50 protein-coding genes, 1 tRNA gene and 1 pseudogene (1 of these 52 running past the window's edge) are annotated in these 56,561 nt (G+C 72.6%); 31 read left to right on the top strand and 21 right to left on the bottom strand.

Translation table 11 applies throughout. The features are described 5' to 3' along the window. The first annotated feature begins 1,969 nt into the window (after positions 1 to 1,969). A complete protein-coding gene (locus ACFY0O_RS32575) occupies positions 1,970 to 2,185 on the top strand; it encodes a hypothetical protein (RefSeq protein ID WP_388953442.1) in 216 nt (71 codons plus the stop codon). 38 nt (positions 2,186 to 2,223) lie between these two features. Here the strand turns inward: ACFY0O_RS32575 and ACFY0O_RS32580 are convergent, their stop codons facing one another. The 3 genes from ACFY0O_RS32580 to ACFY0O_RS32590 all read right to left on the bottom strand — a co-directional run bounded on the left by ACFY0O_RS32580 (position 2,224) and on the right by ACFY0O_RS32590 (position 6,578). After that, complete coding sequence (locus ACFY0O_RS32580; RefSeq protein ID WP_388953445.1) at positions 2,224 to 3,168, bottom strand: restriction endonuclease; 945 nt, start codon at positions 3,166 to 3,168, stop codon at positions 2,224 to 2,226. A 1,073-nt stretch (positions 3,169 to 4,241) separates the two neighbouring features. Next, positions 4,242 to 5,258 carry an NAD(P)H-dependent flavin oxidoreductase gene (locus ACFY0O_RS32585; RefSeq protein WP_388953448.1) on the bottom strand — a complete coding sequence of 339 codons (1,017 nt, stop codon included), beginning with the start codon at positions 5,256 to 5,258 and terminating at the stop codon, positions 4,242 to 4,244. Positions 5,259 to 5,279: 21 nt separating this feature from the next. Next, complete coding sequence (locus tag ACFY0O_RS32590; protein WP_388953450.1) at positions 5,280 to 6,578, bottom strand: FAD-dependent oxidoreductase; 1,299 nt, start codon at positions 6,576 to 6,578, stop codon at positions 5,280 to 5,282. A gap of 113 nt (positions 6,579 to 6,691) precedes the next feature. Here ACFY0O_RS32590 and ACFY0O_RS32595 point away from each other — a divergent pair, with 113 nt between their 5' ends. Then, on the top strand, positions 6,692 to 9,367 hold the full coding sequence (locus tag ACFY0O_RS32595; RefSeq protein WP_388953452.1) for an ATP-binding protein: 2,676 nt from the start codon (positions 6,692 to 6,694) through the stop codon (positions 9,365 to 9,367). Between the two features lie 201 nt (positions 9,368 to 9,568). Here the strand turns inward: ACFY0O_RS32595 and ACFY0O_RS32600 are convergent, their stop codons facing one another. Then, a complete protein-coding gene (locus ACFY0O_RS32600; protein WP_388953455.1) occupies positions 9,569 to 10,186 on the bottom strand; it encodes a LysE family translocator in 618 nt (205 codons plus the stop codon). Between the two features lie 502 nt (positions 10,187 to 10,688). Between ACFY0O_RS32600 and ACFY0O_RS32605 the strand changes: the two genes are divergently transcribed. From ACFY0O_RS32605 to ACFY0O_RS32620, 4 genes are all read left to right on the top strand, one after another. Next, entirely contained in the window at positions 10,689 to 11,720 is a 1,032-nt protein-coding gene (locus ACFY0O_RS32605; RefSeq protein WP_388953458.1) for a hypothetical protein, read from the top strand. Between the two features lie 458 nt (positions 11,721 to 12,178). Next, on the top strand, positions 12,179 to 13,477 hold the full coding sequence (locus ACFY0O_RS32610; protein ID WP_388953460.1) for a helix-turn-helix domain-containing protein: 1,299 nt from the start codon (positions 12,179 to 12,181) through the stop codon (positions 13,475 to 13,477). A 47-nt stretch (positions 13,478 to 13,524) separates the two neighbouring features. After that, positions 13,525 to 14,403, top strand: coding sequence for a fumarylacetoacetate hydrolase family protein (locus ACFY0O_RS32615; protein WP_388953462.1), 879 nt, complete (start codon positions 13,525 to 13,527; stop codon positions 14,401 to 14,403). Positions 14,404 to 14,531: 128 nt separating this feature from the next. Next, the gene (locus ACFY0O_RS32620) at positions 14,532 to 15,836 is read left to right on the top strand and encodes a phosphatase PAP2 family protein (RefSeq protein ID WP_388953465.1); all 1,305 of its coding nucleotides are present in this window, start codon (positions 14,532 to 14,534) and stop codon (positions 15,834 to 15,836) included. Here ACFY0O_RS32620 and ACFY0O_RS32625 read toward each other — a convergent pair. The 3 genes from ACFY0O_RS32625 to ACFY0O_RS32635 all read right to left on the bottom strand — a co-directional run bounded on the left by ACFY0O_RS32625 (position 15,818) and on the right by ACFY0O_RS32635 (position 22,141). Then, positions 15,818 to 16,774, bottom strand: coding sequence for a SigB/SigF/SigG family RNA polymerase sigma factor (locus tag ACFY0O_RS32625; RefSeq protein WP_388953468.1), 957 nt, complete (start codon positions 16,772 to 16,774; stop codon positions 15,818 to 15,820). The two genes, ACFY0O_RS32620 and ACFY0O_RS32625, sit on opposite strands and share 19 nt — an antisense overlap. Positions 16,775 to 16,858: 84 nt before the next feature. Then, complete coding sequence (locus tag ACFY0O_RS32630) at positions 16,859 to 19,153, bottom strand: SpoIIE family protein phosphatase (RefSeq protein WP_388953471.1); 2,295 nt, start codon at positions 19,151 to 19,153, stop codon at positions 16,859 to 16,861. A gap of 9 nt (positions 19,154 to 19,162) precedes the next feature. Continuing rightward, positions 19,163 to 22,141 carry a HAMP domain-containing protein gene (locus ACFY0O_RS32635; RefSeq protein ID WP_388953753.1) on the bottom strand — a complete coding sequence of 993 codons (2,979 nt, stop codon included), beginning with the start codon at positions 22,139 to 22,141 and terminating at the stop codon, positions 19,163 to 19,165. 213 nt (positions 22,142 to 22,354) lie between these two features. Here ACFY0O_RS32635 and ACFY0O_RS32640 point away from each other — a divergent pair, with 213 nt between their 5' ends. Genes ACFY0O_RS32640 through ACFY0O_RS32670 form a run of 7 tightly spaced genes read left to right on the top strand, consistent with a single transcriptional unit; the run spans position 22,355 to position 26,819 of the window. Next, positions 22,355 to 22,861, top strand: coding sequence for a hypothetical protein (locus ACFY0O_RS32640; RefSeq protein ID WP_388953761.1), 507 nt, complete (start codon positions 22,355 to 22,357; stop codon positions 22,859 to 22,861). Then, positions 22,858 to 23,181: an MrpF/PhaF family protein gene (locus ACFY0O_RS32645; protein ID WP_388953474.1), complete on the top strand. Its 324-nt coding sequence runs from the start codon at positions 22,858 to 22,860 to the stop codon at positions 23,179 to 23,181. Before ACFY0O_RS32640 ends, ACFY0O_RS32645 begins: the two co-directional genes overlap by 4 nt. Next, a complete protein-coding gene (locus ACFY0O_RS32650) occupies positions 23,168 to 23,476 on the top strand; it encodes a monovalent cation/H(+) antiporter subunit G (RefSeq protein ID WP_388953477.1) in 309 nt (102 codons plus the stop codon). Before ACFY0O_RS32645 ends, ACFY0O_RS32650 begins: the two co-directional genes overlap by 14 nt. Then, positions 23,473 to 23,808: a hydrogenase subunit MbhD domain-containing protein gene (locus ACFY0O_RS32655; RefSeq protein WP_388953480.1), complete on the top strand. Its 336-nt coding sequence runs from the start codon at positions 23,473 to 23,475 to the stop codon at positions 23,806 to 23,808. Before ACFY0O_RS32650 ends, ACFY0O_RS32655 begins: the two co-directional genes overlap by 4 nt. Then, the gene (locus tag ACFY0O_RS32660; RefSeq protein WP_388953483.1) at positions 23,805 to 24,533 is read left to right on the top strand and encodes an MnhB domain-containing protein; all 729 of its coding nucleotides are present in this window, start codon (positions 23,805 to 23,807) and stop codon (positions 24,531 to 24,533) included. The genes ACFY0O_RS32655 and ACFY0O_RS32660 overlap by 4 nt, the downstream gene beginning before the upstream one ends. Then, the gene (locus ACFY0O_RS32665) at positions 24,530 to 24,937 is read left to right on the top strand and encodes an NADH-quinone oxidoreductase subunit K (RefSeq protein ID WP_388953486.1); all 408 of its coding nucleotides are present in this window, start codon (positions 24,530 to 24,532) and stop codon (positions 24,935 to 24,937) included. Before ACFY0O_RS32660 ends, ACFY0O_RS32665 begins: the two co-directional genes overlap by 4 nt. Before the next feature lie 16 nt (positions 24,938 to 24,953). Continuing rightward, a complete protein-coding gene (locus tag ACFY0O_RS32670; protein WP_388953489.1) occupies positions 24,954 to 26,819 on the top strand; it encodes a complex I subunit 5 family protein in 1,866 nt (621 codons plus the stop codon). 18 nt (positions 26,820 to 26,837) lie between these two features. Here the strand turns inward: ACFY0O_RS32670 and ACFY0O_RS32675 are convergent, their stop codons facing one another. Together ACFY0O_RS32675 and ACFY0O_RS32680 are read right to left on the bottom strand one after the other, a co-directional pair. After that, positions 26,838 to 27,938 (bottom strand): glutamate--cysteine ligase, encoded by a 1,101-nt coding sequence (locus tag ACFY0O_RS32675; RefSeq protein ID WP_388953492.1) that lies wholly within the window; start codon positions 27,936 to 27,938, stop codon positions 26,838 to 26,840. Between the two features lie 58 nt (positions 27,939 to 27,996). Next, positions 27,997 to 28,212 (bottom strand): hypothetical protein, encoded by a 216-nt coding sequence (locus ACFY0O_RS32680; protein ID WP_388953495.1) that lies wholly within the window; start codon positions 28,210 to 28,212, stop codon positions 27,997 to 27,999. 253 nt (positions 28,213 to 28,465) lie between these two features. Between ACFY0O_RS32680 and ACFY0O_RS32685 the strand changes: the two genes are divergently transcribed. Next, on the top strand, positions 28,466 to 30,535 hold the full coding sequence (locus ACFY0O_RS32685; RefSeq protein ID WP_388953498.1) for a SpoIIE family protein phosphatase: 2,070 nt from the start codon (positions 28,466 to 28,468) through the stop codon (positions 30,533 to 30,535). A gap of 10 nt (positions 30,536 to 30,545) precedes the next feature. On the opposite strand, the gene ACFY0O_RS32690 is transcribed toward ACFY0O_RS32685, so the two are convergent. The 4 genes from ACFY0O_RS32690 to ACFY0O_RS32705 all read right to left on the bottom strand — a co-directional run bounded on the left by ACFY0O_RS32690 (position 30,546) and on the right by ACFY0O_RS32705 (position 33,891). Then, the gene (locus ACFY0O_RS32690) at positions 30,546 to 31,178 is read right to left on the bottom strand and encodes a DUF305 domain-containing protein (RefSeq protein ID WP_388953501.1); all 633 of its coding nucleotides are present in this window, start codon (positions 31,176 to 31,178) and stop codon (positions 30,546 to 30,548) included. Between the two features lie 68 nt (positions 31,179 to 31,246). Next, positions 31,247 to 31,918 carry a DUF6153 family protein gene (locus ACFY0O_RS32695; RefSeq protein ID WP_388953504.1) on the bottom strand — a complete coding sequence of 224 codons (672 nt, stop codon included), beginning with the start codon at positions 31,916 to 31,918 and terminating at the stop codon, positions 31,247 to 31,249. A 64-nt stretch (positions 31,919 to 31,982) separates the two neighbouring features. Continuing rightward, positions 31,983 to 33,020 carry an NUDIX domain-containing protein gene (locus tag ACFY0O_RS32700; RefSeq protein WP_388953507.1) on the bottom strand — a complete coding sequence of 346 codons (1,038 nt, stop codon included), beginning with the start codon at positions 33,018 to 33,020 and terminating at the stop codon, positions 31,983 to 31,985. Between the two features lie 247 nt (positions 33,021 to 33,267). Then, positions 33,268 to 33,891, bottom strand: a complete 624-nt coding sequence (locus tag ACFY0O_RS32705) for a LysE/ArgO family amino acid transporter (protein WP_388953510.1) — start codon at positions 33,889 to 33,891, stop codon at positions 33,268 to 33,270. Between the two features lie 69 nt (positions 33,892 to 33,960). On the opposite strand from ACFY0O_RS32705, the gene ACFY0O_RS32710 reads away from it, so the two are divergent. The 8 genes from ACFY0O_RS32710 to ACFY0O_RS32745 all read left to right on the top strand — a co-directional run bounded on the left by ACFY0O_RS32710 (position 33,961) and on the right by ACFY0O_RS32745 (position 43,003). Next, on the top strand, positions 33,961 to 34,911 hold the full coding sequence (locus tag ACFY0O_RS32710) for a LysR family transcriptional regulator ArgP (RefSeq protein WP_388953755.1): 951 nt from the start codon (positions 33,961 to 33,963) through the stop codon (positions 34,909 to 34,911). A gap of 102 nt (positions 34,912 to 35,013) precedes the next feature. Further along, positions 35,014 to 35,634 carry a dihydrofolate reductase family protein gene (locus tag ACFY0O_RS32715; protein ID WP_388953513.1) on the top strand — a complete coding sequence of 207 codons (621 nt, stop codon included), beginning with the start codon at positions 35,014 to 35,016 and terminating at the stop codon, positions 35,632 to 35,634. 101 nt (positions 35,635 to 35,735) lie between these two features. Beyond that, positions 35,736 to 37,517, top strand: a complete 1,782-nt coding sequence (locus ACFY0O_RS32720; protein WP_388953515.1) for a protein kinase — start codon at positions 35,736 to 35,738, stop codon at positions 37,515 to 37,517. A gap of 43 nt (positions 37,518 to 37,560) precedes the next feature. Further along, positions 37,561 to 37,950, top strand: a complete 390-nt coding sequence (locus ACFY0O_RS32725) for a molybdopterin-binding protein (RefSeq protein ID WP_388953518.1) — start codon at positions 37,561 to 37,563, stop codon at positions 37,948 to 37,950. 73 nt (positions 37,951 to 38,023) lie between these two features. Continuing rightward, complete coding sequence (gene corA, locus ACFY0O_RS32730; RefSeq protein WP_388953520.1) at positions 38,024 to 39,106, top strand: magnesium/cobalt transporter CorA; 1,083 nt, start codon at positions 38,024 to 38,026, stop codon at positions 39,104 to 39,106. Positions 39,107 to 39,255: 149 nt separating this feature from the next. Continuing rightward, positions 39,256 to 40,074 (top strand): chitosanase, encoded by an 819-nt coding sequence (locus ACFY0O_RS32735; RefSeq protein ID WP_388953758.1) that lies wholly within the window; start codon positions 39,256 to 39,258, stop codon positions 40,072 to 40,074. 156 nt (positions 40,075 to 40,230) lie between these two features. Then, positions 40,231 to 40,584, top strand: coding sequence for a DUF805 domain-containing protein (locus ACFY0O_RS32740; protein ID WP_388953523.1), 354 nt, complete (start codon positions 40,231 to 40,233; stop codon positions 40,582 to 40,584). A gap of 199 nt (positions 40,585 to 40,783) precedes the next feature. Continuing rightward, positions 40,784 to 43,003 (top strand): NADP-dependent isocitrate dehydrogenase, encoded by a 2,220-nt coding sequence (locus ACFY0O_RS32745; protein ID WP_388953526.1) that lies wholly within the window; start codon positions 40,784 to 40,786, stop codon positions 43,001 to 43,003. Positions 43,004 to 43,102: 99 nt separating this feature from the next. Here the strand turns inward: ACFY0O_RS32745 and ACFY0O_RS32750 are convergent, their stop codons facing one another. After that, positions 43,103 to 43,573 (bottom strand): hypothetical protein, encoded by a 471-nt coding sequence (locus ACFY0O_RS32750; protein ID WP_388953529.1) that lies wholly within the window; start codon positions 43,571 to 43,573, stop codon positions 43,103 to 43,105. 210 nt (positions 43,574 to 43,783) lie between these two features. Here ACFY0O_RS32750 and ACFY0O_RS32755 point away from each other — a divergent pair, with 210 nt between their 5' ends. Further along, entirely contained in the window at positions 43,784 to 45,502 is a 1,719-nt protein-coding gene (locus ACFY0O_RS32755; RefSeq protein WP_388953532.1) for a glycoside hydrolase family 71 protein, read from the top strand. A gap of 150 nt (positions 45,503 to 45,652) precedes the next feature. Further along, positions 45,653 to 46,795 (top strand): aminotransferase class V-fold PLP-dependent enzyme, encoded by a 1,143-nt coding sequence (locus tag ACFY0O_RS32760; protein ID WP_388953535.1) that lies wholly within the window; start codon positions 45,653 to 45,655, stop codon positions 46,793 to 46,795. Positions 46,796 to 46,807: 12 nt separating this feature from the next. On the opposite strand, the gene cobF is transcribed toward ACFY0O_RS32760, so the two are convergent. Continuing rightward, positions 46,808 to 47,560 carry a precorrin-6A synthase (deacetylating) gene (cobF, locus tag ACFY0O_RS32765; protein ID WP_388953538.1) on the bottom strand — a complete coding sequence of 251 codons (753 nt, stop codon included), beginning with the start codon at positions 47,558 to 47,560 and terminating at the stop codon, positions 46,808 to 46,810. A gap of 18 nt (positions 47,561 to 47,578) precedes the next feature. On the opposite strand from cobF, the gene ACFY0O_RS32770 reads away from it, so the two are divergent. The 4 genes from ACFY0O_RS32770 to ACFY0O_RS32785 are packed head-to-tail and all read left to right on the top strand — an operon-like array spanning position 47,579 to position 50,859. Next, positions 47,579 to 48,334 carry a (Fe-S)-binding protein gene (locus ACFY0O_RS32770; RefSeq protein ID WP_388953540.1) on the top strand — a complete coding sequence of 252 codons (756 nt, stop codon included), beginning with the start codon at positions 47,579 to 47,581 and terminating at the stop codon, positions 48,332 to 48,334. Further along, positions 48,331 to 49,836, top strand: a complete 1,506-nt coding sequence (locus tag ACFY0O_RS32775) for a lactate utilization protein B (protein ID WP_388953543.1) — start codon at positions 48,331 to 48,333, stop codon at positions 49,834 to 49,836. The genes ACFY0O_RS32770 and ACFY0O_RS32775 overlap by 4 nt, the downstream gene beginning before the upstream one ends. Further along, entirely contained in the window at positions 49,833 to 50,465 is a 633-nt protein-coding gene (locus ACFY0O_RS32780; protein ID WP_388953546.1) for a lactate utilization protein C, read from the top strand. Before ACFY0O_RS32775 ends, ACFY0O_RS32780 begins: the two co-directional genes overlap by 4 nt. 4 nt (positions 50,466 to 50,469) lie before the next feature. Further along, positions 50,470 to 50,859 carry a VOC family protein gene (locus ACFY0O_RS32785; protein WP_388953548.1) on the top strand — a complete coding sequence of 130 codons (390 nt, stop codon included), beginning with the start codon at positions 50,470 to 50,472 and terminating at the stop codon, positions 50,857 to 50,859. Here the strand turns inward: ACFY0O_RS32785 and ACFY0O_RS32790 are convergent. Then, a complete protein-coding gene (locus ACFY0O_RS32790) occupies positions 50,856 to 51,335 on the bottom strand; it encodes a DUF309 domain-containing protein (RefSeq protein WP_388953551.1) in 480 nt (159 codons plus the stop codon). The genes ACFY0O_RS32785 and ACFY0O_RS32790 overlap by 4 nt on opposite strands. Before the next feature lie 110 nt (positions 51,336 to 51,445). On the opposite strand from ACFY0O_RS32790, the gene ACFY0O_RS32795 reads away from it, so the two are divergent. Further along, a tRNA-Pro gene (locus ACFY0O_RS32795) sits at positions 51,446 to 51,519 on the top strand. A 99-nt stretch (positions 51,520 to 51,618) separates the two neighbouring features. Here ACFY0O_RS32795 and ACFY0O_RS32800 read toward each other — a convergent pair. From ACFY0O_RS32800 to ACFY0O_RS32820, 5 genes and pseudogenes are all read right to left on the bottom strand, one after another. After that, on the bottom strand, positions 51,619 to 52,047 hold the full coding sequence (locus tag ACFY0O_RS32800; protein WP_388953554.1) for a tyrosine-type recombinase/integrase: 429 nt from the start codon (positions 52,045 to 52,047) through the stop codon (positions 51,619 to 51,621). Position 52,048: 1 nt separating this feature from the next. Beyond that, positions 52,049 to 52,847: pseudogene (locus tag ACFY0O_RS32805) on the bottom strand (IS5 family transposase). Positions 52,848 to 53,007: 160 nt separating this feature from the next. Next, on the bottom strand, positions 53,008 to 53,976 hold the full coding sequence (locus ACFY0O_RS32810; protein WP_388953557.1) for a sporulation-delaying protein SdpB family protein: 969 nt from the start codon (positions 53,974 to 53,976) through the stop codon (positions 53,008 to 53,010). Beyond that, a complete protein-coding gene (locus ACFY0O_RS32815) occupies positions 53,973 to 54,470 on the bottom strand; it encodes an SdpA family antimicrobial peptide system protein (protein WP_388953559.1) in 498 nt (165 codons plus the stop codon). Before ACFY0O_RS32815 ends, ACFY0O_RS32810 begins: the two co-directional genes overlap by 4 nt. Positions 54,471 to 54,695: 225 nt before the next feature. Then, positions 54,696 to 55,421, bottom strand: a complete 726-nt coding sequence (locus ACFY0O_RS32820) for a hypothetical protein (protein ID WP_388953562.1) — start codon at positions 55,419 to 55,421, stop codon at positions 54,696 to 54,698. A 231-nt stretch (positions 55,422 to 55,652) separates the two neighbouring features. On the opposite strand from ACFY0O_RS32820, the gene ACFY0O_RS32825 reads away from it, so the two are divergent. Further along, positions 55,653 to 56,126, top strand: a complete 474-nt coding sequence (locus tag ACFY0O_RS32825; protein WP_388953564.1) for a DUF1648 domain-containing protein — start codon at positions 55,653 to 55,655, stop codon at positions 56,124 to 56,126. Continuing rightward, positions 56,126 to 56,561, top strand: partial view of a hypothetical protein gene (locus tag ACFY0O_RS32830; RefSeq protein WP_388953567.1) — the 5' portion only. 47 nt of this gene lie beyond the right edge of the window; only the first 436 of its 483 coding nucleotides appear in the window; the start codon lies at positions 56,126 to 56,128; its stop codon lies beyond the right edge, outside the window. The genes ACFY0O_RS32825 and ACFY0O_RS32830 overlap by 1 nt, the downstream gene beginning before the upstream one ends.

Below are 56,561 nucleotides of genomic sequence, written 5' to 3' on the forward strand. Positions count from 1 at the left end.
CTCTTCCGGATAGGGCTTGGGCACAGCGACATCCTTCCCACCTGCCCCACAGGGCAAGCCAGTTCAGATGTCACCCGATCGTGCGGCAGACCCTCCCTAACGCCTTGGCGACCGCTTCCTGGTCAAATGTCTGTCGTCCTCGTTCTGTCATATGAGGACGGATTATAGGTGGCAGGAGTGAAAAAAGATGTAAGGAAGATTACGAAGATGCCGCTGAATGCGTGGCTGAAGGAGAAGGGGTGGGTTTTTGTTCTGTCAGGTGGAGGCTGTTTGTGAGATAGAGGACCACCGCAAGAATCCAGAGAGCGGCAAGCGCAACAGCGAGAAGAAGACGAAGAGGGCGTGCGAGAGCCCCGCTTAGCGATGATGATTCTCGAGATAGGAGCAATGCGGAGGCAAAGGTTGATGGTGTGAGGAGCAGAGCAACGTGGGGTGCAGTGTAGTACCCGACGGACAACTGTCCTCCGGCGAGGATCGCGGCGAAAGTGAGTGCGGCAACACCGAGAACCACCCAATGGATCATACGAAGGGGGAGTGTTGGCTGTAGGGTGCACTCGATATGCGCTAGAGCGGGACGATTTTCCTCCGAAGAGTACACAAGTAGCAGGTCTCCCTTTTCGCGAATGAGGTCAGGTTTTACCTCGCTGGTGCCGCCGTATGCTGCGCGAACCTTGCATTCTCCTCCAAATTCCACATTCGGATCAGTGATTCGTAGGCTCAAGTGATTGGCGCGAGCGTCGCGGAAAACGGCCGTAGGTCCAAGATCCTTTCGTTTCATGGTCAATGCTTGCCGCAGATCGAAAACAGACCTGCTCCTCTGAGTGAGGTCCATGGCCCGCCTCTCAGTGACGCTCGCAACGAAGGGCTCGTCTGCTGGCACGAGGCAATCCACTAGGGCGACCCAGTGGTGTCCAAGAAACTCATACTCCTCTAGTAGTGCTCGTGCACTTTTCCCGATTGGGCCGTCAGAATAGGGGTTTGACGCAGCCCAGGACTGGGCGATACGAATGAACTCAATCAGGTGGAACAGAAGGCCCGGAACCTCGTCGAGCCCCTGAAAGACACCGTTCGCTTTAAGAAGTGGAAGTACCAGCAGAGGATTTGCGGCAGGGCTATCGGTCTCGCGAAGGGCTTGCTCGTTTCGAAATGCAGGAAAGACCGGCGCCAAGATGGACTTCCAGTTGGAGAGCGTTTTCCTGAGGCCATATGCTTGCTGGTGCCCTGCGGTACCGGGAGGCAGGATGCCATTCCTGAGATACGCCCAAAGGGCGTCCCCGCGGTATCTTGTACGCATGTTGTGCCAGGCGCCGGCCTCGAACATGCAGATAGCGGATAGAACTGCGCGAAGGCGAGGCTCGAGGAGGCACATCTGCAAATCGCCTGCCGAGCCATTTGCGGCCATAATATGGCTAGCGAGGCGTCTCCCTCGCTCTTCAAGATGCTTAGCTAGAAGCAGGCCATTTTCTTGGACCGAGACCCGGTATACTTCCCTACCGGCCACTTCTGCCTCAAACCCAAACAAGAGAATGCGAGGGAAGGCCCCGACGGGCAGCCGAATCCATGCCGACTCGTAGATGCTCGGCAGGAGCTCTTCTCCTAGGGTGGCCCGAAGCGGTTTGACGTGCAAAATTCGGTTGCGTTGTACCCATAGAGAGCTAGCAAAGTCGATGCGTTCTACGCTGCGGGTCCTCCACGTCTCGGGGTTGTCTAGCAGTCTGAAGGTAACTTCCTCGGACCGCTGGAGATTGATGCGTTGGAAGATGGCCACTTCGTCGGCTTACCGAGCGAATGTCCAAGCTGCAAGTCGCCGGGCCTTCCTGATGCCCCATCTGGGCGCAATAGTGGACTTGACCTGTTCTGCTATAATCTGTTTATGGGGGGAAATGAACGAGGTCGCTCTCGACTTGTAAGCGCCTGGCGGCGTTTCCGGTCGAAAAATGATAGGGCTAAAAGTCCGGAGGTTCCTGACGTGGCCGAGATTACCCCAGTGGCAAACTCTGAACCCGCAGAATCTGCTGCGAATGTTGTGCTGCCGCCCAATCTCTCGGATGAGGAATTCTTGCGGCGGCGGAAACAGCTCGATGAAACCCCCATGCAGATTACAAGCGTCGATATGAAATGGCCTCAGTTTGGCGATGTGAAGCCAGGGCGTCCCATTGTCATTTATGACAATGGCGACCTCTGAGGTCCATTAGAACCAGGCTATCCCGTGGAGAGCTCCTGTCACTCCGCGCCGGCGAGCACCTCGGCCACGGGCAGGTAGCAGTGGCCCGTCTGACTGGCATGGCGCTTCTTCCGGTCGAGGAGGTCGTCCAGCCGGATGCGCTGATCGAGGACGGCCATGAAATCGAGGCCGTCCATCGTGATGAATGGCGTGCTGTAGCTGTAGACCGCCAGGGCGTCCGAGCTGTACCCGCTCATGCTGACGTAGAGCCCGAGCGTGTTCTTGCCCTTGCGCTCGATGTTGGCCTTGAACACGTCGAGCTCGCGCCGGCCAATGGCCTCCTTCCACCACTTCGCCTCAAGCACGTAGTGGTCGGTGTTGAAGGCGAAGGCGCCGTCGATCTGCTCATGAGCCAGGCTGTATGCCGCCCGCGGCTCCAGGTCGTACAGGGCAAACAGATCGTTGAGGAAGCCCTCGAACGCGGCCCCTCGCTTGTGCGGGTCCCCAGCTCCGTGCATCTGGAGGAAGCGCTGCTTCAAGTCCTCGTGGGACTGGGCGAACGCTCGACCGTCCTGGGCTTCCTTGGCGCTCTGGGCGATGGCGCGAGCGTGCTCTTCGTGCTCTTTGATGACCTCTTGCTGCTTGGCCGTCCAACGACGCAGTTCCGCGACTGCCGCTTTGGCTTTGGCCACCATGGCGTCACCGTCGGTCTGGCTCGTCAGGTTCGGGAAGGTCTCCATGGCAGCGATGTCGAGCATGAGAGCGACGGTCGCGTCGAGGTAGCGTGGCTCGTTGGCCCGCAGAAGATCAACCAGTTGGCCGGAGACCTCGCGCTTGGATGCCTCGAAGTCGAGCCGCGCCAGCAACTCGCTGTGGCCCTTGAGCATTCCTCGGAGGTACCCGGCAAAGGTCTTCTTGTTCCAGAAGATCAGCGTCAGACCTTCGACGAGCGCCAGGTACGCACTCGGGTTGATCGTCTTCCTTCGGCCGCCGTCCTCGTGCATCCGGCCCCCTCCTGCGCGTACCGCGACTCCCCGTCACCGACCTGTAACCGTAGCGCGCAGGACGCTCATGATCTCCCCCTACGACGAAACTAGAACCGACGGTGGGAAGGGGGCCCCAGGTCCTTCTTCGCCGGAGGCTTTGGTCGGTGGCCTGCATCGTGCCGGGAGCGGGGAGGCCGTACGCTCGCCAGCGGATCGGGCAGCACATGGAGCTGCCCGCAAGTGCCCGATGAGGACTCCCCGCGGAGGGCCCCGGCGCGGTGGAGGTGGGTAAAGCCTCAGGCCGGTCCATCGGCAGCGCCGCTGTTGTTGGCGAGCAAAGATCGATGGTCCGAAGCCGTGATCGACACTAAGCTCGCTGTCAGCCCGTGCCGGAATGGAGTGCGCGGGTGAGGCCCTGGTGCCCCCGCTCTGCGGGGACGCAGTACGACCGGAGCCGTCCTCGCCTCGGGTGGCCCACTCGGTCATCCGGGGCCTTCCCTCGACGGGTCGTGTAGATCCACTAGGCGGGCGCTGCGCGCCAGACGATCAACGAGCCGGCCGCGGCCACGCCGCGCTTCCTGGAAGCCCTGGTGCCCCGTGGTGGGGTCTTGGCGGCCCAGGTGGACGTGTCACCGATGTGTCACGGGTCATGCGGCGGCGGATGTGGTGGAGGTCCCTGACCTGGACGGTTGCGAGACTCCGCGGACGCATGTGGACGGTACGGACTGGGTCTGGGGGTCAAGGGGTCGCAGGTTCAAATCCTGTCGTCCCGACCAGCGTTTACGCAGGTCGGAGGCCGTTCTCTCACACACGAGAGGACGGCCTTTCGCGCGTCCGGGGCCATGGTGGTCGCAATGTGGTCGCACGTCCAGCCTGCGGCCGAGAGGCCGTGGCGCTGAAGGGCGACGCTGCCGGGGACCGGAGTCGGCGGATGGCCTCGCGGAGCTGTTCGAGTGCCACGGGCGTGCCCGGGCGGCCAGTGGAAGGCCGGGCCCGCTTCGTAGATCTCCTCCCCGTCCTTCGTCACAACTCTGCCTGGCCGGTGGCGTCGAGCGCGGTCAGGGCCTCCACATCCCTGGGACCGAGGGTCGTCACGGCCCGGGACCGATCGCGCGGGCTGCCGCCGCCAGCGCCGCTTCGGCTTCTTTCACCGTCCGGCGGACGATCTCGTCGGCGGGCAGGACCTGGTGGACGAGGGCGGTCGACTGGCCGGTGAAGGGCAGGTACTCTTCGCCGCCGCCGGCCAGGATCGCCGCCATCACGCGGGGCACGGTCTCCGCCGGGTCCACCCGGTACGGGTCTTCACGCAGGGCGTCCACGAGGGGAGTGCGCAGGCAGCGCGGCACGCCGGCACTACCGGGGCGGTTGAAGGGCGGCAGGATCTGCTCGCTGCCCACGACCTTCACCGTGTCCGCGGCGGCCGAGGCGACGATCCGGTTCTTCCACGCCTGCGACACGCTCATCTCTTCCGACGCGAGGAAGCGCGTCCCCATCAGCACCCCCTGCGCGCCCAGCGCCAGGGCGGCGGCCAGGCCGCGGCCGTCGGCGATCCCGCCGGCCGCGAGGACGGGTACCTGGCCCGCCATGTCCACGACGTCGGGGACCATCACCATCGTGCCGACGTCCGCGCCCTGCCCGCCGGCCTCGCCGCCCTGCGCGACGATCACATCGGCCCCGGCCTGGAGAGCCTCGTCTGCCTGACCGCAGCTGGAGACCTGCTGGATCCACAGGATGCCGGCGTCGTGGGCCCGGGCGATCAGGTCGGGCGGCACGGCCAGGTGGAAGGAGATCGCGGCCGGCCGCTCCTCGATCGTGGCCTGGAAGGCGTCCTCGTCGAGGGGGCGGCTGGTGTGGTTGATCGCGAACGGCCGGTCGGTCAGCTGCCGCAGCCGGGCCCACTGCTCCCGCAGTTCCGGGAGGGGCCGCACCGCCGTGCCGAGGCTGCCGAGCCCACCGGCCCGGCACACTGCGGCTGCGAGAGCGACCTCGTCCCAGGGGCCGAAGGGCGCGCAGACGATCGGGGCATCGATACCGAGAAGGCGGCATACGGGAGTGGTCAGCATCAGGACCTCCAGCAGGCCCGCGACAGTCCTTCGGCGAGCAGCCATGGCACATGCTTCTCCTTCCCATCATTCCGTACGCCGCCGTCCCCGGCCTCGTGAAGGAACCCGGTCCTGATCGGCTGGACGAGTCCGCATGCCCCGCGGTTTCGGCGCTCGGGATGCGACCGCGGCGCGGATCATGACCGTGGGGTTCAGCAGTACCGACGGGGGCGCTGCCCGCATCGCGAAGAGCGCGAGTCGACGGGAGACGTACGGGTCGGACACGGCTGCCGCGCGGACCGCCCGCTGGAGCGGGCTGGGTGGCCCGGCGAGTGCCTCCCGCCGGCCCAGAGCGTCGTACGCGTCGATGAACCGGTGTGCCCGGCGGTAGCCGCGCAGCGCGCGGTGCAGGTCCCGGCCCTGGGCCAGGGCCTCGGCGGTCGCGTCGGCCAGCCACGCGGCACTGCGGAACGCCCAGCCGCAGCCCACGGCCGGAACCGGGTCCGAGGCGGTGGCGGCATCACCGATCAGGACCAGCCCGGGCCGCGGTGTGGGGTCCCGGCGTATGCACGGGTAGTCGGTGGTGCCGATGAGGTTCGACACCCGCCGGGCGCCGACGAGGGAGGGCCCGTCCGGCAGGCGCCCGACGAACCGGTCGAACGCGCTTTGCCGCTCCGCGGTGAACTCGGGCAGCCTGTCCTTCGCCGGGAAGACACCCACCTGGGTGAGCCCGTCGTCGACCCGGATACAGACGGCGACGTCCCGGCCCACCGGCCAGACCTGGCCGTCCCCGGGGCCGTTCATCGTCGCGCCCTCGTAGTAGGTCCAGAACAGGAAGCGCTCGTTCGGGGCCTGGTCCTCGGGAACCTCCGCGAGCCGGGCGACGGTGGAGTGGTGGCCGTCCGCGCCGACGACCAGGCGGGCGCGGAGCTCGGTGCGCTCGGCCTGGCCGTTCGCGGTGACCACACCCCGTACGCCGCCGGCGTGGTCCTGGAGGAGGTCTACGACGCGGTGTCCCAGCATGAGGTCCACGCCCGGGGTCGCAGCGGCGATCTCCCGCAGCAGCGGGTCCAGCTTGCCGCGGCGCAGGCTGATCGCCGGCGGAATCGCACTGTCCGGCCGGGGGACGATCCAGCCGTGCTCCGTCCACACGCCGAGCCCGCTGGTGACGGCCGCACCGTGCGTGACCATGGGCTGCCAGAAGTCCAGTCGCTGCAGGACGCCGTGCGTGCCGCCGAGCACGAAGTGGCCGCACAGGGTCTTGTGCGCCTGGGGGCTGCGATGCCGTTCGACGAGTGCCACTCGCAGCCCGGCCCGGCCGTACGCCGTGGCCGCGGTGCAGCCCGCGATGCTCGCGCCGACAATGATCACGTCGTAGTCGTCCATGACTGCCTCCGCCGCTGCGTTCCGTTCCTTCGGTCATGACGCAGCATGCGCAGCCGGGCCGGTCGCGGACATCGGTAGTCGATACCCAACCTTGTGGCGGCAGCCTGCCTACCATGGACAAGGTGACGGTCGGCCCCTGCACGCTCGAGGAACGGGACGGCGAGATCGTGTCGCTGACCCGCTGGTGGGGGGAGGCGTGTGCCGGCACGGGACGGCTCGTTCTCGTCGGCGGTGACGCGGGGGCGGGCAAGACCGTGCTGGTCGAGGAGTTCGGCCGGAGGCTGGGCGATGTGCGCCTGCTCCGTGGCAGCTGCGAACCCCTCACCACGCCGCTTGCGCTCGGTCCGCTGCGCGACATGGCCCACAGCCTGTCGCCGACGCTGCGCCGGAAACTCACCGGCCCGGCCGATCCGGCGGAGGCACGCCGCCTGATGCTCGACGAGTTGCGGGGCGGCGCCGACCCCACCCTCGTGGTGCTCGACGACGCGCACTGGGCCGACGAGGCCACGCTGGACCTGCTGCGTTTCCTGGGTCGCCGCATCGAGGCCTGCCCGGCCATGCTCGTCGTGGCCTACCGGCAGGACGAAGTGGGGACCCGCCACCCCCTGCGCGTCCTGGCGGGGGACCTTGCGGCCCTTCCCGTCGTACGCCGGCTGACCGTGCCGATGCTGTCGGAGGAGGCCGTGGCACGGCTTGCGGCGGGAACGGACATCGACCCGGCCGAGCTGTACCGGCGCACGGGCGGCAACGCGTTCTTCGTAACCCAGGTCCTGGGGGATGGCCGGGCCACCGTTCCCCCCACGGTCCGGGACGCGGTGCTCGCTCGCGCCGCCCGCCTGGAGCCGGGTGCGCGGGAGGCCCTCGATGCCCTCGCCTGTCTCGGGACCCGGGCGGCCCCATGGCTGGTGGAGGCGGTTTCGGGCCGGGCGGCCGAGGACGTCGACGCCTGCCTGGACCGCGGGCTGGTCGCCGCCGATGACGGAGCGGTCGCATTCCGGCACGAGCTGGTTCGTGTCGCGATCATGGAGGCGATCCCGCCGGGACGCGCGGCGGTCCTGCACCGGCGGGCACTGGCCGTACTCGGTACACGGCCGCCCGGCGAAGTGGAACCGGCGCGGCTCGCCGATCACGCGGAGCGTGCCGACGACCGGGCCGCCGTGCTCGTCTACGCGCCCCTCGCGGCACAGCGGGCATCCGGGCTGGGGGCTCACACGGAGGCCGCGGCGCACCTTCGCCGCGCGCTCGCCGTCTTCCCGGGCAGGCTGGACGCGGACCGGGCCGGGCTCCTGGAGGAACTCGGTCGGCAGTGTCATCTCGCGGATGACCTCGACGGCGCCCTGCGCGCCCGGCAGGAGGCCGTCGAGGCGTGGCGGGAGGTTGGCGACGACCGTCGGCGGGGTGGGGCGCTGGTCGGACTGGCGATCACCGCGGCGCACCTGGCCCGGGAGATCCCGCTCGGGGAGAAGGCCTGCGACGAGGCACTCGCGCTGCTGGCGGGGCAGCCACCAGGACCCGAGTACGCACTCGCCTGCGCCATCCGCGCGAAGCTCTCCGGAATGGCGTTCCGCAACGCTGACGCGGTCACTTGGGGCGAGCGGCTCCTCGCCACGGCCGACGAGGACACCGGACCGCTGGATCGGGCGCTCGCGCTGTTGTCGATCGGCATCGGCCGCGCGCAGGACGGCGACCTGGCCGGCCTCGACCTGATCGCGGAGAGCGTCCGACTGGCGAGCGAGGCATCCGCACACGACCAGGCCGGACTCGGCTACTTCTGGCTCCAGCTGATCTGCGTGACCCGCCGCTGGTACCAGCAGGCCGAGCGGTGGTACGGGGAGGCCCTCTCCTTCACCGACGATCACGGGCAGGAGGTCTGGCGCCAGTGGCTGCGCGCCTTCCGGTCGAGGGCGCTGCTGGACCAAGGCCGGTGGGACGAGGCCGAGGCGCTCGCAACGGAGGTGCTGCGCACGGCGGGCGTGGACGACGGGCGCAGGATGATCGCCATGGTGGTGCTGGGCCGGCTGCGCGCCCGTCGAGGCGACTCCGATCCCCGCCCGCTGCTGACTCGGGTGGGTTCGATCATGGTCACCGCCGAACCGGTCGTCGGCTGGATCATCGGCGCCACGCCCGCCCTGGCGGAGGCCGCGGCGTATGCCGGCGACCTCGACCAGGTGCGCGCGATGGCCACTCCGGCCCTGGCGGCTGCTGTGTCACAGGGCGAGCCGTGGCTTCTCGGTGAGCTGGCCTATTGGATCACGCGTGCGAACGGACCGGCCGCCGTTCCGGCGCGGGCCGCAGAACCGTACCGGCTCCAGATGTCGGGCCGCCCACGCGAGTCGGCAGAGCTCTGGCAGGAGATCGGCTGCCCCTACGAGGCCGCGCTCGCGCTCGCCGACACCGCCGAGGAGGGGATGCTCCGCGAGGCGCTGGCGGCCTTCGACCGCCTGGGAGCACGGCCGATGCGCGACATCACCGCCCGCCGCCTGCGCAGGCTCGGGGTGCGCGACATCCCCAGACGCCCGACCCGCGCTGCCGGCCCGGACGGGCTGAGTACCCGTGAGCAGGAGGTGCTCACCCTCGTGGCCGACGGACTCCGCAATGCCGAGATCGCCGACGAGCTGTTCCTGTCGCGGCGCACCGTAGAGCACCACGTGGCCGCGGTGTTGCGCAAGCTCGGCATGGCGAACCGGTCGGAAGCCGCTCGATACGCCCGGCGAAACGACGTGACCGATCGCCGACCCACCGTGCCCCCCCTCGACCCGCACAACGTGATCGGGCACCGGACACCGTGATCGAGCAGCGGGAGGGTTTGCGGCCGGGGTGCCTGGCCGGGAACGGGTCAGATGGCGCCCCTTGGGGACCAGTTGGGGACCAGCGCCCACGTCGGAGGGCGCACGGCAGGTACCCATGTGCACGCTCGCAGATCAGAGGCCGTATCGGAAGCATCCGAGACGGCCTCTGAGCCGCTTCCGGGCATCGGGCCCCGGTCATCGTCAGACCCCTGCGGCGACGGCGGTCCCGAGTGCGAGCAGCACCAGCCCGGTGACCACGCGCAGCCCGCGCTGCACGGCCGGCCTGGTCATCAGGGCCCGGCCGCGGCTGACGCCCCAGGTGAACAGCAGGTACCAGCAGGCGTTCACGAACGCCCACACGGCGCCCAGCAGTGCGATCGAGGCGAAGGCCGGCCCGTGCGCGGTGACGAACTGCGGCAGTACCGAGACCGCGAACACGCCCGCTTTCGGGTTGCCCAGGTTCGTCGCGAGCCCCGTCCCGAAGGCGCCCCAGCCCCCCGCGCGCGGACCGTCCCGGCCCGGCGGCGTCGGGCCGCCGCGCTGCGCCCGGAGCGTGTTGACCCCCAGGACGACGAGCACCAGGCCGCCGGCGACGCGGACGACGGTGTAGACGCCGGGGTTGGTCAGCAGCAGCGTGGACAGGCCCGCGGCCGCCGACAGGGACCAGACGAGCAGCCCCACCGCGTTGCCGACGATGGTGGCCCGTGCGGCGCCCAGCCCGCCCTCCAGGGTCTGCCTCATCATCATCGCCTGGCCGGCACCCGGGAGCATCGCCAGGAGCCAGGTGGTCAGGACGAACAGCGGCAGTTGCGTGGGCATCACGGCAGCCTGTCGCCGGCGGCGGCGGGGAGCCCGCCGGACTGTGGGTGCCGTGCGTGGGGGGATAAGTTCTCGTCCTCGATGCTGACCATGGAAGGCCCTTTCGGTCGATGGAGTCCGGAAAGCCACTCGGAGGTTAGGGCGCGGCGGCCGCAGGACCGTCGGAGTACGCCTCGTGCGAGCCGTTCCGCGACCGGAGTTCCATTCTCCCTATAGGGCTCCTCCGGCTTTCGGAGAGCGATTCCAAGCGAATGTCGACCCTTTCTGCCGGTCGGCCGGCCGTCTGCGGGGCCGGGTCCTTCCGTTCTCGCACGTGAACGGCCCGCGGCGGGGAATCCCGTGCCGCCGTCGAGACCATACAAGGGCCGCCTGGATTCGCAAGGGGGCAGCTTGGCAGATTACGGAAGCAGGGAAAGTGCCTCGCCCGGTGCCGCCTCGGAACTTCGGCCCCGGGTAGCTTGAGAACCCCTGAGCGACTTTCCTCTGGTTAGGGAGTTCCGCCATGACCGGCGTATTGCAAGAAACCGCCCCGAGCAGCACCGCGGCCGCGGCCGAGATCCTTGACTGCACACTTCGGGACGGCAGTTATTCCGTGGACTTCAGGTTCACGGAGGAAACCATCAGGGCCGTCCTCGCCGGCCTGGAGGGCGCCGGGCTGGGGCTGATCGAACTGGGTCACGGCCTGGGCCTCAACGCCGGCGAGGCGCTCTCCCGGCCGAGCCTCGTCGGCGACGACCGGTGTTTCGCCCTCGCGTCCGAGACGCTGCGCCGGGCGGCCTGGGGGATGTTCTGCATTCCCGGTCTCGCCGAGCCGGACCACCTCGTCCGCGCCGCCGACGCCGGAATGGGATTCGTGCGCATCGGCGTCGACATCACCGACGTGTCCCCGGCCGCGCACTTCGCCGAGCTGGCGCGGGAACTGGGCCTGCGGACGTTCGTGAACCTGATGAAGACCAACGTCCTCGACGAGGACGGGGTCGTGGCGGCGGTCCGGCGGTGCGCCGGCTTCGGGGCCGACGGCGTCTACCTGGTCGACTCCGTCGGCGGATTCCTGCCGCACGAGGTCGAGGGGCTGTTCCGCCGGGTCGGCGCCGAGGTGTCCGTCCCGCTGGGCTTCCACGGCCACGACAACCTCGGGCTCGCCAACGCCAACGCGCTCGCCGCGGCGGCGGGCGGGGCGCGCTTCGTGGACGCCACCCTGGACGGCATCGGGCGCGGTGCCGGCAACACCGTGACCGAGGCCTTCGCCGCGATCCTGACCCGGCACCGGGCCGGAGCCGGCTATGACTACCGGGCGCTGGCCCAGCTCAGCGAGACCGTCGTGCGCCCGCTCCCGCGGCTGCACGACGACCGGACCTTCCAGGTGCTCGGCGGGCTGACGCAGACCCACTCCAGCTTCTTCCCGCTGATCACGCGCTGCGCCGAGGCGGCCGACGTGGACGTCTTCGAGCTGATGACCGCCGTCGCGGAGGTCGAGCGCGTACGTCCGACGGAGCAGCTCGTCAAGGAGCTGGCCGTCGCCCTGCGGCCCTGAACCCGGCGGGCCGGCCGCCGCACGGCGGCGTTCCGGGGCGGCCGGCCGCGCGGCTCCGCATGACATGCCTCACACGAAAGGCCCGCACCAGGCCGTCCGGAGCGGAGGGTTCGCGCCACCGTGGCGGTAAACACCAGGACCGATAACGGGATCATGGGACTATTCGCGGCATTCCCTTCCGGCCGGGACGGCGGCACGAGGCACTTGCCGGCCGTCGAAAGTGCCGCCGTGCCTCCAAGCGGAACGCGCGGCTTGATCGCGTGAGGTTCCGTCGTTCAACCGACTCCAGTTAGGGTCGGCCCAGTCGGTACGCCGACTGATCCGCCGATATGTACCGATCCGGCTCACGGGGGCCAGGGGAATTCCCTACAGGGAATGGCTGCCGGCTGCGTACAGAACCGTCACTCCCATCGTGTGGCGGCGTGCGCGCGTATTCATATCTGGAGTAATCGAAGATGATGAACTGGGCGAATGTCGAGGACTTCGGGGTCCAGCTCCAGCGCTATCGGAAGCGGGCCCAGCTGAGCCAGAAGACCTTGGCCGACCTTTCCACGGTCAGCGTGCGGGCGGTCCGCAACCTGGAACTCGGGCGGGTGGCCGCCCCGCGCCGGGAGACCGTACGGCTCCTCGCGGACGCGCTGCTGCTGACCACCGAGGAACGGCTCTCCTTCGAGCTCTCGGCCGGCGGCGAGGTCGACGAGGTGCTCTTCGAGGCCCTCGGCCTGCCGATCAGTGTCCTGGCCCGACCCCTCGTCGGACGTGCCCGCGAACTCGACTCGCTCACCCGGCAGTTGCTGGACGAGCGGCAGCGCATCACGGTCCTGTCCGGCTTCCCGGGCGTCGGCAAGACGCACCTGGCGGCCGCCGCGGCGGGTTCCGTCGAGGCGGCGTCCGCGACGGCCGTCCTCTGGGTCCGGCTGCAGGAGGACTTCGACCGGGGCCCGCTGCAGGCCGCCACCGCGGACCTGCTCGTCGGCGAGGGCGCGGGCGTCGGCCGGCTCGCCCGGCAGATCGGAGACCGTGCCGCGCTGCTCGTCCTCGACGGCAACGACCACGGCCAGGTCCGCCGCGAGACCGTGTGGTCCCTGATCCGCCAGTGCCCCCGGCTCGGCGTCCTGGAGACCGCCCGCGTCCCCCACGGGGTCTCGGACCACCACCGGTTCCTGGTGTCGCCCCTCCCCACCGGGCCCACCGGAGCACTGAGAGTCCCGCCGGGGGCCGCGCCCGGGGCCGCGCCGGCCTTGGACTTCCTGCTGCGGCGCCTGGCCGACCTGCGGCCCGGCTTCCAGCCGGGCGAAGGCGAACTGCGCAAGCTGGCGGAGATCTGCGCCCGGCTGGACGGCCTGCCCAGCGCCCTGGAATCCGCCGCCTCCTGGGCCACCGTGATCTCCACCGACGAACTGCTGACCATGGCCCGGGAGGAACCGGAGGCCCTGGCCAGCCACCCCGCGATGCGGACCGACCCCGTGGCGGCCGCGCAGGACGTGCTCGCCCAGCAGACCCCCGCCATCCAGGACCTGGCCCTGCGGCTCGCGGGCCGGTCCGAGGGCTGGACCGTCGGCCAGGTGGTCCGGCAGTCGGGACTCCCCAGGGCGCAGGCGGCCCTCGCCGTCCAGTCGCTGCTGCACGCGGGCCTGATCGCCGAGGTCCCCTCGCAGCCGGACGGGCCCGTCCGCTTCGCCCTCCTCAACCTGGTCCGGGCCGCGATGCGGGGCCGCTCCCCGCTCGCCCCCCGGCTCGCGCTGCGCGCCTGCTGACCCCCTCGCACCACCCCCTCGCTGTGTTCCTCGAAACGGAGTACCCCATGCGCCTTTGCACCCTCACCCTGGCCGGCCGGGAGGACGTCGGCATCGCCGTCGACGGCGGGATCGTCCGGCTCAGCGTCCTGGCCGAGCTGACCGGGACCGCGCTCGGTCCCACCCTCTTCGACGTCGTCGTCGGCGACCAGCTGGAGGGCATCCGCGAGGCGCTGGCCGATCCGGAGGCCAGGGCCAAGGCCCTCCACTCCGCCGAGGTGTCCTTCGGGCCGATCTACCGCCACCCGCCCAAGCTGTGGGGGGTCGGGCTGAACTTCCGGGGGCACGCCGCCGACCTCGACGTCGAGCAGCCCGTCGGCACCCCGGGCTCCTACCTGCGCCCGAGCAGCTGCGTCATCGGCGACGGCGACGAGATCGTCCTGCCCGTCCAGTCCGACCGCGTCACGGCGGAGGCGGAGCTCGGCGTGGTGATCGGCCGGACCTGCCGGGACGTCGCGCCCGAGGACGCGGCCTCGGTCGTCTTCGGCTACACGACCATCCTGGACATGACCGCCGAAGACGCGATCCGCGTCAACCCGCGCTACATCCCGTGGTCCAAGGCGTTCGACACCTTCTGCAGCCTCGGCCCGTGGATCGTGACCCCCGACGAGGTCGGCGACCTCTCCTCGATCCGCATCTCCACCGTGGTGAACGGCGAGACCATCGCCACCAACCAGGTCTCCGCCATGATGCGCGACCCCTACTGGCAGGTCGCCCACTTCTCCGGCGGCATGACCCTCGACGCGGGATCCGTGCTGTCCACGGGTACGCCCGGGGCCGGGGTCATCCGGGACGGTGACGTCGTCGAGGCCGTGGTCGAGGGGATCGGCACCCTCCGCAACACCGTGCGCCGCGCCGGCGGTCCCGGCGGTAAGGCCCGTATCTGAACGCGCGGCCACTCCGATAACATGTTCGGCCTCACAACGATCACGTCGAAACATGAACATCGGCTGAAAAATTGATATCTGCGGTATCGCGAGTGTTTTCCGGAAACGACGGCGGAACGGAGCCTCCCGTGTGGCGCCGGCCCCCGGTGGTGCTGTGGGCTGCCGTCGGCCTGATCGGCCTGGGATTCCTCGTCGCCCTGGAGGTCGTCTCGCGCCATTACGGCACCCCGGGCCCGATCACCGCCCAGGCCCGCGAGGTGGTCTTCCCGCCCAAGTCGGGGACGGTGCTCTACGCCGCCATGACCCTGATGCTCGTGGTGCTCCCCTGGCGCCGGCGGTTCCTCGCCGTCGGCGCCGCCGTCGGCATCGACCTGGTGTTCTGGCTCGGGCGCTGGGCGGCCGGCGTTCCGACGATGTTCGGCAACGGCGCGCTGATCGTGACCCTGGCCTGCGGCGTCATCGCCCTCACCCGGCGCACCGGCCGGGAGCGCGCCCTGCTGCTGAAGGGCGTCGGACTGGCCCTGCTGCTGGTGACCGGCCGCAAGACCGGCTACACCTGGCTGGACATCACCGCGCAGACCCGCCCCACGGTGCTCGACCAGTACGTGGCGACCGCCGACCACGCGCTCGGCAACCCCTCGTGGGTGGCCGGCCGGATCGTGGAGGCCACCGGGACCGTCGGCGCCCACGTCCTGGAGTGGGTCTACATCCAGCTCGCGGTCGGCGCGGTCCTCGTCGCCCTCTACCAGCTGCGCGACGTGGCGGCCGAGCGCCGCTTCCCGAAGCACCACCTGGTGCGCACGTTCCTGGTCGTCGGGCTGCTCGGACCGGGCATCTACATGATCTTCCCGGTGGTCGGCCCGATCTTCGCCTACGGCGCGGACGGCGGCCAGTGGGCCCTGGCCGACCTCTGGCCGAACACCCCGCCGCCGCTCGGTACCCCGCAGGCGATGCTCTTCGACGGGGTCACCCCGCGCAATTGCATGCCGAGCCTGCACACGGCGTGGGCCACCGCGATCTTCGTCCATTCGCGGAAGGGCCCGAGGGCCCTGCGCTTCCTCGGCGCGTTCTGGCTGGTCGCCACCCTCGGCGCCACCCTCGGATTCGGCTACCACTACGGTGCGGACATCCTCGCCGGCGTGGTGTTCACCCTCACGATAGAAATCGCCCTGCGCGCCGCCGACCGGGGCTGGGACCGGCGGGGCCTGCGGCTGGCCGGGTACGGAACGGCCGTCTTCACCGCGCTGCTGCTCTCCTACCGCTTCCTGTCGCAGGAGCTGGCCGCGCTGCCGTGGCTGTGCGGGCCGCTGCTCGTCCTGGCGGCGGGCTCGGTGGTGTACGGCTACGTGCGGACCACGGGTCTGTGGGACCGCGAGACCGCGCCGGCGGCCGTGCCGCGGCCCCGGCGCGAGGTTCAGCCCGAGCTGGTGTGAGCGGCCGGCCCGTCCCCGGTGTCCTGGGGCGGCGGGTCGTCCGTCAGCAGGCCCGTACGCAGGGTGGTGAGGGTCCGGGTCAGCAGCCGGGACACGTGCATCTGCGAGATGCCGAGCCGCTCGCCGATCTGCGACTGGGTGAGCTCCTGGCCGAAGCGCAGGGACAGGATCTCCCGGTCCCGCTCGGGCAGCTCCGCCAGCAGCGGCTTGAGGGACTCCAGGCACTCGATGCGCTCGTAGACCGGCTCCTCCTCGCCCAGCGGGCGCTGGGCCGTCCCGGAGTCGGCGTCGTCCTGCGCCGGCGCGTCGAGTGACCGCGAGGCGTACACCTGGGCGGCCCGGCGGCCCTCGGCCAGCTCGGCCTCCGTCAGCCCGAGCCGCTCCGCCAGCTCGGCGTCGGTGGCGCCGCGGCCCAGGTCCTGCTCCAGCGCGTCGGAGGCCTTGGCCAGGTTCAGCCGGAGCTCCTGGAGCCGGCGGGGGACCTTCACGGCCCAGCTCGTGTCGCGGAAGAAGCGCTTGATCTCACCCGTGACGGTGGGCAGCGCGAAGGTGGTGAACTCCACCCCGCGGGTGACGTCGTACCGGTTGATGGCCTTGATCAGGCCGATCGTGCCGACCTGGACGATGTCCTCGAAGGGCTCGCTGCGGCCGCGGAAGCGCCGGGCGGCGTACTTGACCAGGCTGAGGTTCAGCTCGACGAGCGTGTTGCGCACGTACGCGTATTCGGCGGTGCCCTCCTCCAAGGCGTGCAGCCGGCGGAACAGCGACCGCGAGAGGGTCCGGGCGTCGGCGGTGCTCGCCTTGAGCGGCTCGGCGAGGAGCTCCGCCACGGGCTCCTCCAGCGGTGTCGCCGGACGGTCCTGGGACGGGGTGCTGGGGCAGGCGGCCCGCGGGGTTCCGCGGGTGCGGCGGGTGCCGGTCTGCTGGATTCGGGTCATGGAACGGACCTCCGATCCATGTCGGGTTTCAGGTACTTCATACCCGTTCCTCAGGTTAATGACGCTTCCTCCTTCCGGCCGGCCTCAGGTGATCCGCACCACCACCAGGCTGGTGTCGTCGTCGGTGTCCCCGAGGACCGCCGCCATCAGCCGGTCCGCGAGCTCCTCCGCCGGGCCCGGACGCATCCGCTCCACCGCCCGGCGCAGGGCCTCCATGCTCTCGTCCAGCCCCACGTGCCGGCGTTCGATGAACCCGTCCGTGTACAGCAGCAGCGTGTCACCGGGCCGCAGCTCCGTGGACGACTCCGCGTACCCGGCCCCCGGCAGCGCGCCCAGCAGGATGTTGTACGGCCCTTCCAGGAACCGGGCCCGCCCGCCCCGCAGCAGCAGCACCGGCGGGTGGCCGGCCCCCGACCAGCACAGGGACCGGTCGGCGGGGTCGAACAGGGCGCACACCGCCGTCGCCGTGGGCTGCCCCGGCGTGCGCATGGCCACCTCGTTCAGCCATCCCATCAGCCGGCCCGGGGGGTTCCCCGTGAAGGCCAGACCGTGCAGTGCCCCCCGCAGGGCGATCATGGCGGTGGCGGAGCCGATGCCGTGCCCGGCGATGTCCCCCACCGTGACCAGCACCTTCCCGTCGGGCAGCGACTGCACGTCGTACCAGTCACCGCCCACCCGGTACTCCACGGCGGCCGGCCGGTAGCGCGCCGCCACCCGCAGCCCCGGCGGGGTCTCCAGGGGCGGAGCCTCCGGGACGATGGCGTGCTGGAGCCCGAGCACCAGGTGGTCGCGCAGCTCCGCCTCGGTCCGCGCGGCCGACAGCTGGTCGTACGTGGCGGTCAGCGCGACCTCCGTGTGGTGCTGCGCCGACACGTCCTGGAACACCCCCACGATCCCGGTCAGCGCGCTCCCCGTCAGCACCGGCTCGGCCGCCACCCGCACCCGGCGCACCCCGCCCCCGGGCCGCACCACCCGGACCAGGGCCCGCCCGCCCTCGTGCCGGTCGGTCAGCGAGGCCAGCAGGCCGTCCAGCCGCCCCGCGTCCTCCGGGTGCAGCCGGGACCCCAGGGACCTCAGCGGCACCGCCGGATCCTCCGGGTGCAGCCCGAAGACCGGGTACGCGTGCGCGCTCCACACGGTCGTACCGGCCACGAGGTCCTCCTCGAACACCGCCAGCTGGTCCAGCCGCGCCAGCGCCCGGGTCACCGGCGGGCCGCGCCGGTCGTCGGCGTGCCACATCACCACGGCGCGCCCGTCGCCCAGCGGCAGCACCCGCACCTCCGCCATCGTGTGCTCGGCCGCCGCCCCGGCCTTGCGGGGCCTGGCGCCCGCCGGGGTGGCCGGCAGGGAGGGGGCGTACTGCGGGGCCCCGGTGGCGTTCGCCCGCGCGAGCAGCCCGACCAGTTCCTCGTAGACCGAGGGGAAGAGCTGCGCGACCGGCCGCCCGGCCGGCGCCGGAAGCGGGCCGAGGGCGCGCACGGCGGCCGGGTTGAGGTAGTCCACCCTGTGGGCCCGGCCGAATCCGCGCGGCTCCAGGTCCCCCGTCGGGAGCGACACGCTGACGACCATCGCGGGCAGCACCAGGTCGGCCAGGACGGCGGTGAGCCGGGGCGCCGGGGCCGCACCGCGGTCCCCGCGGTCCAGCACCTGCCCGGCCGGCCGGCACAGGGCCGCGACCGTGGCGCGCAGCCCGCTGTCCAGGACCCGGGGGACCGGCCAGACGACCAGCGCCAGCCCCACGCTCCGCCCCGACCGCTCCAGCGGGACCAGCCCCCGGGCCGCGTCCGCGCGCGGGCCGGGCAGCCGGCCCTCGGCTCCCGGCCCGTCGGGGAACCACGCCGGCACGCCCACCGTGAGGGCGCGGTGCAGCGGACCTCCGGTCTCGGGGGGCACCCACCGCCAGTGCGCGGCCTCCAGCGGGGTCGCCCCGGCGTGCCCGGCCAGCTCCAGGCAGTCGGTCTCCGTGCGCCGCCACAGGTAGACGGACTCGACGCCCAGCCGCCGCAGACCGCTCTCCAGCAGGGACGCGGCCGCCGCCCCGGCCGTGTCGGAGGTCAGCACCGCGGTGGTTCCCCGCCGGATCCGGCGGGCCTCGGCCGTCGGCAGGGGGTCCGCGGCCGGCCCCGCCGCGCGCTCGACGTCCGAGCCGGCGGCCGCGTTGACGATGTCCGCCGCGAGGTCGGTCGCGCTCAGCCCCGTGGACACGGCCAGCCTGAGCAGGTGGTCGGACGCCTCGGCGGGGGAGAGGGCCAGCTGGGCCATCAGCACCCCGCAGGCCAGGTCCAGCAGACTGCGCCGGGCCCGGTCCGCGTGCAGGGCGGCGACCTCGGCCGTCAGGTCCGCGACGGCCGAGGAGAGTCCGCTCTCGGGCTGGGCCATGACGGCTCCTCAGCGGGGGGTCAGCCAGGTGCGCAGGGCGGTGAGCAGCCGGTCGGGGGCCACCGGTTTGACCACGTAGTCGGAGGCGCCGGCCGCCAGGGCCTCCGCGCGGTCGCCCGGCATCGCCTTCGCGGTCACCACCACCACCGGCAGCTCCGCCAGCCGGGGCATGGCCCGGATGGCCCGGGTGGTCGCGTAGCCGTCCAGGCCGGCCATCATCAGGTCCATCACCACCAGGTCCACCTCCGGGTGCGCGGCCAGCAGCCGGATGCCGGCCTCGCCGTTGTCGGCCGTCAGCACCTGCATGCCCGCCGACTTGAGCACCTCGGTGAGCGCGAACACGTTGCGGGTGTCGTCGTCGACCAGGAGCACCGTCCGGTCCCGCAGGCCCTCGTCGTCCACCTGCGGGGCGAACCTGGGGGCGGGAGCGGACCCGTCCCGCTCGTCCTCTTCCTCCGCCTCCGCGCCGCCGCGCGCCGGGCGGGCCTGCGCCCGGCCGTCGTGCTCCGGCAGGTAGAGGGTGAAGCAGCTGCCCTGGCCCATCGTGCTCTCGGCGGTGATGGTCCCGCCGAGCAGCTTGGAGACCTCGCGGCTGATGGACAGTCCCAGGCCGGTGCCGCCGTACGCCCGGTCGGCGCCGCTGTCGCCCTGCTGGAAGGCGTCGAAGACGGACTCGAGCTGCTCGGCGGCGATCCCGATGCCGGTGTCGACGACCCGGAACGCGAGCACCGGTCCCGCCCCGCGCAGCGGCTCGGGCACCTCCCGCGGGGCGGCCGCCTGGACGCGCAGCGAGACCCCGCCGGTCCGGGTGAACTTCAGGGCGTTGGACACCAGGTTGCGCAGCACCTGCCGCAGCCGGGCCTCGTCGGTGACCAGCCCCTCGCCCGCCGACGGCGCCCCGCTCACGGTGAACTCCAGGCCCCGCTCGTCCGCGACGGGCCGGAACGTGACGTCCACGTAGTCCAGGACCCGCTGCAGGGACACCGGCTCCGGGTGCACGTCCATCCGCCCGGCCTCGACCTTCGACAGGTCGAGGATGTCGTTGATCAGCTGGAGCAGGTCGGAGCCGGCCGAGTGGATGACGGCCGCGTAGTCGGCCTGCTTCTCCGTCAGATTGCCCTCCGGGTTCTGGGCCAGGAGCTGGGCCAGGATCAGCAGGCTGTTGAGCGGGGTCCGCAGCTCGTGGCTCATGTTGGCCAGGAACTCCGACTTGTAGAGCGAGGCCCGGGCCAACTCCTGCGCACGCTCCTCCAGTTCCTGGCGGGCCTGCTCGATCTGGTGGTTCTTCCGCTCGATGTCCCGGTTGCGGTCGGCCAGCAGGGCGGCCTTGTCCTGGAGTTCGGCGTTGCTGCGCTGGAGCTCGCGCTGGCGGGCCTGGAGTTCACCGGAGCGGGCACTGAGCTCGGCCGTCAGCAGCTGCGAGCGCTCCAGCAGCTCGTCGGTACGGGCGTTGGCGGTCAGCGAGCTGACGTTGACGCCCAGCAGCTCGGTGAACTGCTCCAGGAAATCGCGGTGCAGGGGCGCGAACGGGCGCAGGGAGGCGAGCTCCAGGGCGCCGAGCACCTGCCCCTCGAAGACGATGGGCAGCACGATCAGGGAGGAGGGGTCGGCGGAGCCCGTCCCGGTGAGCACCGGCGCGTACCCCGGCGGCAGTTCGTCCACCACGACCACCCGGTGGTCGGCGGCCGCCTGCCCGACCAGCGACTGCCCCGGGTGGAAGCGGCGAGGCCCGGACGAGGGGTCGTCGGGCAGCCCGTACGAGGCGATCGCGACGAGTTCCGGAGCCTGGCCCTCGGCGCGGTCGGCCTGCTCGGCGCCCACCGCGCCCTGCGGGCCGTCGAGGGCCAGGAAGAAGCAGCCGTACTGGGCGTGCACCAGCGGCGGCACCTCGCGCATGATCAGCTGGGCCACCGTGGTCAGGTCGCGCCGGCCCTGGATCCCGCCGGAGATCCGCGCCAGCTGGGTCTTGAGCCAGTCCTTCTCCTCGTTGGCCCGAGTGGTGGCCCGCAGCGACTCCACCATGGAGTTGATGTTGTCCTTGAGCGCCCCGACCTCCCCGGGGGCCTCCACGGCCACCGTACGGGTCAGGTCCCCGCGGGCCACGGCGCTGGTGACCTCCGCGATGGCCCGTACCTGGCCCGTGAGGTTCGCCGCGAGCTCGTTGACGTTCTCGGTGAGCCGGCGCCAGGTGCCGGACACGTCCGCGACCTCGGCCTGGCCGCCGAGCCGGCCCTCGCTGCCGACCTCCCGGGCCACCCGGGTCACCTCGGCCGCGAACGACCCCAGCTGGTCGACCATCGTGTTGATGGTCGTCTTCAGCTCCAGGATCTCCCCGCGGGCGTCCACGTCGATCTTGCGGGTGAGGTCGCCCTCGGCGACGGCCGTGGTGACCTGCGCGATGTTGCGGACCTGGTTGGTGAGGTTGTCCGCCATCGAGTTCACGTTGTTGGTCAGGTCCATCCAGGTGCCCGAGACCCCGTGGACGGTGGCCTGCCCGCCCAGGTTCCCCTCCGTGCCCACCTCGCGGGCCACCCGGGTGACCTCCTCGGCGAACGAGGACAGCCGCTCGACCATCGTGTTGATGGTCTCCTTCAGCTCCAGGATCTCCCCGCGCGCGTCGACCCTGATCTTCTGCGTGAGGTCGCCCCTGGCCACCGCCGTGGCCACCTGGGAGATGTTGCGGACCTGCGAGGTCAGGTTGTCCGCCATGCTGTTGACGGCGTCGGTCAGCTCGCGCCACACGCCCCCCACCGGCGGCACCCGCGCCTGCCCGCCGAGCCGGCCCTCGCCGCCGACCTCCTGCGCCACCCGGGTCACCTCGGTGGTCACCTGCGACAGCTGGGCGACCATGCCGTTGAAGACGGCCGCGATGTTCCCGGGCAGGCCGCCGGCGTCCTCCGGAAGCCGGGTGTCCAGATTGCCGTCACGGACCGCCATCAGGCCCGCGAGCAACTGTTCCAGCGTTCTGTCTGTCTCGTCCATGGCCAGTCCCGTAGAGGAGCCGTCGACTCCACTGTGACACGCGAGGCTTCGTCCCGGAGTCCGCGCCCGCCGGCCTGGTCCGGACCGGTGACGCGGCGGCCCCTGCCCGGCGTGCCTCCCGCCCGGCCGGGACTCCGCGCGCGGAAGGGCGGTAGACCTGGCCTCCGCGGCCGTGACGGGGACGCGGCGGGCACGGCGGACGGACGGCGGGGAGACGCGGTGGAGGGCACGGCGAAGGGGCCGGCGAAGGGGCCGGCGGCCACGGGGACGGCGGCGGAGCTGTTCGGGTGGTGGGCGGCCGGTCTCGTCCTGGAGGTGCTGTTCATCAGCACGCTGTCCTGGCCCGAACTCGCCGTCGCCGCCGCCGGCGCCGCCCTGGCGGCCGTGGCCGCGCGGGCCGTACGGCGCGCCGCGGGCGCCCGCACCGGAGGCCGCGCCCGGCTGCTGACCGCCGTCCTGCTGTTCCCCGGCGCCCTGCTCACCGACACCGGACGGCTGGCCGCCGCGACCGGCCGCGTACTGCGCGGGCGGCGGGTCACGGGGCGGTTCCACACCGTGCGGCTGCGCCGGGGCAGCGGCACCGGCTGGGTGTGCGCCCTGCTCTCGGCCACCCCCGGGCTGTACGTCGTCGACCTCCGGCCGCCCGGCGCCACCGCCCTCGCCCACACCCTGCCCGGCCGTCCCACCGCCCTGGAGCAGGCCCTGACCAGCGGCGGCCGGGGATGAGCGGGGGCACGGGCGAGCACTGGAACGTCTGGCTCGCCGCCGCCGCCGTCCTGCTGGTCCTCGGCCTGCCGCCCGGGCTGGTGACCGGCTGCCGGGGCACCCCGCCCGAGCGGCTGGCCGGACTGGCCCTGACCGGGACCACGGCCACCGTCGCGGTGCTCCTGGCCGCACGGGGCTTCGGCCGCAGCGGCTACGAGGACCTCGGCCTGGTCCTGGCCGTCCTGGGCCCCGTCGGCGTCCTGGCCTTCGCCCGCCTCCTGGGCCGCCCCCAGGCACCGCCGGCGGGCCCCGCGGAGGGAGGTGACGGTGGAGCCCCGTGAGGTCTGCGCCGTCGTGCTGCTCGCCGCCGGGACCGGCGTCCTGCTGCTGTCCGGCGTCGCGCTGCTGGCGCTGCCCCGGCCCTACGCACGGCTGCACGCCCTGTCGCCCGCATCCTCCCTGGGCGCCCCGCTGTGCGCCCTCGCCCTCGCCGTGGCCGCCGGACCCGGCCGGGAGGCGGGGAAGCTGCTGGTGGTGGCCGCGCTCATGGTGGTGGGCGGGACCCTGACCACCCTCGCCGTGGGCCGTTCCACCGCCATGGACGAGGGCCGCGTCCTCGGGGACTCCCCACCGTGACCCCCGTCGGGATCCTCGTCGACCTCACCGTGCTGCTCGTCGCGGCCGTCGCCACGGTCGCCGTCCGCACCCCCGACCCGGTCCGCCAGGCCGTCGTGCTCAGCCAGCTCGGGCTGCTGCTCGCCCTGCTGTTCACCTTCCTCCAGGCCCCCGACGTGGCCCTGTCACAGCTGGCAGTGGGCACCGTCGTCACCCCGCTGCTGATCATGCTGACCGTCCGCAAGATCCGCCGCCAGACCGGAGAGGGCACGGGCACGGGCCCGCGCACGGGCGGCGGGGCCGGGAGCGGGGGCCGCCGCGGCGGGCGGCACGGCCGGGGCGGGCGCCGGTGAGCCGCACCGCGCGCACCGCCCTCTTCTGGTGCGCGGCCCTGGCCATCGCGCTCTGCTACGGGATCGCCTGCGGGCACCTCCCCGGCTTCGGCGGGTCCTTCCACCCCTACGCCGACCGGGCCGTCCCGACGGCCCTGGCGCGCCGCACCGCGAACGCCGTCGCCTCCGTCAACTTCGACCAGCGCGGATTCGACACCCTGGGGGAGGAGTTCATCCTCTTCACCGCGGTCCTCGGCGCCGCGGTCGTCCTGCGCCGGGCCCGCGACGAACACACCGTCAGCCCCCGCCCCGGCCGCGTCCTGCCCACCGTCCGCCTGGCCGGCACCGTGCTGCTGCCGGTGGCCCTCGTGACCGGGGTGTACGTCATCGCCCACGGACAGCTCACCCCCGGCGGCGGGTTCCAGGGCGGCGTGGTCCTCGCCACCGGACTGCACATCGCCTACCTGGCCGCCGACTACCGGGTGCTGCGCAGCGTCCGGCCCCGGACCGTCCTCGACCTCGCCGACGCTACGGCGGCCGGCGCCTTCGCCGCCCTCGGGCTGGCCGGCCTCGCCTGGGGCTCGGCCTACCTGGAGAACGTCCTGCCCTGGGGCGCCCTCGGCCAGATCGTCTCCGGCGGCACCGTGCCCCTGCTCAACGCCGCCGTCGGCGTGGAGGTCGGCTCCGCCCTCGTCGTCCTGCTCGCCGCCTTCCTCGACCAGGCCCTGGAGATCGAGACCGCATGACGACGACCCCGACGACCACCCTCCTGGCGGCCGCCGCCGCGGCCACCGACCCCGCCGGCTCCGATCCGCTGCCCTACCTGGCCGCCGGCTGGATCCTCCTCGCCGGCCTCCACGGCCTGGTCACCAGCCGCCACGCCGTCCACGCCATCGGCTGCCTCACCGTGGTCCAGTCCGGCACGTACGTCCTGCTGCTGGCCGTCGGCTACCGGCGCGGCGGCACCGCCCCCTACTTCACCGACATCCCGCCCACCACCCCGGTGGCCGACCCCGTCGCCCACGCGCTGACCCTGACCGACGTGGTGGTCGGGGCCGCCGTCAGCGCCCTGCTGCTCGCCCTCGTCCTGCAGACCGCCAAACGGCACGGCACCGCCGACCCCGACGCCCTGACCGGCCTCAAGGGCTGAGGCCCCGGTACCCGCCGTGACGCACGCCGCCGCCCTGCTCCCGCTCACCGTCGCCTGGCCGCTGCTCGGCGCGGTCCTGCTGGCCGGGCCCGGCAGGTGGCTGCCCCGGCTCGGCGCCGACGCCCTCGCCACCGCCTGGGCCACCGCCCAGCTGGCCCTGCTCGGCCGGCTGTGGTCCGCCGCCGGAGACGGGCGGATCATCAGCTGGGTCGCCGCCTGGACCCCCGTCGACGGCCACAGCGTCGGCATCGTTCTCGCCGCCGACCGCATCGGCGCCGGGCTCGCGCTCCTCGCGGCCGCCCTCGTGCTGGCCGCCCTCGGCTACTCCTGGCACTACTTCGACGAACCGGAGGGCGAGCGCGGGCACGGCGGCGCCTTCCCGGCCCTGCTGCTCCTCTTCGAGGCCGGCACGTGCGGGTTCGCCCTCACCGGCGACCTGTTCGACGCCTTCGTCTTCTTCGAGCTGATGGGCGTCGCCGCCTACGCCCTCACCGCCTACCGCGTCGAGGAGCCCCGCCCCCTCCAAGGCGCCCTCGCCTTCGCGCTGACCGGCTCGATCGCCGGGTACTGCGCCCTGCTCGGCATCGGCCTGCTCTACTCCCGCACCGGCGAACTGGCCCTCGCCCGGATCGGCGAGGCCCTCGACCGGGAGCCGGCGGGCCCGGTGGCGGCCGCGGCCTTCGCCCTGATCGCCACGGCCATGCTGGTCAAGGCGGCCGCCGTGCCCTTCCACTTCTGGCTGCCCGACGCCCACGCCGAAGCCCCCTCCCCGGTGTGCATGCTGCTGTCCGGGGTGATGGTCGAGCTCGGCCTCTACGGACTGCTGCGCGTCTACTGGACGGTCTTCTCCGGCCCCGGCGGCATCCCCGCGGAGGCCTTCCGCACCACCTTCCTGGTCCTCGGCGCGCTGACCGCCCTGACCGGAGCCGTGCTCTGCTGGCAGCAACGGCACCTCAAACGGATGCTCGCCCACTCGACCATCGGCCACATGGGGCTGTTCCTCTGCGCGGCCGCCCTGCTCACCCCCGAGGGCACCGCCGGGGCCGCCCTGTACGCCCTCGGCCACGCCGGGGCCAAGGCCGCCCTGTTCGCCCTGGTCGGCGTGCTCCTCGACCGGTTCGGCTCGGTCGACGAGCACGGGCTGTACGGGCGCGGCCGCGACCTCGTGGCGGCCGGGACGCTGACCGTGGCCGGCGCCCTGGCCCTGGCCGGGCTGCCGCCCTTCGGCACCGGGCTGGGCAAGGCGATCGCCGAGCACGCCACGGCCCACGAGGCCGCGTGGCTGCTGCCGGTCTTCCTGCTGGTCCCCGCCGCCACCGCCGGCGCCGTCCTGCGGGCCGCCCTGCGGGTGTTCGCCGGCGCCGGCACGACGCCCCGCCGGCGGCACGCCGGCCCCGAGACCACGGGCGGCGGGGAGGAGCCGGAGGTGCGCGACCCCAGCCGCCGGGTGCCGCGCGTCATGCTCGCCGTGCCGGGCCTGCTCCTCGCCGCCTCGCTCGCCGTGGGCCTGCTGCCCGGCCCCGCCCACCGGATCGCCCAGGCCGCCGCCCGGTTCTGCGACCCGGCCGGCTACGCCGCCGCCGTGACGGGCCGGACGGCCGCGAGCGCCGGCCCGGCGGCCGCGGAGACCGGCTGGACGGCCACCGGCGTCCTCCTCGGCCTGGCCGGCACCCTGCTGGCGGCGGCGATGGCCGCCGCGGCCCTGTGGGGGCCCGCCCTGAAGGGCCCGGCCGCCGGGGCCGCCCGGGCCGCGGCCGACCGGGTCACCGTCCTCGCGGTGGTCCCGCTGCGCCGACTGCACTCCGGACACGTGGGGGACTACGTCGCCTGGCTGGCGGCCGGACTGGCCGCGCTGATGGTGGTGTTCGCCCTGTGCGCCTGATCCGCGCGGGCCGGGTCGTCAGAACGAGGCCGTGGCGGCCGCCAGCTCGTCGACGACCCCGGTGAGGCGGCCGCAGCGGCCCAGAGCGGCCCGCTGCCGGTCGGCCCCGCTGCCCTCGCGCCGCAGCCGGCGCAGCAGGTCCTCCACCAGGGACAGGTCCCCGGCCGCCTCCAGCCCCGGAGCGGCCCGGGCCAGGAGGCGCTCGACCAGGGTGTCGGCGGGCAGCCGTTCACCGCTGAACGGGTCCAGCCCCCGGCCGTGCAGCCCGCCGGCCGCGGCGAGCTCGTGCGCGGCGCGCAGCCGCCGGTCGGAGACCTCCGGCGGCGGCTGACCGCGCTCGGCCTCGGCGAGCAGGCCTTGGGCGAGCCCCCGGACGAGGGCGGCCACCAGGACCACCGTCTCGATGTCGGCGTTGGAGTCGGCGACGCGGATCTCCAGGGTGGGGACGTGCTCCGAGGGGCGGGCGTACCAGTACAGCATCCGCCGGTCCATCAGGATCCGGTGCTCGACGAGGGCGCCCACGTACGCCTCGTACTGGGCCTCGTGCATCACCGGGGCCGGGCCGACGGTGGGCCAGCGGGCGAACTGCTTGTAGCGCCAGCTGTCGAAGCCGGTGTCATGGCCCAGGACGAAGGGGGAGTTGCCGGTGAGGGACTGCAGGACGGGCAGCCAGGGGCGCAGGTGGTGGGACAGGGCCAGGGCGGTGGCCCGGTCCATGGTCCCCACGTGGACGTGGCAGCCGCAGACCAGGCCGTCGTAGCGGCCGACGAGCGCGTCGAACGCCCGGGCCATGCGCCGGTAGCGGTCGGTGTCGGTGACGGTCAGCGGCGTCGCGGGCGGCACCGCCGGGGTCCCCGTCGCCACCAGCCGGCACCCGTGCTCCTCGGCGGCCGCCACGGCGGTGCGGCGCAGTCTCGCGAGCTCGGCCCGCAGCCCGGCGGTGTCGGAGACCGGCCGGGTGCACACCTCCACCTGCGCGGCGAAGAACTCCGTCTGCACCTGTTCGCCGAGTTCCGCGGCGGCGTCCGCGATCACGGCGGCCGCCCGGTCGGAGGGGCGCCTGCTGGCCTTGTCGACCAGCAGGAACTCCTCCTCCACACCCATCGTCAGCGCGCGCATCGGGGTCTCCTCGCTAGGGACCGGGCGTCTACCCGCGCCCACCGCACACACTCGCGCGTCAGCGGTCGTCGCGCATGTCGTCCAGGTCCTCCTCGTCCAGGTCCCGCATCACGTCACGCATCGTCGCGTCCTCCCGGCCCCGCTCGTGCGCGACCTCCCCGGGGGTGCGCGGCCGCCCGCCGGTCCTCAACTGCTCAGGATTCGGCGACCGCCCCCGGATCCGCCGGCCGTGGCCCCGCTCCGGGCCCTCTTCCTGCTGCTGCCTGTCACCCATGACGCACACTCCTCACCTTTCTCTCCATGTTCCTCCTGTAGTGCCCCTACCCCTCCGTGTTTGTCCCCTACCACCCTCGGGCAGACGACGACGTGCCGCCCCGTGGTCCCGACCCCGGGGCGGACCACGTGCCGGGCCGGGAGGCGGACATGTGGCGGGCGGCAGAGGATGGAGGGGCGGGCCGGGGTTCCGGCGGGTCCGCCCGGGCCGCCGGGCGGGGCGTGGAACGGGCCCGGTGTGGGGTGCGTGCCGGATGAACGAGGACATCCAGGTCGACGACCTGATCGACAGCGCGGCGCAGGCCGCGGGCGGCTGGCTGGGCTCCCTGCCCGTCGCCCTCGTGGCCACCAGCGGCAACGGCACCATCGTGCGCTGGAACCAGGTCGCGCAGGAGCTCCTCGGCTACTCTCCGCCGGAGATACTCGGCCGCAACATCGCCGACCTCCTCCACCCCGGATCCGACCGCAGCCTGGGCCGCTCCCTGTGGGAGACGGCCGCCACCGGCCGGGGCGTGATGGGCACGGTCACCGCCTGGCACCGCGACGGGCACCCGATGGAGCTGGAGATCTGGGCCTCACCCGTGGCCGACCGGCAGGGCCACGGCGCCGCCACGGTGCTGGTCTTCGCCGCCGACGCCCCCGCCGCCCGGCGCATCCGGGGTGCCTCCGCGGTGTGGGACGGCCTGTTCGCCCGCTCGCCCGTCGGCATCGCCATCCTCGACACCCAGCTGCGGTTCCTCCAGGTCAACGCCGCCCTGGAGGCGATGAACGGGCTGCCGGAGTCGGCGCACGTGGGCCGCCGCCTCGCCGAGATCCTCCCCGCGGTCAACGCCCGCGAGATGGAGGAGGCCATGCTCCAGGTCCTGGAGACCGGGGAGCCCGTCCTCGACCGCCGCCGGGTCGGGCGGACCCCGGCCGAACCGGAGCACGAGCGGGTGTGGTCGTGCTCCTACGTCCGGGTCGAGGACCCCGCGCACATGCCCATCGGGGTCATCGCCTCCCTCGTGGACATCACCGAGCAGCGGCGCGACCACGTCGAGGCGGAGGCCGGCCGGCGCCGGCTCGCCCTGCTCAGCGAGGCCAGCATCCGGATGGGCTCCAGCCTCGACCTGGAGCGCACCGCGCAGGAACTCGCCGACCTCGCCGTGCCCCGTCTCGCCGACGCCGTCACCGTTGACGTGCTCGACGCCCTGGCCCGCGGCGAGGAACCCGGCATGGGCCTCACCGGCGGCGTGGCCCTGCGCCGGCTGGGCCGGGCCCCGCTCGGCGGGTCCCGGATCACGGACATCCTGGCCCCGCTCGGCCGGACCCTGTCCTTCCCCGCGTCCGCCCCCTACACCCAGGCCCTCGCCGGGCGGCAGCCCTACCTGGTGGCCCGCATGGACGGGCAGGCCGTCGCCCCGGCGGCCCGGCACACGCCCAGGCCCGCGCAACTGGTCGAGGCGGGCGTCCACTCCCTGGTCATGGCCCCGCTCGTGGCCCGGGACCGGGTCCTCGGCGTCGCCGGCTTCTACCGCACCCGCCCGCTGGGCCCCTTCGGCTCCGAGGACGTCACCCTCGCCTCCGAACTCGCCGCCCGCGCGGCCCTCAGCATCGACAACGCCCGGCTCTACCACCGCGAGCACGAGACCGCCGTCATCCTCCAGCGCAGCATGCTGCCCCAGCACATCACCCCGCCCCCCGGCATCGAGGTCAGCCACCGCTACCTGCCGGCCAGCGACGTCAACGAGGTCGGCGGGGACTGGTACGACGTGCTGCCCCTGGCGGGAGGCAAGGCCGCGCTGCTGATCGGCGACGTCATGGGACACGGCATCGGGGCCGCCGCCGTCATGGGCCGGCTGTCCGCCTCCGTACGCTCCCTCGCCCGCCTGGACCTGTCGCCCGTGCGGCTGCTGCACCAGTTGGAGGCCGCTCTCGCCGACCTCGCCGAGCCGATGCTCGCCACCTTCCTGTACGTGGTCGTCGACCCCGCCGCCGGCCGCTGCACCGTCACCCGAGCGGGGCACCCGCCGCCCGCCCTCGCCCTCCCCGACGGGACCGTCCGCATCCTCGACACCCCGCCCGGGGTCCCCCTCGGGGTCGGCGGCATCGCCTTCACCCCGACTGAGGCCGAGGTGCCGCCGGGCAGCCTCCTCGTCCTCTACACCGACGGGCTGATCGAGGCCCGCGGCAGCGACCTCGACGAGCGCCTCGCCGAACTCACGCAGCTCCTCGCGGACCCGCAGCGCCGCCTGGACCACGTGTGCGACTCCTTGATCACACACCTGGTCCCGGCGGCGGCGGACGACGACATCGCCCTCCTGGTCGCACGGGTGGGCGGCTGACGCCGGGGCGTCAGTTCTTGCCGAGGAGGCCGTTCATCCGGGTGATCTCGGCGCTCTGGGAGGTGACGATCGCCGCGGCCATGTCCTTGGCGGGCCGGTACGCGCCGTCGGCCTGTTCGGTCTTCGCCATGGCGACGGCGCCCTCGTGGTGCTTGACCATCAGCTGGAGGAACGCGGTGTCGAAGGCCTTGCCGGAGGCCTTCGTGAGCTGGTCCATCTCCGCGCCGCTCATCATCCCGGACATGGCGTGGCCCGTGTGCCCGCCGCCCTCGGCGGGGGGCACCTGCTCGCCCCAGGAGGTCAGCCACCCGGTGAGGGTCTTGATCTCCGGGTCCTGGGCCTTCCTGATCTCGTCGGCGAGCGTCTTGACCTCGGCCGACTCGGCGCGGGTCGCGGCCAGGGAGGCCATCTCCAGGGCCTGGCGGTGGTGCGGGAGCATGCCCTGGGCGAAGGCGGTGTCGGCGGTGTTGTGGGCGGCCGTGCCGGACGGCGCGGGGGCGGTGGGGGCGGCGGAGGCGTCGTGGCCGCCGCCGTGTCCGGCGGCGCCGTCGGACGTGCCGCCGCAGGCGGCCAGGACGAGGGCGGCGGTGACGGCCGTGGCCAGGGCGGCGGTGCGGCGGATCAGGGAACGGTTGGCGTGCATGGTGGTGCTTCTCCTGTGCTGGGGTGTGTGGGAACGGGCTCGGCCGGCGGGTGTGCCGGAGAGCCGCCCTATATGCGCAGGAGCTGCAGTTCGCTGAGGGAAGGGGGCGCACGCCCGTGCGCCGTCGCCCCGGCCGGCGCCGCGTGCGCGGTCGCCGCGGGGGCGGTAACGCCGCCGGGCGCGGGGGTGAGGGCGGGCAGCACCGGGGTCCCGCTGGTGCCGGGGGCCGCGCAGGCGGGATCGGCGTGCTCGGCGTGCCCGCCCCCGCGCATGTCGTGCGCGGGCCCGCCGTCACGGCCGCGGCCGTGGACCCCGGGGGCCGGGGCCGGGTCCGCGGCGGCGGTGGCCTGGGCGGCGGCGGTGGCCTGGGCGGCGGTCCAGGCCGGAGCCCGGTGGCCCATGGCCTCGGCCCCGTCGCCGGGCGCGGGAGGCGAACCCATGGGTGCTGCGGCGTGCGGCGCGGTCCTCCCGGTCCGGATCGCGGCCCCGGGCAGAGCCCGGTGGCTCATGGCCTCGGCCCCCGGGGCGGTGGCCGCGTAGGGGGTGCCGTCCGGGGAGTGCGGGGCGGCCGCGGCGGCGGTGTCCGTCCGGGGCATGGCGTCCGGGGCAGGATGCGGGAGGCCGCCGGGGCCCAGGCCGTGCATGGCGAGCAGGCCCGTGAGGACCGCCAGGACGAGGAGCAGGAACGCGGGCGGGCGGATTGTCCCGTCCGCTCGTCCCGCTCGCGCCGTCGTCCTCATGCCGGGCATCGTATGCGAGCCCGTCGGGATACTCCAAAGGGGTAGGGGGTATGTGGCCGGGCTCTCAGACCGGCCGGCCCCGGTGCAGCTCCAGCGGGCCCGTGCCCTCGGCGAGGGCCTTGAGGCAGGCCTTGATCTGCCGCCGCAGGTGGGGTCCGACCAGGTCCCGCAGCTCCCCTCGGGGCGCGGTCCGCCACTCCAGCAGCTCGTCCGGCGCCAGTCGGATCCGGGCCAGGTCGGGCGCGCCGAGCACCCCGCCGTCGTAGAGGAACCGCACCCGCGCCGGGTAGCCCGGCCGGTGGGACCAGTTGACGGCCAGGAGGCGGCCGGGGGCGAGGTCCAGGCCGAGCTCCTCACGGACCTCCCGCGCGGCGGCGGCCCGGGGGGTCTCCCCGAGGTCGCTGTCGACCCCGCCCCCGGGCAGCAGCCAGCGGTCCGGCTCGCCGTAGCCGGGCCGGACCAGCAGCACCCGCCCGGCCCCGTCGGTGAACAGCACGTTCGCAGCCGTGAGGGCCTTCGGCCGGGCGGCCCGGTGGCCGGCGGCGTCGTAGCCGCCCGCGTGCTCCCGGGCCGCGCGGTCCGCCGGGTCCAGGCCGGCGGGGGAGCCGGGCTGCGGGACGCCGTCGACGAGGTGCGCGAGGGACCCCGAGTACAGCGCGGCCAGCGCGGCGCGCAGCCGGGGCGCGAGCCGGGCCGACAGCTGCCGCACGGCGTCCTCGGGGGCGAGCCAGCGGGCCTCGGAGACCTCGCCGTCGGGGAAGGACAGCGCCCCGGCCCGTTCGTCCGACAGCGGTCCCACCAGGTACACGTGCACCACCAGCGAGCGCCCGAGCGCCCCGGGCGGGCAGGAGTCCACGGCGAGCAGCCGGCCGACCGGCACGGCCAGGTCCAGCTCCTCCTCCAGCTCCCGGGCCAGCCCCTCCTCCGGGGTCTCGGTGTCCTCGACCGTCCCGCCCGGCAGTTCGAGGCCGTCCTTGTAGGAAGGGGTGAGCACGAGGACCCGCCCGCCGGAGTCGAGGACGATCCCGGTGGCGGCGACGAGCGGGGACGGCTGGGCGGCGTAGTAGGCGCGCACGGCCTCGGGCGAGGGGCGGTCGGGCACGGTGACGGCTCCAGGGGTCGGGTGGACCGGATGGTGGCGGCCCGGCGGGGCGGGACCCGCGCATCCCTACCACGCCCGCGGTACGCGCGGGCCGGGCTCCGCGGATCGGCCCTCCCGGGCGGGTCGCGGCGAGCGGACACCGGAGCGGAACGGGCCCGCGGGGCCCGCCCCGGGCGCCGGGTGCCCCGGGCCGACCGTTCCCGCCCCCGTGGGGGACCCGGCCGCGCGGGGCCGGGCCCGCGGAACTTCAGGCCCGGGCCAGGAGCATGCCGCCCATCGTCACCATGGTCGCGGCCACCAGCCCGTCCAGCACCCGCCAGGCACCCGGCTTCGCGAGCAGGCCGCTCAGCAGCCGGGCCCCGTAGCCGAGGGTGGAGAACCAGGTCAGGCTGGCCAGGCCGGCCCCGATGCCGAAGGCCCAGCGCAGGTCCCCCCGGTCGGCGGCGAGCGAACCCAGCAGCAGGACGGTGTCCAGGTAGACGTGCGGGTTGAGCCAGGTCATCGCCAGGCAGGTCAGCACGGCCGCGCGGGCCGACCCGGAGGTACCGCCGTCGGCGGTCAGGGCCGCTCCCGGCGCCGGGCGCAGCACCCGGCGCGCCGCGAGGACCCCGTAGCAGATCAGGAACCCGCCGCCGGCGATGCCCACGGCCGTCAGGGCGGCCGGCCACGCCGTGACGAACGCGCCGACCCCGGCCACGCCGAGGGCGATCAGGACCGCGTCGGACACGGCGCAGATGGCGACCACCCACAGGACGGCGTGTCGGCGCGCGCCCTGCCGGAGCACGAAGGCGTTCTGCGCGCCGATGGCGACGATGAGGGAGAGGCCGGTGCCGAAGCCGGCCAGGAGCGCTGCGGTGATGCCGTTGTTCATGACTCCGACCGTAGGCAGCGCGCCGGACTCAGTACAGCTAAAGATTTTTACGTACCCTTAGCGCTCGTGATGGACGAGCTTCCCCTGGACCAGGTGCGGACCCTCCTCGCGGTCGTCGACGAGGGCACCTTCGACGCGGCCGCCGCCGCCCTGCACGTGACGCCCTCCGCCGTCAGCCAGCGGGTCAAGGCCCTGGAACAGCGCACCGGCCGGGTCCTGCTGATGCGCACCAAACCGGTGCGCGCCACCGAGTCCGGCGAGGTGGTGGTCCGCTTCGCCCGCCAGCTCGCCCGGCTGGAGCGCGACGCCCGGACCGAGCTCGGCATGGGCACGGCCGACGGGCAGGGGCCGGTCCGGCTCCCGATCGCGGTGAACGCGGACTCGCTGGCCACCTGGTTCCTCCCCGTGCTGAGCCGGGTCCCGCAGGACCCGCCCGTCTGCTTCGAGCTGTACCGCGAGGACGAGTCCCACACCACGGCCCTGCTGCGCGAGGGCCAGGTGATGGCGGCCGTCACCTCCTCGCCGGACCCGGTGGCCGGGTGCACCGCGACCGCGCTCGGACTGGCCCGCTACCTGCCGGTGGCCGCCCCCGGCTTCGCGGCCCGCCACCTCACCGGAGACCCGGCGGCGGACCTGCGCACGGCGCCGACCATCGTCTTCGACCGCCGCGACGACCTCCAGGACGCGTTCGTCCGCTCGCTCACCCGTGACGGGACCGGCGCCTCGCCCGTCCGCCACCGGGTGCCGACCTCGGAGGGCTTCCGCGACGCGGTGGCCACCGGACTCGGCTGGGGCCTGGTCCCCGAACCGCAGGCCGAGCCCCTGCTGCGCGCGGGGGCGCTCGTCCGGCTGACGCCGGGGCGGACGCTGGACGTCCCGCTGTACTGGCAGCAGTGGAAGCTGGACTCGCCCGCCCTGGCGGCGGTGGCCCGGCTGGTCGCCGAGACCGCCCGCGCGGCCCTCCTGCCCCCGGGCCGGCCCGGGCCGCGGGGGCCCGCCGCCGGGGACCGGCCGCGCTGACCGCCCCGGGACGGGCGCGCCCGGGATGAGGGCCGGCCGGGGCCGTCGTCTACTGGGAGGGACGGGCGTACGCCGACCGACCGACTGCCGGGGAGCACCGGGATGAGGAAGATCACCGCAGAGCTGTTCGTGTCCCTCGACGGCGTGGTGGAGGCGCCCCACGCATGGCACTTCCCCTACTTCAACGACGAGATGGGCGCGGCCGTCGAGGCGGTCGTCGGCACGGCCGACACCCTGCTGCTCGGCCGCCGGACCTACGAGAGCTTCGCCGGGGCCTGGCCGGAGCGCGAGGCCGCGGGCGGCGAGGACGCCGCCTTCGCCAAGCGGCTCGGCGACACGCGCAAGGTCGTGGTCTCGCACGGCGGCCCCGACCTCGGCTGGCGCAACGCCGAACTGCTGCGCGGCGGACTCGTCGAGGGGGTGCGGGCCCTCAAGAGCGAGCCGGGCGACGGCCGCATCGCGATCAGCGGCTCGGTCTCCGTGGTCCGCGGGCTCCTGGCCGCGGGCGAACTCGACCGGCTGCACCTGCTCGTGCACCCCCTCGTCGTCGGCCGGGGCATGCGGCTGTTCGCCGACGACGGGCCCCCGCTCCCGCTGCGGCTGGTTTCCAGCGAGACGTTCGAGACCGGGGTCCTGAACCTCTTCTACGCCCCCGCCACCGCCCCCGGCAGCGCCAGCTACGAGGACGCCAAGGTCCATCTGCCGCGCGAGGACGCCGGATGAAGCGGCTCCGCCGACCCGGTGAACCCTGATGTGATCATGCCTCTACGCTTGGGCCCGGCAGGCCGTCGACGGACGGCCGGTGAGGGAACGGGGAGCGGGCGGTGCCGGTGCCATCGGAGCAGGCGAACGACGGAGAGCTCGTCGGCAGGGCACTCGGGGGCCGCTACCGGGTGACCTCGGTGGTCGGCCGCGGCGGCATGGGCGTGGTCGCGAAGGCCGTCGACGAGGTCCTCGGCCGGGAGGTCGCCGTCAAACTGCTGCGGGCCTACACCGACGCCGGCCCCGCCGAACTGGCCGACCTGCGGACCCGGATGCGGCGCGAGGCGCAGGCCGCCGCACGGATCCGGCACACGGGCGTGGTCACGGTGCACGACGTGACGGAGGACCAGGGGCTCCCGGTCATCGTGATGGAACTCGTCGACGGCCCCTCGCTCGACGCGGTCGTCGCACGGGACGGCGCGCTGGACCCCTACGAGGCCGCCGCGATCGGGGCGAAGCTGATGGACGCCCTCGACGCCGCCCACCGGGCCGGCGTCCTGCACCGGGACGTCAAGCCGGGCAACGTGCTGCTGGAGCGGGGCGGCCGGGTCGTCCTGACCGACTTCGGCATCGCCAGCATGCAGAACCCGGACGACGAGGAGCTCGCGAAGCTGACCCGCAGCGGGGAGATCGTCGGCTCGCTGGACTACCTGCCGCCGGAGCGCGCGCAGGGCCGGGAACCCGGCCCCGCATCGGACATCTGGTCGCTCGGGATGACCCTGTACGCGGCGGTGGAGGGCGTCTCGCCGTTCCGCCGGACCTCGGTGTGGTCGACGCTGTCCGCGATCGTCGCCGAACCCCTGCCCGAGGCCCGGCGGGCGGGCCCGCTGGGGCCGGTGCTGCAGGCGCTGATGGCGAAGGAACCGGACTCCCGCCCGACCGCCGACCAGGCCCGGGCCCTGCTGGAGGCGGTGGCCGCCGGTGACGCCGCAGCGGCGACCGCCGCCCGGCACGCCGCTCCCGGCGCGCCCGCTCCGGCCGGCATCCCCCCGACGCCCGGCGGGGCCGCCCCGGCCACCGGGCCGGGCTCCCCGGCCGCCGGGTTCGGGCCCACGCCGACGGTCCGGTCGGCCGTCGCGCCGCCGTTCGGCGGCGGGCCGGGCGCCGAGGTGCCGCCCGGGTTCGGGCCGCCGCCGGCCGTCGGGGTCGGCGGATCGTTTCCGCAGCAGCCCCACGCCCCGTCCCCCTACGGCCCGTTCCCCTCGCACGGCGCACCGCAGGCCGGACCGCAGGCCGGACCGCAGGCCGGACCGTCGGGCGGGCCTCGTGCGGGCGGACGCCGGGGTCGCGGCCGGGCCGTGGTCGCCGCCGCCGTGGCCGCCGTGCTCGCGGCCGGAGGCGTCACCTACGCCCTGACTTCCGGAGGCGGCGGCAAGAAGGCCCGTACCAGCGCGGCGCCGCCGGCCTCCGCTCCCGCCTCCTCCCCGGCCCCGGGCGACCTGCCCGGCGCCACGAGCCCCGGCCCGTCCCCCTCCCCGTCCCGCACCGGCCCGTCCGCCTCGCCCTCGAAGAAGTCCACCGCCTCGCCCTCCGCGTCGGGGTCCTCGTCCGCCGCCGCCAAGCCGGGCCCCACCCCGACGGGCTGCGCCGGCTGGACCCACAAGGACCCCAAGCCCGGCACCTACGGCTACATATCCGGCGACCACCACCTGCTGGCCGCGCCCTACCAGCAGTGTGCCCAGGGCAGCCTGGTCAAGAGCGGGACGAAGCTCTGGTACCACTGCTACATCGTCAACTCGTACGGCAACCAGTGGACGTTCGTCCGCGTGGAGGGCACCAACCAGACCGGCTGGCTCTACAACCGGGACCTCACCGGCCAGAAGGGCTCGTCACCGGCCTGCTGACCCGCCGCCGCCGGGCCGCCCGGAGACGGCCTAAGCTGCGGCCATGGAGTCCTACACCATCGGCCAGGCGGCCCGGCTGCTCGGCGTCAGCGTCGACACGGCCCGCCGCTGGGCCGACGCCGAGCGCTTCCCCACCCGCCGCGAGGGCACCCGCCGCATGGTCGACGGCCCGGACCTGGCCGCGTTCTGCGTCGAGGCGGCACAGGAGGGGGCCGACGGCGAGGAGCCGCACACCTCGGCGCGCAACGCCTTCCCCGGCATCGTCACCGGCGTGAAGCTCGGCACCGTCGACGCCCAGGTCGAGATCCAGGCCGGCCCGCACCGTGTCGTCTCCCTGCTCACCCGGGAGGCCGTGGAGGAACTGGGCCTGGAGGTGGGCTCGCGGGCCACGGCGCGGGTGAAGTCGACCAGCGTCTTCGTCGACCGCGGCTGACCTCGGACGGGCCCGGCGGCGCGACGGTGGCAGACTGGCCGCTGATCCGCCGAAGGGAAGTACCGCGTTGTCCATGTTCAGCAACCTGCGCCGTGCCGTGCGCCGCGGCTACCGGCGGGCCGTCGACCTCAGCCACCCGGCCCGCTCGCCGCTCGGCAGCTCGGTGGTCAACTGCGTGGTCTACCAGGACGGTGTCCGCCAGGAGGGCTGCGCCGAGGTCGAGGAGGCGCTGCGCCGGGTCCGCAAGACGGGCGAGGGCTTCGTCTGGATAGGCCTGCACGAGCCCTCCCAACTGGAGCTCGCCGGACTCGCGGAGCTGCTCGGGCTGCACCCGCTGGCCGTCGAGGACGCCGTCCACGCCCACCAGCGGCCCAAGGTGGAGCGCTACGACGACACCCTCTTCGCGGTGTTCAAGACCGTCCGCTACGTCGAGCACGAGGAACTGACGGCGACCAGCGAGGTGGTGGAGACCGGCGAGCTGATGGCCTTCGTCGGCGCGGACTTCGTCATCACCATCCGGCACGGCGGCCACGGCACCCTCGGTCCCGTGCGCGAGGCCCTGGAGGCCGAGCCGGAGCAGCTGGCGAAGGGCCCGGCGGCCGTGCTGCACGCCATCGCGGACCACGTCGTCGACGACTACGTGGCCGTCACGGACGCGGTGCAGAGCGACATGGACGCGGTGGAGACGGCCGTCTTCAGCGAGCACGGCGGACGGGGCGACGCGGGCCGGATCTACCAGCTCAAGCGCGAACTCCTCGAACTGCGCCGGGCGGTGGCCCCGCTGGGGCGGCCGCTGGAACAGCTGGCCACGCAGCCGATACCGGTGATCCCGCCGGAGGTCCGGGCGTACTTCCGGGACGTCGCCGACCACCTGACGCGGGCGACCGAGCAGATCGCCGCGTACGACGGGCTCCTCGACTCCATCCTCCAGGCGCACCTGGCCCAGGTGACGGTCGCGCAGAACGAGGACATGCGCAAGATCACGGCGTGGGCGGCCATCGTGGCGGTGCCGACGATGGTGTGCGGGGTGTACGGGATGAACTTCGACCACATGCCGGAACTCCACTGGACGTACGGCTATCCGCTGGTCCTCGCCGTCATGGCGGTGGCCTGCTGGGTCATCCACCGGGGCTTCCGCCGCAACGGCTGGCTCTGAGCCCGCCGGGGGCCGGACGGGCGGATTCCGAACAGGTGCGCCCCGGGGGTGTCCTCCGTTTCCCATATCTGGTAGGAAAGTTTCCTAACGGAACAGGGAAGGCTCAACCCCCCTACGGAGGCCTCGTGTTCACCCCTCGTCGCACCACCCTGGCCATCGGCGCCGTCCTCGCCGCCACCCTCTTCGCACTCCCGGCGGCGGCCCAGGCGGCGCCCGCCGCCCCCGCCCCGGCCCCGGCCCCGGCCCCCGCCCGCGCGGCGGCCGGACTGGACCACCCGGCGAAGAAGGACATCGCCATGCGGATCGTCTCCAGCGCCGAGAACTCCTCCCTCGACTGGAAGGCGCAGTACAAGTACATCGAGGACATAGGCGACGGCCGCGGCTACACCGCCGGCATCATCGGCTTCTGCTCCGGCACCGGCGACATGCTCGACCTCGTCGAGTACTACACCCAGGTCAAGCCGGGGAACGTGCTCGCCAAGTACCTCCCGGCCCTGCGCAAGGTCGACGGCAGCGACTCCCACGCCGGCCTGGATCCCAACTTCACCAGGGACTGGGCCAAGGCCGCCCAGGACGCCGAGTTCAAGAAGGCCCAGGACCACGAGCGCGACCGCGTCTACTTCGACCCCGCCGTCAAGCAGGGCAAGTCCGACGGCGTCGGCACCCTCGGCCAGTTCGCCTACTACGACGCCATCGTCATGCACGGAGACGGCTCCGACCCCACCAGCTTCCGCAACATCAGGAAGCGCGCCCTGTCCAAGGCCAAGCCCCCGGCCCAGGGCGGCAACGAGACCGCGTGGCTGAACGCCTTCCTCGACGCCCGGGTCTGGGCGATGAAGCAGGAGGAGGCGCACAGCGACACCAGCCGCGTCGACACCGCCCAGCGCGTCTTCCTCAAGAAGGGCAACCTCAACCTGAACACCCCGCTTGACTGGAAGGTGTACGGGGACTCGTACCACATCGGCTGACCCGGGGCGCTGAGCAGCCCAACTCCCTTTGAAACCAGGGATGCCGGCCTTATCCGGTTGGCTCGAAGTGGCTTGAGCGCGTCGTCCCGAGGGCATAACCCGGCCGGCCCCGTTTTTCAGGGGAGGGGCCGCAGGTTCCGTCCCAAGGGGGGACTCGTGAACTACTACCTCGACGTCATCAAGCGGTACGCCGACTTCCAGGGCCGCGCCCGCCGCCAGGAGTACTGGATGTTCCTCCTCTGGAACATCCCGATCGTGATCGTCCTGACGATCCTGGACTACGCGCTCGGCAGCTACCCGGTCATCACGTGGATCTACACCCTCGCCGTGTTCCTCCCGTCCCTGGGGGTCTCGGTCCGCCGGCTGCACGACACCGGGAAGTCCGGATGGTGGTACCTGGTCAGCCTCATCCCCTTCATCGGGTTCATCTGGATGCTCATCCTGATGGCCACCGAGGGTGACGCCGGACCGAACGCGTACGGCCCCAGCCCGAAGCAGCTCGCCGCCTGATCCACCTCTGAGCGGCCCGCACCTCCCAGCGCCGTCACCGGCCCGTCGCAGCCGGTGACGGCGCTCGCGTGTGCCCGGAGGTGACACGCGTCTCGCTCGGGTTGCGGCAGGGGGCTGTCCTGACCGGGCCGATCACGAGATATCTTGATGTCGAGCAATGTTGCAGACGAGAGACGCAGACTGTGGAGCGGAGCATCCGGTGACTGACTCGACCATCATCTACACGCACACTGACGAGGCCCCGGCCCTCGCGACGTATTCCTTCCTGCCCGTGGTGCAGGCGTACGCGTCGACGGCCGGTGTGAATGTCGAGACCCGTGACATCTCCCTGGCCGGTCGGATCATCGCCCTGTTCCCCGAGTACCTCGAGGAGGGGCAGCGCATCGCCGACGCCCTCGCCGAGCTCGGCGAGCTGGCGAAGACCCCCGAGGCCAACATCATCAAGCTGCCCAACATCTCGGCCTCGATCCCGCAGCTGAAGGCCGCGATCGCCGAGCTCCAGGGCCAGGGCTACGCCCTTCCGGACTACCCGGACGACCCGAAGTCGGACGAGGAGCGCGAGATCCGCGCCCGCTACGACAAGGTCAAGGGCAGCGCCGTCAACCCGGTCCTGCGCGAGGGCAACTCCGACCGCCGCGCCCCCGCGTCGGTCAAGAACTACGCCAAGGCCCACCCGCACCGCATGGGCGCCTGGACCCCCGAGTCGAAGACGAACGTCGCCACCATGGGCGAGAACGACTTCCGCTCCACCGAGAAGTCCGCCGTGATGGCCGAGGCCGGCACCCTGCGCATCGAGCACGTCGCCGCCGACGGCGCCGTCACCGTCCTGCGCGAGTCCGTACCGGTCCTCGCCGGCGAGGTCGTGGACGCGTCCGTCATGCACGTCGACGCGCTGCGCACCTTCCTCAACGACCAGATCGAGCGGGCCAAGGCCGAGGGCGTCCTGTTCTCCGTGCACCTCAAGGCCACGATGATGAAGGTCTCCGACCCGATCATCTTCGGCCACGTGGTCCGCGCCTTCCTCCCGAAGACCTTCGCCCGCTACGGCGAGACCCTGGCCGCCGCCGGCCTGTCCCCGAACGACGGCCTCGGCACCATCCTGAACGGCCTGGGCGCCCTCCCCGACGGCGACGCGATCAAGGCCTCGATCGACGCCGAGATCGCCGAGGGCCCGGCCCTCGCGATGGTCGACTCCGACAAGGGCATCACCAACCTGCACGTGCCGTCCGACGTCATCGTCGACGCCTCGATGCCGGCCATGATCCGCACCTCCGGCCACATGTGGGGCCCGGACGGCGCCGAGGCCGACACCCTCGCCGTCCTCCCGGACAGCAGCTACGCCGGCGTCTACCAGGCCGTCGTCGAGGACTGCCGCGCCCACGGCGCGTTCGACCCGTCCACCATGGGCTCGGTTCCGAACGTCGGCCTCATGGCCCAGAAGGCCGAGGAGTACGGCAGCCACGACAAGACCTTCGAGATCGCCGCCGCGGGCACCGTCCGCGTCGTCGACGCCGCGGGCAACGCGCTCATCGAGCAGGAGGTCGCCGCCGGCGACATCTTCCGCGCCTGCCAGACCAAGGACCTGCCCATCCAGGACTGGGTCAAGCTCGCCGTCACCCGCGCCCGCGCCACCGGCGCCCCGGCCGTCTTCTGGCTCGACGAGACCCGCGCCCACGACGCGCAGCTGATCGCCAAGGTCAAGACCTACCTGGCCGAGCACGACACCGAGGGTCTGACCATCGAGATCCTCTCCCCGGTCGAGGCCACCAAGTACTCCCTGGAGCGCATCCGCCGCGGCGAGGACACCATCTCGGTGACCGGCAACGTGCTGCGCGACTACCTGACCGACCTCTTCCCGATCCTGGAGCTGGGCACCAGCGCCAAGATGCTGTCGGTCGTCCCGCTGATGGCGGGCGGCGGCCTCTTCGAGACGGGCGCCGGCGGCTCCGCCCCGAAGCACGTCCAGCAGCTGGTCAAGGAGAACTACCTGCGCTGGGACTCGCTGGGCGAGTTCTTCGCGCTGGCCGCCTCCTTCGAGCACCTGTCCACCACCACGGGCAACGCCCGCGCCCAGGTGCTGGCCGACACCCTCGACCGCGCCACCGGCACCTTCCTCAACGAGGACAAGTCGCCGACCCGTCGCCTCGGCGGCATCGACAACCGCGGCAGCCACTTCTACCTCGCCCTGTACTGGGCGCAGGAGCTGTCCCGCCAGATCGACGACCCGAAGCTCGCCGCGGCCTTCGAGCCGCTCGCCAAGACGCTGGCCGAGTCCGAGCAGAAGATCGTCGCCGAGCTGAACGCCGTCCAGGGCTCGCCGGCCGACATCGGCGGCTACTACCAGCCCGACCCGGCCAAGGCCGCGGCCGTCATGCGTCCGTCCGCGACGCTGAACGAGGCGCTCGCGCTCCTGGGCTGACGTCCCCCGGGCTGACGTCCCCCGGGCGCCAGCAGAGGTACGGGTCCGCCCCGGCCGGCACACCACGCCGGCCGGGGCGGACCCGTTCCCGCAGCCGGCTCAGAGGCGGTGGACCCGGCCCTCGCCGACCGCCAGGGGGTGGCGGCCCGCCGCCAGGATGCGCAGGCCGGGCGCCACGGCGAGCAGCCGCCGCAGCCAGGCCAGCGCCTCGGGGGAGAGCCGGTCGCTGTCGTCCAGGACCAGCAGCATGTCCCGTTCGGCCAGCCAGGACGCGGCGTCCGCGGTCCCGCAGGGCAGGAAGGGCATACCGGGTAGGCAGCCCAGCGCGGTCACGAGCTCGCGCACGCCGCCGTCCCCGGACACGGAGACCACCGAGGCGCCGTCGCAGAAGTTGGACGAGATCCGCCGCGCGATGTCCCGGACCAGCAGGCCGCGCGGTTCGCGGAAGCGGCCCGTGACGGTCAGCACCCGTCCCCGGCGCACGGCGGTGAGCAGGTCCGACAGCTCGGTCGAGGTGGCCGGTAAGGTCCCGGCCGTCCCGTCGGACCGTGCGGGTCTGGAATCCCCCATCATCACGATGCCCCCCATCGCATGCGTGACCGGTGCGGCAGCTGGGCTGGTTCGGGCCGCGTGACGACGATTATGCGCCACTTCACACGGATGACTAGGGGAATGTCGTATTCCGTGAGGGCATCGGGGGAACGGTTGTCCGCGCCTCGGACATCGGCTCTACTGCTATGCAGCCCCCGAGCGGGGAGCGTACCGGGGAGGGGCTCGACGATGACAGCGGACCGGAGGGCCAACGGGGGTGCGCGCACGCCCTCTTCGCACCGGCGCCGCCCGCGGCTGCGGGGGAGCAGGGCGTTACCGGCCCTGCTGCTCTCGGTGTTCCTGCTGGTGGGCGTCGGTGCCGCCACGGGCATCGCCTGGGACCCCTTCCCCTCCGGCGCCCCCGCCCCCGCCCCCGCCCCCGCCGCCGGCACCGGCGCGCCTTCGTCCCCGGCGCCCTCCGGCACACGGCCCGCGAGCGGCGACGGGGACGCGGCCGACGGCGGAGCCCGGGGCGGGGCCACGGCCCCCGCCACCACCGGCCAGGTGGACACCGGCGGGCCGCGCCCCGCCGGCGCCCTGCCCTTCGACCTGCCGGGGCCGGCCGCCCTGCGTTCCGGCGCGGCCGGCCGCAAGCTCGTGTTCGCCCACTACTTCACCCCCTACCCGCTCTCCCTGGACAACGCGAGCGCCGACTCCGACTACTACACCCGCAACTACCTCGACCCCGGCGGCGAGAACGGCAAGCACCAGCGCTACGGGGGCCTGCTCCGCGACCGCCCGCTGCCCGTCCCGCCGAAGGCCGGGGACTGGGAGGGCGCCAACCTCCGGCAGGAGGTGCGCACCGCCCGGGACGCCGGTGTCGACGGCTTCACCCTCGACCTGCTCTCCCTCTCCGGCAAGAACTGGGAGCGTGCCCGGCAGCTGATGGAGGCGGCCCACGCGGTGGACCCCGCCTTCAAGATCATGCTGATGCCCGACATGACCGCCCTGGACACCGACGACCCCGCGGTGCTCGCCGACGCCGTCGCCACCCTCGCCGCGTCCCCGGCCGCCCACCGGCTCGCCGACGGCCGCCTGGTGCTCTCCCCGTTCAAGGCCGAGCAGAAGGACCCGGCCTGGTGGGGCCGGGTCGTCGACACCCTCCGGACGCGGCACGGGATCCGGACCGCGCTCGTCCCGCTCTTCCTCGACTTCGACGCCCACGCCGCTGCCTTCGCACCGATCAGCTACGGCTTCTCCGAGTGGGGCAGCCGCAGCTACGCCGGCCAGGACGGCGCCGCCGCCGACGTCCGGCGGGCCCACGAGCTGGGCGGGATCTGGATGCAGCCGGTGTCCGTCCAGGACGCCCGCCCCAACCAGGGGATCTACGACGAGGCCGGCAACACCGCCACCCTGCGCTCCACCTGGACCCACGCCATCGAGGACGGCGCCGACTGGGTCCAGCTGACCACCTGGAACGACTACTCCGAGGGCAGCCAGTTCGCGCCCTCCCTGCACAACGGCTACGCCTACCTCGACCTCACCTCGTACTACCTGACCCGCTTCAAGACCGGCGCCTGGCCGCGCATCGTCCGCGACACCCTCTACCTCACCGCCCGCACCCAGTTCGCCGACACCGGCCCGACGGGCGCCCAGTCCCTGCTGATGTCCCTGCGCAAGGGCAGCGCCGCCGCCCGGGACACCGTGGAGGTGCTCAGCCTCCTCACCGGCCCCGGGACCGTGCGCACCACCGTCGGCCGCACCACCCGCGAGCACCCGGCCCCGGCCGGACTCCACGCCGAACTGCTCCCGCTCGGCCCCGGCATCAGCTCCGCCCGGCTGGTGCGCGACGGCCGGGCCACGACGGAGGTGGAACTGCCCTACCCGGCGGACCGCACGGTGCCGGTGCAGGACCTCCAGTACTACGCGGCGACCAGCGGCCGGGCGGGGGTAGGAACGGCGGGGTAGGAACAAGGGAGGCGAAAACGGGCGCCGGCGGGGCGCGGCCAGGCCAATCCCGTCCAAGCGGCCCTTTCGCCGGGCCCCGGCACGCCGCATGCTGCCGGAGCCGGCCCACGAGGCCAGGCGCGCCCGCCCGTCCCCGACCCGGAGGCACCCGTGACCGATCCGACCGCCCCGCCCGCCTTCCCCGGCGGCCCCGCCCTGTTCCGGCTGGACCCGGCCGTCGCGCACCTCAACCACGGCTCGTACGGGGCGGTGCCGCTGCCCGTCCAGGAGGCCCAGGAAGCCCTGCGCGCCGAGGCCCACGCCGACCCCGACGCCTTCTTCAACGGGGTCTCCGAACGGCTCACCGCCGCCCGGGGCCGGATCGCGGCGCGCCTGGGGGCGGACCCGGACGGCCTCTGCTTCATCTCCAACGCCACCGAGGGCGCCAACCTCGCCCTCGACGCCGTCCCCCTCGCCGAAGGCGACGAGATCCTGGTCACCGACCACGGCTACGGCACCGTCGTCGACGCCGCCGCCCGCCGGGCCAAGGTCACCACCGTCAGCCTGGACCCCCGCCTCCCCGACGAGGACGCCGTGCGCGAGGCCGTACTGGCCGGGGTCACCTCCCGCACCCGGGTGGCCGTCCTCGACCACGTCAGCTCGCCCACCGCCCGGCTCATCGCCGGCCCCCGGCTCCTCGCCGAGCTCGCGGAGCGCGGGATCACCACCGTCGTCGACGGCGCCCACGCCCCCGGCATGCTGGCCGATCCGATCGCCGCGGGCGCCGACTTCTGGTTCGGGAACCTCCACAAATGGGGGTACGCCCCCTCCGGCAGCGCCCTCCTCGCCGTCGCCCCGGCCCACCGCGCCCGGGTCCGCTCCCTCAGCCCCTCCTGGGAGGACCACCGCGGCTTCCCGCTCTCCGTCGAGTACCGGGCCACCTTCGACTACACCGGCTGGCTCGCCGCCCCCGAGGGCCTCGACCTCCTGGAGCGCCTCGGCGCCGACCGGGTCCGGGCCCACAACGCCGCCCTGGCCGGCTACGGCGCCGAACTGCTCGCCCGGATCCCCGGCCTCACCCCGCTGCCGCACACCCCGGGCCTGGCCCTGCGCTCCCTGCTGCTGCCGCCCGGCGTGGCCGAGACCCGGGAGGCGGCCACGGCACTGCGCGAGGAACTCGCCGCGAAGCTCCGTATCCGCGTCCTGGTCTGGCCCTGGCCGGGCGGCGGCGGGCTGCGGGTCTGCGGGCAGGTCTACAACCGGCCCGAGGAGTACGAACGCCTCGCCGCGGCCCTGCCCGCCTACCTGCGCTGACCGCCGGCGCCGTCAGGCGCGCCGCAGGAGGTAGGTGTCCATGATCCAGCCCTTGCGGGCCCGGGCCTCCGTCCGCAGCTCCTCGATGCGGCCCGCCACCTCCGACAGCTTCCCCGAGACCAGGATCTCGTCCGGGGTGCCCACGTACGCGCCCCAGTAGATGAAAAGGTCCTGGTCCAGGTGGGCGGTGAAGGCGTGCCGGGCGTCCAGCATCACCACCACGTCGTCCACGTCCTGCGGCCAGCCCTCCGCCAGCCGCCGGCCCGTGGTGATCTGGACCGGGCGCCCGACCCGGTTCAGGTTGGTGCGGTGCCGGGCCAGCAGCGCCGACACGCTGCTGATGCCCGGCACCACCTCGTGCTCGAACGACACCCGGCCGCGCTCCAGCACCTCGTCGAGGATCGCGAGCGTGGAGTCGTACAGCGAGGGGTCGCCCCACACCAGGAACGCGCCCGTCTCGCCGTCCGCCAGGTCCTCGGCGACGAACCGCTCGAAGATCTCCGCCCGGGCGCTGCGCCAGCCGTCCACGGTCGGCGCGTACTCCGCCGGGGTGCGGTCGCGGTCCGGGTCGCGGCCCTCCACCAGACGGTGGCCCGGCCGCGCGTGCGCCTCCAGCATGGTGCGCCGCAGCCCCGTCAGGTCCGCCTTCTCCTCCCCCTTCTCCAGGATGAGGAATGCGTCCGCCGCGCCGATCGCCTTGACCGCCTGGAGGGTCAGGTGGTCCGGGTCGCCCGCGCCTATACCGATCACTGAGAACTTCTTCACCGGGCTATTGTGCCCACCATGCGTGTCGCCCTGTTCGTCACCTGCGTCAACGACGCCCTGTACCCCCGTACGGGCATCGCCGTCGTCCGCCTCCTGGAGCGGCTCGGGGTCGACGTGGACTTCCCGGCGGCCCAGACCTGCTGCGGCCAGCCCCAGTACAACACCGGCTACCGCCGCGAGGCCGAACCGCTGCTGCGCCGCACCGCCGAGGCCTTCGCCGGCTACGACCACGTGGTCACCCCCTCGGGCTCCTGCGCCGCCATGGTCCGCGCCCACTACCCGCGCATCGCCCGCCAGGCCGCCCTGGAGGGGCGGGGGAGCGGACTGGAACGGCTCGCGGAGGAACTCGTCCCACGGGTGTACGAGCTCACCGAGTTCCTGGTCGACGTGCTCGGCGTGACCGACGTGGGCGCCTACTTCCCCCACACCGTCACCTACCACCCCTCCTGCCACGGCCTGCGCACCCTCGGGCTGGGTGAGCGTCCCCGGCGGCTGCTGGCCGCCGTCAAGGGCCTGGACCTCCTCGAACTGCCCGGCGCCGAGGAGTGCTGCGGCTTCGGCGGCACCTTCGCCGTCAAGAACCCCGACGTCTCCGCCGCCATGGGCGCCGACAAGACCGCCGCCGCGCTGGCCACGGGCGCCGAGGTGCTGTGCGGGGCCGACAACTCCTGCCTCGCCCACCTCGACGGCACCCTCCGCCACGCCGGGGCCCCGCTGCGCACCCTGCACCTCGCCGAGATCCTGGCGTCGACCGAGGAGGACCCGCTGCCATGACCCGCACGGACCTGGGCATGCCCGCCTTCCCGACCTCCGGCGCCTCCCCCGCCTTCCCGCCGTTCCCGCAGGCGGCGGGGGAGGCCGTACGGGACGAGGTCCTGCGGGCCAACCTCCGCCGCGCCACCCACACCATCCGCGACAAACGGGCCCGCGCGGTCACCGAACTCGCCGACTGGGACCGGCTGCGCGCGGCCGGCCGGGCCGTCAAGGACCACACCCTGCGCCACCTCGACCGCTACCTCCTCCAGCTGGAGGCCTCCGTCACCGCGGCCGGCGGCACCGTGCACTGGGCGGCCGACGCCGACGAGGCCAACCGCATCGTGACCGGCCTGGTCCTGGCCACCGGCGCACGCGAGGTCGTCAAGGTCAAGTCGATGGCCACCCAGGAGATCGGCCTCAACGAGGCCCTGGAGGCCGCCGGGATCGCCGCCTACGAGACCGACCTCGCCGAGCTCATCGTCCAGCTCGGCCACGACCGGCCCTCGCACATCCTGGTCCCCGCCATCCACCGCAACCGCGACGAGATCCGCGACATCTTCCGCACCGAGATGGGAAGGTGGGGCCGCCCGGCCCCCGAAGACCTCGGCGACGACCCCCGCGAACTCGCCGAAGCCGCCCGGCTCCACCTCCGCGAGAAGTTCCTGCGTGCCGAAGTCGCCGTCTCCGGCGCCAACTTCATGGTCGCCGAGACGGGCACCATGGTCGTCCTCGAATCCGAGGGCAACGGCCGGATGTGCCTGACCCTCCCCGACACCCTGATCTCGGTCGTCGGCATCGAGAAGGTCGTGCCCACCTTCCGCGACCTGGAGGTCTTCCTCCAGACCCTGCCGCGCTCCTCCACGGCCGAGCGGATGAACCCGTACACCACCATGTGGACCGGGACCACCGGCGGCGACGGCCCCTCCGCCTTCCACCTCGTCCTCCTCGACAACGGCCGCACCGACACCCTCGCCGACCAGACCGGCCGCCAGGCCCTGCGCTGCATCCGCTGCTCCGCCTGCCTCAACGTCTGCCCCGTCTACGAACGCGCCGGCGGCCACGCCTACGGCTCCGTCTACCCCGGCCCCATCGGGGCCATCCTGAGCCCCCAACTCCGCGGCACGGGCAACGAGATCGACGCCACCCTGCCCTACGCCTCCACCCTGTGCGGGGCCTGCTACGAGGTCTGCCCCGTCGCCATCGACATCCCCGAGGTCCTGGTCCACCTCCGCGAACGCCTCGCCCAGGGCGGCCCCGTCACCCGCGCCGGGATCCGCGTACGGCTGCGCCCCGCCGACGGACACACCGCCGAACGGGCCGCCATGCGCGCCGCCCGCCTCCTCCTGGACCACCCCGGCGCCCTGCGCGCCACCGAACGCCTCCTGGCCCGCGCCCGCCGCCTGCGCCCCCGCCGGCTCCCCGGCCCGGGCCGCGCCTGGACGGACACCCGCGCCCTTCCCGACATCCCGGCGGAACCCTTCCGCGACTGGTGGCTCCGCGAACGGGGGAACCGGGGTTGAGCACCAAGGACCGCATCCTGTCCCGCATCCGACGGGCCAACGCCCACGCCCCGGAGGCCCCGCCCGTCCCCCGGGACTACTTCCGCACCCACGGCACCCGCACCCCGGCCGAGACGGCCGACCTGCTCGCCGCCCACCTCACGGAGTACCGCGCGAAGGTCCACCGCACGGACGAGGACGGCCTCCAGGACCTCCTCGCCCGCCTGCTCTCCGCCTCCCGCACCGTCCTCGTCCCGCCGGCCCTGCCCCCGCACTGGCTCTCACGGACGCCCGCCACCCGCGTCCACGACCACGCCGCCTCCACCCCGTACGAGCTGGACCGGGTCGACAGCGCCGTCACCGGCTGCGCGCTCGCCATCGCCGAGACCGGCACGATCGTCCTCGACGGCGGCCCCGACCAGGGCCGGCGCCGCATCACCCTGATCCCGGACCACCACGTCTGCGTGGTCCGCGTCCCCGCCCAGGTCGTGGACTCCGTCCCGCAGGCCCTCGAACGCCTCGACCCCGCCCGCCCGCTGACCTGGATCTCCGGCCCCTCGGCCACCAGCGACATCGAACTCGACCGGGTCGAGGGCGTCCACGGCCCCCGCACCCTGGACGTGGTCCTCCTCGACACCCCCGCACAATGAGGGCATGTCATCCCGCATCGCCCTCACCACCCTCGTGGTCCGCGACTACGACGAGGCCATCGACTTCTACACCCGCGCCCTCGGCTTCGAACTCGCCGAGGACACCGCCCGCCCCGACGGCTCTCGCTGGGTCGTCGTCCGCCCGCCCGGCGCCAAGGAGGCCGCCCTCCTCCTCGCCCGCGCCAAGGACGACGCCCAGCGCTCCCGCATCGGCGACCAGACCGGCGGCCGGGTCGGCTTCTTCCTCCACACCGCCGACTTCGCCGCCGACCACGCCCGCATGGCCGCCGAGGGCGTCCGCTTCCTGGAGGAGCCGCGCCACGAGCCGTACGGCTCCGTCGCCGTCTTCGAGGACCTCTACGGAAACCGCTGGGACCTCCTCCAGCCGGCCTAGACCGGGCCGGACAGCCGGGGGGCCTCGGCCGCCGCGCCGATCCGCTCCCCGGCCTCCACCCGCTCGGCCAGCTCCCCGGCCCACGCCACCAGCCCGGCCACGTCGATCCCGTAGGCGTTCCCGCGCCCGGCCAGGGCCCCGGCCCCGCGCCGCAGCAGCCGCGCCCCGCCGACGGCGTTCCCCCGCGCGGCGTGCGTCAGCCCCACGGCGAGCTGCGCCAGCGCCCGCCACAGCGCGGCGTCCTCCGGCGGCCCGGACTTCCAGGCATCCTCGAACACCTCGTGCGCGTGGAACGGCATCCCGGCGTCCAGCAGCCGCTGCGCCTCCGCGACCGTCTCCCCGGGCGCCCGCACCGCCCCCTCGGGCTGCCGCGCCACCCCGTCGGCCCCGTACTCCAGCGGCCGCCCCAGCCCGTCCCGCGGCCGCGCACTGCGCGCCCGCCCCGCCCCGTCCCGATCCCGCTCCCTACCGTCCACCGACCCATCCTCCCCCGCCCCGCTCACCCGTGCACACGCACCCCTCAACGTGGGGTAATGTTCTGCATGTGCCCGGCGCACGAGGGGGAAACCCCAGGTCGCAGGGGCAACGGGACGTGGCGCAGCTTGGTAGCGCACTTGACTGGGGGTCAAGGGGTCGCAGGTTCAAATCCTGTCGTCCCGACTCGAAAGAGTCGCAGGTCAGGGGCTGTTTTGGAGCAATCCAAAACGGCCCCTTGATCGTTTTTGGGGACCAGTTGGGGACCAGAGCGGTCAGTGCGGGTCAGATTGCGGTGACGGCCGTGACTGGCAGCGAACGAGGTGCACGGAGCACCATGAGGTGCGCAGACAGCGCGGCACCAGCTGCGGTGATCTGGCCGGCGTCGGGGTGCAGGTAGCGCTGAGTGGTGGTCAGCGAACCGTGCCCGGCGATCTTGCGTAGGACGTGAAGTGGTACGCCGGCGTCGGCGAACCAGGTCAGTCCGGTGTGGCGCAGGTCGTGCCGTCGGAGGTGTTCGAAGCCGAGTTCCGTGACGACGTCGTCCCAGTGAGTGGCGTCGCGTAGGACCGCAGTGGAGATGCGACCGCCACGCGGTCGGAAGAAGATCCGGGCATCGGGGTCATTGCCGATGGCCAGCAGCCGCTGGGCAACCATCGGCCGTACTTCTTCGATGAGGCGTACCTTGCGGGCGCGTTTTGCCTTACACGTCATCTCATTTGGCGAGTTGGCGGTAGCAGATGAGGGTGCAGGCGAGGCTGGTAAAGGCGAGGAAGTGCTCCGCTTTGCGTTCGTAGCGGCGGTGGAGTCGGCGGCAGCCGGCGAGCCAGGCCATGGTCCGTTCGATGGTCCAGCGATGTCGACCGAGTCGCTGGGAGTTATCGATGCCCTTGCGCGCGATGCGGTGCTGGATGCCCCGCTGTGCCAGCCATTGCCGCAGGTGACGGTAGTCGTATCCCTGGTCGCCGTGGAGCTTGGTGGGCCTTCGCCGACGGGGCCGCGGCGGGAGCGAATCGGGGGTATCCCCTTCACGAGCGGGATCAGGGCCTGGCTGTCGTGGACGTTGGCGCCGGAGATGCCGACGGACCGGGGCAGACCGGTCCGCTCCGTGATCAGATGGATCTTCGAGCCGTACTTGCCCCGGTCGACAGGATTCGGACCTGTCAGGTCCCCCTTTTCAGGGCCCGCATGTTGACCGAGTCGATCGCGCACCGCGACCAGTCCAGGTCGCCGCGCCAACCGAGCTCGTCGAGGACCAGGCGGTGGAGCTTGGCCCACACCCGGGCCTTCGTCCATTCGGTGAAACGGCGGTGGGCCGTCGCGCCGGAAGGGCCGAACGAGGCCGTCGGCAGCTGCTGCCACGTGCAGCCAGAGGTCGCCACAAACACGATCGCGGCCAGCACCTCACGGTCGCCGTGACGACGCCGGCCGCCACCTTGCGGCCGCGACGGCGCCTCCGGCACCACCCGCTGGAACAGCTCCCACAGCTCATCCGGCACGAGCCGCTCGACGATCCCCGCCACAGCAGCAGCCTACCCAGCCAGATGAGATGCCTTGTTAGCGGTGGATGCCAGAGAAGCCGCCGCCGACGGCGGCGGTGGCCACGCGTCGCGGTAACGGGTGCCTTCGGAGGTTCCTTTGTGGCATCGGCGGGATGCCGATGCCACAGACGGGTCAGAGGCCAGATGGCGGAAGGCTGGACACAGTCGCGTTTGGCTGCGTTTCCCGCTGGAGTGACGGGCCGGCGGGCTCCTGCTCGGGTAGTCCGTCGTAAGCGACGTCGAGAGAGGACCCGGCGGGGAGGCAGAGCACGATAATCCCGCCTGCCATGGCAAGGGCGAAACTCCACAGTCCCATGATGCCCGCGATGGAGAGGTGGAAGAGCAGTCCGGCGGCCATGACGTACTGCCGTCTGCGGAAGGGGATGAGCAGGCTGGCAGCCAAGGACAGCTCGATGACCATCGGTACCCACGTCATGAGTGCAACGCCCAGTGCCGTGGAGATCACGGGGGTCACCAGGGTGGCTAGCCATGGGGCGGGACCGAAATCAGGGTTGGTCCCCCAGTACCACATGGCTGTGCCGTCGGCCCATTCCGAGTGGGGCAGTTTGGCGACGGCGGCCTGGAAGTACAGGACCGACATCTGCAACCGCAGGACGAAGAGACTGCTATGCCCCAACAGCAGGAAGGCACGGTGAGATGAGCTGGTCAGGGGGCGAGTGGGCGGCGGCTGCCAGTGCCAGCGACGAGGGTCGCCCAACGCGGGGAGGATGAAGAGCACCGAGAGGATGAGCGCGATCTGGTCTCCTCCATCGACGATGGCGATGCCGGAGAACACGCTGTAGTTGATGTAAGCGTGAGGCAGTGCCGTCAGGCGTGGGCGCCATCCGGAGGCGGTGATCAGGAGCGTGACGACGCATACCCACTTGATCCAGGTGAGACCGGTGTAGTCGTGCGGTGAGAGACAGAAGACGCTGCCTGCGGCAGCGGACTGGCAGGAGGGGTAGTCGCCGAGTGTCGCCACCGGGCGGAAAAGAGTCTGCGCGCTGGATGCCGCGAGTGTGCCGGCCGTGCCGAGGGCGACGAGGGTTCGGGCCAGCCCGTAGACGTTGGTCCATGGCAGGGGAATGGAGTGTTTCGTCATCGGCAGGTCACCTGCCAGCTCGCAACCCTGGTAGAGGTCGCGTGTTCTGATGACAGGTCACGCCATGCCCACGGCACCGGTTTCATCTCGACGACCGCAGCTTGGCCGCAGAGGGTAGGAGCAGGGGACGGGTTGGTTACGGACGGCCGGTTCTTGACACGTGACAGGCACTGGTCGACCGTGTCCGCGCTGTCGCAGGCGGTCCAACGTGTGTCCTTTTGCCGCAGCATCAGGGCGGCTTCGATGCCTTGTGTACGGGAGGCGCGGTCGAAGCCGAAGGCGTTGGAAGGCCGTGAGTGCGGTGTCAAAGAGATATTCTTCCAATTACCGTCGACCAAGCGATACGGGGCGTAGCTGGGGTCCTTGGCCGACTTGGTGAAGAAGGCCCATCCTTGTGGCGCCGTGACGGTGGCGAGTTTGCGCACTTTTTCCTGCGCGGGAAGTGATACCACATTGTGGGGGAGGAAGCTTTGAGCCACGTAAAGAATGGCCACCGTCCATCCCGCGACGACCGCTGCTACCCAGGAGCGCGGAACATCGGCGGTGCCGGACGGGTTTTTGCATCTGACGTCGAAACGGAATAGGCGCACGGTTCTCCCTGGTGCGGTGTGCACGGGTTCGGGTGCTCTGCCCTGGGCGAGGGCGCGACGCGTTGCTGGCAGACGGCGGTAGGGCGCTCCCAGGCGCGCCCCACCGCCCTGCCGGTGCCAGGCTCTGTCTCAGGCGGCCAGGGCCTGGGTGAGCTTGGCGATGCGCTGCTCACTGGCGAGCGAGTTGTCCTCGCCCTCCGGTGCCACGGAGGTGGTGTTGATGTACTTCCAGGCCTGAACGGCCACGGCCACGGAGAGGTTCACCGCGGCGCCGGCGTTGAGGACGACCAGCACGTCGATGGCGAGGATCACGCATGTTCCGCTCGCCGTGCCGGGGTCGGGTGCGTCCGCCCTCTCCTTCGCCAGCGCCCGAAGGGCGCTGTTGCCGTCGGCGATGCCGCTCTGGACCTGGCGGGGGTTTCCGGAACGGAGCTTTTCGGAGAAGGTCTGGAAGAAGTCCGGTTGCTTCTCTTGGATCACGTTCATCACGGCAGATGTGGCCTTGTGCTTCTCCGCCGTACTGTTCTCCCCGCTCAGTTTTGTCACCTGGCGGAATTCCGGCGACTTGCTCAGTTCCTCGGCCACGGAGCCCTGTGCGAAGTAGACGCCGGCGAACAGGGTCCGTCCGTCTTCAACCGAGCCCACGTTGGGAGCTGCCGAGTGCGCTGATGCGGCGGTGGGGCTGCCGCTGGTTGCTGTCGCTCCGTGCGCGGCGACGCCGGTGAAGGCGACCGCTAACGCGGCTACGGTTGCAACCGCGGTGTTTCTGGTCTTCACGTGCGACTCCCCGAACTTGCGTTGATTGGTCGGATTGGTCGTGCGCATGCCATCGCGATGGACGGCGATATCGTACACGTAATCGATTGCTCAGGGCGTGGCATTTTTCACTCATGGTGACCGGTGTCACATTGGGCGCATTATCGGAGGAGTGTATTCCGTCGCGCGGTGCTCAGCAGACGGGCCCCCATGCAGTGAGTAATGGGAACGTCCGGATATGGCCTCACGGAACCCGTTTCCATTGTTCTAGCTTGATACGAACAGAAAGTTTCGGAGACACCGGAGACCCCCTCACGGAACGGAGCTTGCGTGCCAACAGCAGACGAACAGCACGACATGCGCCCCGGGCTCAGAGCCGCCGCGATAGTCGCACCCTTCATCACAGCACTGGTCGCCACGCTCGCTGCGTACTTGCTGCTACGGCAGGGGCTGCCGGACCGGATGGCCACCCACTTCGGATTCAACGGCGCCGACAGGTATAGCCCTTCGAGTTCGGCCCTGGCTTCATACCTGGTGATCTTCGTCATCGAGGCTGCTCTCTTCCTGATCTGGGCGCTGGCCGGCGACGACGAGGACAGTGCGCCAGGCTCGTTCCGCACGATCGTCACCCTTGCCTGGGCGGCCGCGATGGCAACGGCGTATCTGATGTATTCCCTGCTGCAGGCCAGCACCAAGTCCGCTGACGGCCAGGACGTCTCTGTCCCTCTCCACCAGTTCTTCATCGCGCTCGCCATTGGCGCTGCGATCGCGCTCATAGGCCGCTTTCTCCGACGGAGGCACTGATGCACTCTCAGCACGATGACAAGCGAACGGTCTGGTACCGGTCCCAGTACAGCGGTTGGATGCTCGCTGTCGGCGTAGTTCTCGCCATCGCCCTCCTCACGGTCGCCGCCTTCGTCGACGAGTACCGAACGGTCAGTCTCATCCTCCTGACCGCAGCAGCCGCCTTCCTCGTCACCGGCGGCATCAAGGTGACCGTGTCCGCAAACGGCGTCACGGTGGCGTCAGCCCTTGCGCCCTTCCTTCGACGCCAGATCACGGTGGACCGGATCGCACGCGCCGAAGCTCGCTGGACCCGGCCCATGGAAGTGGGCGGCTGGGGTTACCGATGGAAGCCCGGGATGCGGGCGGTCTCCCTCAGGGAAGGCGACGCTCTCTGGCTCGAACTGACCCGCGGGACACGCTTCGTCATCACCGTCGACGACGCCGAGACAGCAG

The organism is Streptomyces sp. NPDC001594 (genome assembly GCF_042893675.1).
Classification (GTDB): domain Bacteria; phylum Actinomycetota; class Actinomycetes; order Streptomycetales; family Streptomycetaceae; genus Streptomyces.

Bases quoted from the DNA above. Each gene is read 5' to 3' on its own strand.
- ACFY0O_RS32715 (WP_388953513.1), top strand. From the start codon at position 35,014: ATGAGGAAGATCACCGCAGAGCTGTTCGTGTCCCTCGACGGCGTGGTG.
- ACFY0O_RS32710 (WP_388953755.1), top strand. From the start codon at position 33,961: ATGGACGAGCTTCCCCTGGACCAGGTGCGGACCCTCCTCGCGGTCGTC.
- ACFY0O_RS32690 (WP_388953501.1), bottom strand. From the start codon at position 31,178: ATGCACGCCAACCGTTCCCTGATCCGCCGCACCGCCGCCCTGGCCACG.
- ACFY0O_RS32755 (WP_388953532.1), top strand. From the start codon at position 43,784: ATGACAGCGGACCGGAGGGCCAACGGGGGTGCGCGCACGCCCTCTTCG.
- ACFY0O_RS32800 (WP_388953554.1), bottom strand. From the start codon at position 52,047: ATGACGTGTAAGGCAAAACGCGCCCGCAAGGTACGCCTCATCGAAGAA.
- ACFY0O_RS32580 (WP_388953445.1), bottom strand. From the start codon at position 3,168: ATGCACGAGGACGGCGGCCGAAGGAAGACGATCAACCCGAGTGCGTAC.
- ACFY0O_RS32615 (WP_388953462.1), top strand. From the start codon at position 13,525: ATGCGCCTTTGCACCCTCACCCTGGCCGGCCGGGAGGACGTCGGCATC.
- ACFY0O_RS32630 (WP_388953471.1), bottom strand. From the start codon at position 19,153: ATGGCCCAGCCCGAGAGCGGACTCTCCTCGGCCGTCGCGGACCTGACG.
- ACFY0O_RS32680 (WP_388953495.1), bottom strand. From the start codon at position 28,212: ATGGGTGACAGGCAGCAGCAGGAAGAGGGCCCGGAGCGGGGCCACGGC.
- ACFY0O_RS32645 (WP_388953474.1), top strand. From the start codon at position 22,858: ATGAGCGGGGGCACGGGCGAGCACTGGAACGTCTGGCTCGCCGCCGCC.
- ACFY0O_RS32775 (WP_388953543.1), top strand. From the start codon at position 48,331: ATGACCCGCACGGACCTGGGCATGCCCGCCTTCCCGACCTCCGGCGCC.
- ACFY0O_RS32770 (WP_388953540.1), top strand. From the start codon at position 47,579: ATGCGTGTCGCCCTGTTCGTCACCTGCGTCAACGACGCCCTGTACCCC.
- ACFY0O_RS32685 (WP_388953498.1), top strand. From the start codon at position 28,466: ATGAACGAGGACATCCAGGTCGACGACCTGATCGACAGCGCGGCGCAG.
- ACFY0O_RS32665 (WP_388953486.1), top strand. From the start codon at position 24,530: ATGACGACGACCCCGACGACCACCCTCCTGGCGGCCGCCGCCGCGGCC.
- ACFY0O_RS32750 (WP_388953529.1), bottom strand. From the start codon at position 43,573: ATGGGGGATTCCAGACCCGCACGGTCCGACGGGACGGCCGGGACCTTA.
- corA (WP_388953520.1), top strand. From the start codon at position 38,024: ATGTTCAGCAACCTGCGCCGTGCCGTGCGCCGCGGCTACCGGCGGGCC.
- ACFY0O_RS32785 (WP_388953548.1), top strand. From the start codon at position 50,470: ATGTCATCCCGCATCGCCCTCACCACCCTCGTGGTCCGCGACTACGAC.
- ACFY0O_RS32590 (WP_388953450.1), bottom strand. From the start codon at position 6,578: ATGGACGACTACGACGTGATCATTGTCGGCGCGAGCATCGCGGGCTGC.
- ACFY0O_RS32585 (WP_388953448.1), bottom strand. From the start codon at position 5,258: ATGGCTGCTCGCCGAAGGACTGTCGCGGGCCTGCTGGAGGTCCTGATG.
- ACFY0O_RS32675 (WP_388953492.1), bottom strand. From the start codon at position 27,938: ATGCGCGCGCTGACGATGGGTGTGGAGGAGGAGTTCCTGCTGGTCGAC.
- ACFY0O_RS32610 (WP_388953460.1), top strand. From the start codon at position 12,179: ATGAACTGGGCGAATGTCGAGGACTTCGGGGTCCAGCTCCAGCGCTAT.
- ACFY0O_RS32725 (WP_388953518.1), top strand. From the start codon at position 37,561: ATGGAGTCCTACACCATCGGCCAGGCGGCCCGGCTGCTCGGCGTCAGC.
- ACFY0O_RS32695 (WP_388953504.1), bottom strand. From the start codon at position 31,918: ATGAGGACGACGGCGCGAGCGGGACGAGCGGACGGGACAATCCGCCCG.
- ACFY0O_RS32810 (WP_388953557.1), bottom strand. From the start codon at position 53,976: ATGACGAAACACTCCATTCCCCTGCCATGGACCAACGTCTACGGGCTG.
- ACFY0O_RS32595 (WP_388953452.1), top strand. From the start codon at position 6,692: ATGGACAAGGTGACGGTCGGCCCCTGCACGCTCGAGGAACGGGACGGC.
- ACFY0O_RS32625 (WP_388953468.1), bottom strand. From the start codon at position 16,774: ATGACCCGAATCCAGCAGACCGGCACCCGCCGCACCCGCGGAACCCCG.
- ACFY0O_RS32600 (WP_388953455.1), bottom strand. From the start codon at position 10,186: ATGCCCACGCAACTGCCGCTGTTCGTCCTGACCACCTGGCTCCTGGCG.
- ACFY0O_RS32605 (WP_388953458.1), top strand. From the start codon at position 10,689: ATGACCGGCGTATTGCAAGAAACCGCCCCGAGCAGCACCGCGGCCGCG.
- ACFY0O_RS32705 (WP_388953510.1), bottom strand. From the start codon at position 33,891: ATGAACAACGGCATCACCGCAGCGCTCCTGGCCGGCTTCGGCACCGGC.